Below are 57,385 nucleotides of genomic sequence, written 5' to 3' on the forward strand. Positions count from 1 at the left end.
TAATAAATATAGAAACAAAAATTTATGAGCAAGGAAGTTGAAGAACATGACATTGACAATGGGCTTTATTGGATTTGGAAAATCAGCTAACCGTTATCACCTACCTTATGTGAAAATACGTGAAAATATAAAAGTAAAAACGATTTTTGCCCGCAATATTAATGAAGAATTAGCAGATCCATATCAGAAAAAAGGTGTTTACTTCACCACTGATTTGGACGAATTGTTGAATGACAAAGAAATTCAAGTAGTGACGATCTGCACGCCAGCGCATACGCATTACGAATTGGCGAAAAAAGTTATACTTGCTGGGAAATCGGTTATCGTTGAAAAACCATTTTGCGATACAGTAGAACATGCTAAGGAATTATTATCTTTAGGACGAGAAAAAGGTGTAGTAGTTATGCCGTATCAAAACCGTCGTTTTGATGGTGATTTCTTAGCTGTTAAGCAAGTTGTGGAACAAGGATTCCTTGGTGATATTGTTGAGGTTGAATCGCACATTGATTATTTCCGTCCTGGTTCAATCACTCATGAAGGTACAAAAGAAGAAGGTTCATTCTACAGTTTAGGTATTCATACGATGGACCGCATGATTTCACTATTCGGCCGTCCGGATATAGTGACATACGATATTCGTAATAATGAAGTGGAAGGTGCGGTGGATAACTATTTCGATGTTGGTCTACATTACGGAAATCAGCTGAAAATTAAACTGAAAACCAACCATGTTGTAGCGAAAGATTATCCACGCTTTATCGTTCATGGAACAAATGGATCATTTATTAAATACGGTGAAGATCAGCAGGAAAATGATCTGAAAGCGGGTATTATGCCTGAGAGTTCAGGATTTGGTGAAGATTCGCCGATGTACTATGGAGTTGCTAAATATCGAAATGCAAACGGTGACTGGATTGAAAAACAAATTAAAACGCCGCTTGGCGATTACGGTCGTTTCTATGATGCGGCGTATGAAACAATCGTAAATGGTGCACCAAAACTTGTGAAAGACGAAGAAGCGGTAACGAATATTGAAATCTTGGAAAACGGATTTGCTGCACCATCACCTTCAGTTTACAAACTTGAAGCTTTAAATTTGAATGAATAGAAGGTAGTTAAGCATAAAAGGAGGTAGGGAAGTGACAAGTGGATCAACTCAAGTAAAATACCTCGGCATTTATCAAAAAATTAAACAGCAAATTTTAGACGCTGAATATAAAATCAACGAAAAAATTCCGAGTAGCCCTATCCTTGCTGAAGAATTTGGCGTTTCAGTTCTTACTATTAAAAAGGCGTTGGACTTGTTAGTAAGAGACGGCTACATTATTCGCCGGCGCGGAAGTGGAACAGTGGTTCAAGATTGGCGTCAGCAGGAAAAGGCACGAATGATTCAAACCTTAACAGGTACGAAAGCAGTTTACGGTAGTGAGGTAGAAAGTAAAATTATCGAGTTTACAATTGTAGGTGCCGATGAAATAGTTGCTGAAAAATTGAGGATTTCCGTCGGTGATTTTGTCTATAAAATCATTCGCCTCCGCATCATTCACAGCATTCCGACGATTATGGAGCATACATGGATGCCAATTTCGGTCATCCCAGGTGTTGAAGCTTCAGTTTTAGAGGAGTCGATATACTCGCACATTCAAAATAAACTTGGGCTAGAAGTGGGAACATCCGTTGTCAGGGTCAAGGGAATTCGCCCAGATGATAGGGAAAAGCAATTTATGAACTTAACAAATCAGGATTTTCTAATGCGAGTCGAACAAGTGGCCTACTTGACGGACGGACGCACCTTCGAGTATTCTTACGCCGATCATCTGCCAGAAACCTTTGAATTTGAAACAGTCATTACCGCAAAAAATTATAAAGAGACATAAAAAAACGGTTGAGGCAAGTATTGTCTCGACCGTTTTTTATGTCTTCGATAGAATTTACACATATTGAGGAACAGCTATTATTCATCAGCTGTAATAAGCATAGAAGTGTTCCCATTTTTTTCGAGATGACCTTCTCCCCAAGCGCAAAGTGAATCTAGTATTGCTCCTAAAGACGAACCGTAATTAGTTAGAGAATACTCCACTTTTGGTGGTACTTGGTCATATATTTTTCTTTGGATTACATCGTCTTCTTCTAGTTCACGTAATTGCTGTGTTAGCATTTTTTGTGTAATACCAGGCATTAAACGTTTTAATTCGCTCGTTCTTTTTGTTCCTTTCTTTAAATGACAAAGGATAACAACTTTCCACTTTCCACCAATAACTTCTAAAGTCGCTTCTACAGGAATATTGTATGTCTTCATCAAAAAACCTCCTTTGATGAATTTAGATTTCAGTTTTGGGGCTACATACGTTTTCGTACTAAAATATTTCTTTTTAGTGCCTATAAAACTTTAAAGTGCGTACTATTTATTGTGCTAAATATATTTCATAATAACCGATGTAAGAGGGAAGTAAGTAGAACTGCACTAGAAAATTCATATGTTACTTTTTAGTACCTATAATACTTTAAAGTGCGTATTTTTTATTATGCTAAATATATTCCATAATTGCACATGTAAGCGAGAAATGAATAACATGTACTTTAAAATGCATTTAGAATTGGTTAGCGTAACACTATGGGAGCATTCACACAAAAGAAAACGATTTGTTACGTTAATAGAATTAATCCAAGACTTAACAGTTGATTAATAGAACTGTAAAGTTTAAAATTACAGTATGGTTTTTAGAAGTGAGTTGTCATCATTTGTAAAATGTAGATACATTAATTTTATTAAAGTATCATTTTAAAAGGAAACGGATAGTTAAGATAAATTAAACATTGCCGAATAAATAACATTACGTGAATTTGATTCTAAACTGTAATTTTTTTTAATACATTTTAATAGCACATATTTGAAATAAGTGTACATTTGATAAAAAGCATTAAAGGAGTGTGTAAAATATGGTGATTCTATATACAACAGCAAGCTGTGGTTCATGCCGAAAAGCAAAAGCGTGGCTTGAGGAGCATCAAATTGATTATATTGAAAAAAACATCGTATCAAATTCTATGACGGCTGATGAACTTAAATCAATTCTTCGTTTAACTGAAGAAGGGGCTACTGAAATTATTTCAACTAGATCCAAAACTTTTCAGGAATTAAATATAAATATCGAGGCGCTTTCGCTTAATGAATTTTATAAATTAATAATTGAGTATCCTCAAATGTTGCGCCGCCCAATTATGCTGGATGAGAAAAGATTACAGATTGGTTTTAATGAGGAAGAAATTCGTAAATTTTTACCACGTAGCGTTCGAACATTTTTGAACATCGAATTGCAAAAGTTGGCTAATTAATAAGTAATATTTCTTAAGGGAAATTTTTTGAAAGGAGGAAGCAAGAGATGATTGAAGTATGCGTTACAGTTAATTATAAAAATAGAAATTATCAAACAAATGTTATTGTGAGCAAAGATACGATCTGGACAAAAATTGAACAATTGGCAGAAGAGCAAGTCAAGAAACAGTGGAATCTTTAAATTTATTTTACGCTTAAAGAGCTAAATGAAGTAATGGAACATAGATGAGCTCCGATAGAATACAAAGAAATTTATTTCTTCATGGTAAGAATTATTTATATATTTTAACGTTTGACAAACTTATCTGTAATATTTATGGTTACAGTATGTTGAAAAGTGATTAGTAATTTATATCGTAGGAGGAAGACTATGAACAGTGACTTTACCTTGGCCATTCACAGTTTAACTTATTTAGCTCTACAGCCAGACCGGATGTCAACAAGTAATGCTATTTCAGAAAGTGCCGGTGTTCACCCAGTACGCATCCGCAAAGTGCTAAGTTTGTTAAAAAAACATAAGTTTATACAATCAAAAGAGGGGATTGGTGGAGGATTTATTTTTGCTCGAGATTTAAGTGAAGTTAGTCTTTGGAATATTTATCAAATAACCTCAGAAGGTGCTTTGCAACCTAAATGTCCAGAATCGAATGACCAGTGTATTGTAGGTTCGAATATGCGAAAAGTCCTTTTTACTATTTTCTTAGGTGCTGAAGAACATCTAGGTGAATATTTAAAGAACTATACAATGAAAGAAGTTGTGGATCTTATTAATCAAGAACGATGAGCAGTTTGATTGTTATATAGCTGTGAAGTTCTTAACGTTTAAATGTAATAAAAAACAGTACAGTTTGGTTTTTATATCTTGTTTGCCGTCACTAAAAAATGAGAAGTTATTCTATTTTATTAATACTAAAATCATTTGTAAGAAGGTGAAAAAGTATGATGTCAAATAATAATCCTGTTTTAGAAGTAGGAGATTGGGTTCGAGGAATATCAAGGGAGGGTGAATTAATAACTGGTTATATTGAATCATTTGATACCCTAGGAGAATTAGTGAAGGTAATGGTTATTAGATGTGACAACGAAGACACGATAAGCAAAACAATTTCAATTTTAAGTAAACACGTTAAAAAACTCCCTGAATCAAAGGCAATAAACAAGGAGCAAATCCTTTTTCTGATAGATCTGGCATTAGTAACCGGAGATGAAGAATGGTTTATCGGCCTTTCTTCAAAATTAAACGCGATAAAAGAGCTAGTTAATTTTCACGACTAGCAACAAAAAAGCCACCTTTCACATAAGGTGGTTTTTTCGGTACTCACATGAGCAAAACTTAGTATCTTTTCACAAGTTCATTGTAGCGCTGTAAAAAATACAAACACCTTAATATATTTTAATTAGTCACGTCTAAATGGACCTTTTGGAGCAATAAGCTCTAAATTAGTACCATCTGGATCACGGAAGTAGGCAACTCCTGTACCAAATCTAGATTTCAAGCCATCTTCTTCTTGAAAGACAATTGGCGCGCCATCTGGTTGTACCCCAATTGCTTTTAGACGTTCTACAGCGGCATCAATATCTTCTACTTCAAAACAAAGATGCATTGCACTAATTTAATCATTTGAGTAACATGCTTTATCTGATTTAGGGACAATATACTCTAAAATATCGATGTTCAAATTGTCTAAGTGAAGGTTGGTATATTTAATACGAGTATCTTCAAGTCCTTGGGTCTGCGCCATTCTCTTTCCGTCAATTTCATCGATGTTTGATATTTTCTTACCTGTTAATGCTTCATAAAAAACGATAGATTTTTCTAAATTATTTACAATAATTCCAACGTGATTTACTTATGAGAAGCCTGCTGTTTTTTCACTTATCTTAGTTGCCTCCTATTTTTTTAGGTGATGTAATTGTGAAAGTTATAAAAATGGACCTTAAATGATAACATGACAAATAAGTTTTTTTGAAAATTTATTCTTTTCATCAATGTTTTACTGTAATTAAAATGAGCCTTTAATAGAAGTTCTATTCTAAGTCTTTTGTAACAAGGCAGGAAAGAGTGTGTGCATGAAATCGTAACTTATGTAAATGTATCGTGGAAGAGTGTTTTTCGAACAGAAAAGAATCTAATACCGACTAGGTTCTTTTTGTTTCACTTGATAAAAAACTCCATAGATGAATTTGGATGGCGGTCATTGAGTGAAAAAAGTTTAATATTTAAAATATTAATGTTTAGTACATACATTTTTAAAGTGTTAAATATATTTCATAATAGTCTCTGTAAGAGGGGGATAAGTAGGAAAGTACTTTAAAGTACGTACTTTTTATTGTGTTGAATTTAATTAATAATAACACCTGTAATAAGAAAACGAGCTTTACGATATTAGTTACTAACGATGTTACAGCAGTTTATTTAGATTCAGAATAATTGAAAGGTTGTACTATAGAACCTAATAATTCCTAAAAATGCCGGTGCGGCATAAAACAGTTATGGAGGTTAAGGATATGAGTACTTCAAATATGAGTGAAATAAGTAAACAAATTTTAATAGAGGAGGAAACTCTTCAATTTTCCTCTTTTACAAATGAAGATGCCTTGCAATTAGGTTTATTTATCGTTGAAACAGCAAAGCGAGAGGGGAAATTGATTGCTGTTGATATAACAAAAAATGGTGTGCAATTATTTCATTTCAAGATGACAGGGACAACTGAGGAAAATACGAAATGGATTGAGCGTAAAAAACGGGTCGTTTCCCTGCATAATCATAGCTCGTATTATATGCAGATACAAAGTGAAATAACTGGAATCTCATATAATGAAAAATATCTTTTAGATGCTTCAGAATACGCTGCGTTTGGGGGATGCTTTCCTATCCAAATAAAAAACGTAGGGGTTATTGGGATGATAACAGTCTCAGGATTACCACCAGAAGTAGATCATGAATTGGTAATAAGAGCAGTTAAAAATCATTTGAAGCAATAATGGAATTCATTTTAATGGTCAAATAAAAAAGGCAAAAACGAACATATTCCTGTTCGTTTTTGCCTTTTTATTATTTGTTTCCTGTAATGAGCAAGGACGTATTCCCATTCTTTTCGAGATGACATTCCTAAAAAAGTACAAAGAGAAGCTAGTATGGACTCTAGAGGCCAACCGTAATTAGTTAAGTAATATTCTATTTTCGGTTGTACGCTATTCTTTGGATTATACCGTCTTCTTCTAATAAATAGACAAAACTCTGAAATAGATTACGGAATAAAAACTCTTTAATTCGAGATGTTTTTCTTGACGATAATAATATATGTAGTTAATATACTAGATGTAAAATAATTTAATTACTAAAAGTAATTAAATTATTTTATGTAAGTTAAAATGGATAAGTATGATGTGGTAGAAATGCTTTGAATTGCCACTATTAATATTGGGGACAATTAGAAAGCGAAAGGTATAAAAGAATTGAAATTTGATAACTCTTTGTTTTTTATAAAAAGAAAAGAGTTAGAAGATAAGAAGAAGCAAGAATGAATCAACAAGAGTATGAGCTTCTGTACAATTCATTTTTAATATAGTGACAATGATTATACACCATGAGGGGGACTGAAATTGGGATCAATGACCTTTGTTTTATTTGGAGCGACAGGGGACTTAGCTAAAAGAAAAATTTACCCCGCACTATATAACTTATATAGAGATCAAAAGCTTCCAAAGCAAATATCCGTTATCGGGCTTGGAAGACGTCAAGTATCTCATGAAGATTTTCAAGAAAGAATAAAAGAATCAATAGAGACGTTTTCTCGTCATAGGGAAGAAGGTACTCCAGAACTAGAAGGTTTTTTAGATAATTTTCGCTATTGTCCATTAGATGTGAGTAAGCCAGAAGACTATGAGAGGTTATTACAAGTCGTTCGTGAAAGGGAAGAAGAACTACATATAAAAGGTAATAGAATGTTCTATCTTTCAGTTGCACCTGAATTTTTCGAGACAATTGCTTTAAATATTAAGGAAAGCGGACTTGATAAAACGGATGGATGGAAACGCCTGATGATTGAAAAACCATTTGGGCACGATCTCAAATCTGCTCGTGAGCTTAATGATAAGCTTAGTCGAACGTTTGAAGAAGACGAGATATACCGTATTGATCATTATTTAGGTAAACCGATGATTCAAAACATTGAAGCACTAGAATTTGCAAATCCTGTTCTCCAATCAATTTGGAATAAAGAACATATAGCGAATGTACAAATAACAGCTAGTGAAACTGTTGGGGTCGAAGAAAGGGCAGGCTATTATGATCACGCAGGAGCCATTCGTGATATGGTTCAAAATCATATGTTACAAATATTAATGATGACTGCTATGAATCTTCCGGAAAAGGTTAATGCATCTGAAATTCGAGAGGGAAAACGAAAGGTAATGGAGACACTTCGTAAAGTGAAAAAAGAAGACGTTCAGAACCATATCATTCGCGGTCAATACTCTTTGGGAGAGATAAAGGGACAACAAGTTATAGCGTATAAAGAGGAGCCAGGAGTAAATCCTTCTTCTAACATAGACACATTTGTTGCTGCACGCTTATGGATCGATAATCCGTTTTGGACTGGCGTTCCATTTTATATACGAACAGGAAAAAGAATGAAAGAAAAGTCTACTCGTATTGTAATTGAATTTAAAAATACGTTAAAACAGCAATATCAAGATAATAATCCAAATGCAGAACCTAACTTATTAATAATTGAAATTAGCCCAGGTGAGAATGTTTCATTACAGTTAAATAGTAAAAATCCATTGAAAAATGGAGAGATTGAACCAATCCGTATTAACTTTACTTGCGAGCAAGCGGATGTGGGAGTACCTGAAGCGTATGAAAGACTTATCCATGATGCTGTGAGTGGAGACGCTACATTCTTTGCACATTGGAGAGAAGTTGAATTGTCATGGGAATGGGTACAACCAATTCTCGAAGCATTCGAGGAAAACTTATTGCCACTTCATGAATATGAGTCTGGTTCATATGGTCCAGATGCGGCTAATGCACTGTTACAAGAAAGTGAATTTAAATGGTGGTTAGATCAAAAAACGGAAAAATAAGTACATTCTTTAATGAAGGTATTTAGGGGGACAATTACTATGGCACAAAACATAAATCAATTAGCAGTGAATACACTTCGTACGTTATCGATTGATGCTATTAATGCGGCAAATTCAGGTCATCCAGGTCTTCCAATGGGAGCAGCACCGATGGCTTATGCATTATGGGCGAATCATTTAAATTACAATCCTAGTCACCCAGAATGGTTTAACCGTGATCGTTTCGTTTTATCGGCGGGACATGGATCTAGTCTATTATATAGCCTACTTCATTTAGCTGGATATGACGTTTCAATTGATGACTTGAAAAGTTTCAGAAAGTTAAATAGTAAAACACCAGGACATCCTGAATTTGGTCATACTCCTGGAGTTGAAGCGACTACAGGACCGTTAGGACAAGGGATTGCCAATGCTGTCGGAATGGCAATGGCAGAAGCTCATTTAGCAGCGAAGTTTAATAAGAATGGTCACTCTATTATAGATCACAATACGTACGCTTTAGTTGGAGATGGTGATTTAATGGAGGGTGTCTCTTATGAAGCGATGTCAATGGCAGGACATATGAAACTTGGTAAGTTAATTGTACTGTATGATTCAAATGAAATTTCACTTGATGGTGAATTAGGCATTGCTTTCTCTGAAGATATTCAGAAAAGGGCAGAATCTGTACATTGGCAATATGTAAGAGTTGAAGATGGAACCGATGTCGATGCTATTACAAAAGCCATTCAATTAGCGAAAGAAAATATGGATCAACCTACTCTTATAGAAATTAGAACAATTATAGGTTATGGAAGTCCAAAAGTTGCTGGAACAAATAAAGCGCATGGTAACCCGCTTGGAGTAGAAGAGGCGACAGCGACAAAACAAGTGTATGGTTGGCATTATGAGGAAGATTTCTTTGTACCTGAAGAAGTGAAAGCTCATTTTAATGAACTGAAACAAAAAGGTATTGAAAAAGATAACGACTGGAATGAGCAGTTTAACTTATACAGAGAAGTGAACCCTGCACTAGCGGATGAATTAGAAAAAGCGATTACAGGTGAGGTTTTAATCGAAGCGAATGATATTCTATCCTTTGATACTGAAAAAACAATTTCAACTCGTGTTGCAAGTGGGGAAGCTATTAATCATTATGTGAAATCGATTCCTTCTATTTTCGGTGGAAGTGCGGATCTTTCGCATTCTACTATGACAGATATGAAAGGTGAAGCAGTGTACGCAGTAGAATCGTTTGCTGGCCGAAATATATACTTCGGTGTACGTGAACATGCAATGGGAGCGGCAGCGAATGGGCTGGCACTTCATGGAGGAGTAAAACCTTTCGTGAGTACATTCTTTGTATTTAATGATTATCTTCGTCCATCAATTCGACTTGCTGCATTGCAAAAGTTACCTGTTACTTATGTATTTACACATGATTCGATTGCTGTAGGAGAAGATGGTCCAACTCATGAACCAATTGAACAATTGGCAGCTCTTCGGGCAATTCCTGGTCTAACAGTTATCCGCCCATCAGATGCAAATGAAACAGCGAGTGCTTGGGCCTATGCTTTACAGCAAACGGATGGCCCAGTCGTTTTAGTACTTAGCCGTCAAAATTTACCGGTGTTTGATGAAACGAAAGCGAATATAGAGAATCTTTCTAAAGGAGCTTATGTATTAACACAAACAAATGAAAATCCGGATGTGATTTTAATTGCGACAGGTTCTGAAGTATCATTGGCTGTTAGTGCGAAAGCAAAATTAGAAGAAGAACATGTTTCTGTTCGTATCGTTGCAATGCCGAGCTGGGAGTTATTTGATCGTCAATCGCAAGAATATAAAGAATCGGTTCTTCCGTCTTCTGTAACAAAACGAGTATCTCTTGAGATGGGTGTATCTCTCGGTTGGGAGCGTTATGTAGGCCAAGAAGGAAAAGTATTATCAATTGAAACATTTGGAGCTTCAGGAACTGGAGCTGAAGTCATGAATCTATTTGGATTTACGGCAGAAAATGTTGTTCACATTACACAAAATGTATTGAATTCTTAAGCTATGACTGTGAATACCTTTCTAGATTTATCGATACTGAAAGGTATTCAAAATCGTAGTGATATGGATTTTTAATAAAAGATAATCTGAGGAGGAATTATATTATGCAAGTAGGATTAATTGGTTTAGGTAAAATGGGATTAAACTTAGGGAAAAATTTAATTGATCATAAACATGAAGTAGCAGCATTTGATTTAAATACGAGCGCAGTAGAAGAAATGAAAGAGTATGGGGCTACAGGTACATCTAGTTTAAGTGAACTTGTTCAGTCATTAGAATCACCAAGAATTCTTTGGGTTATGGTTCCGCATGCTGTTGTTGATTCTGTTATTGATGAGGTTACACCATTGCTTTCAAAAGGAGATATTTTAATTGAAGCGGGTAATTCACATTATAAAGAGTCTATTCGCCGATATGAGCAATTAAAGAAAGATGGCATTCACTTTATGGATGCAGGAACTTCTGGCGGAATGGAAGGCGCTCGTAATGGTGCTTGTTACATGATCGGAGGAGATCAAGAAGCTTGGGAAATCGTTGAACCTATCTTCCGCGATACAGCTGTAGAAAATGGATTCTTATATGCTGGAAAAGCTGGTAGTGGTCACTTCTTAAAAATGGTTCACAATGGAATTGAATACGGTATGATGGCTGCTATTGGTGAAGGATTTGAGATTCTAGAGAAAAGTGAATTTGATTACGATTATGAAAAAGTATCAAGAGTATGGAACAACGGTTCAGTAATTCGCTCTTGGTTAATGGAATTAACTGAAAATGCATTTTCTAAAGATGCAAAACTTGATGAAATTAAGGGCGTTATGCATTCTTCTGGTGAAGGGAAATGGACAGTAGAAACAGCATTAGACCTTCAAACAGCAACGCCTGTTATCGCAATGTCTCTATTAATGCGCTACCGCTCATTAGACAATGATACATTTACAGGGAAAGTTGTAGCAGCTCTGCGCAATGAATTTGGCGGACATGCAGTAGAAAAGAAATAAAGTGAAACTTTAATCAGTGGGGGTTCTTTATCCACCACTGATTATTAGCCTTCACCAATCGGGCTTTTACGGGAAGCCCGACCCCCACCTAACTTCTTTGCTTCGCTGAATTTTGAGGTGGGGGTCTTACTGCCCGGCAAATAGCGGGATAGGCATCCTAAACATGTAACTCATCAACGTTTAAAAACTGGAGGGAATTAATCATGAAGTTTTTTATTGATACTGCAAATCTTGAGGACATAAAAAAAGCATATAAACTTGGAGTTTTAGCTGGTGTTACAACGAATCCTTCTTTAGTAGCAAAAGAGGGCGTTAAGTTTGAAGACCGTATCGCAGAAATTTGTCAGGCAGTACCTAAAGTTGAGTCTGTTTCGGCAGAAGTAACGCCAGATGCTGTTACAGCTGAAGAAATGATTGCTCAAGCAGAAGAATTAATTAAAATTAACGGTGGCGATAAAAACGTCACGATAAAACTTCCGATGACGTTAGCAGGATTAGAAGCTTGTCGCTATCTTACTGAAAAAGGTGTGAAAACGAACGTTACACTTATTTTCACTGTGAACCAAGCTCTTTTAGCGGCCCGAGCAGGTGCAACGTACGTTTCTCCATTTTTAGGACGTTTAGATGATATTTCTGAAGATGGTGTACTATTAGTTGCTAAAATTGCTGAATTATTCGATATTCATCAATTAGATACACAAATTATTGCGGCTTCTGTCAGACACCCAGATCATGTAACTCGTGTAGCGATGGCAGGTGCTCACATTGCAACAATTCCTTATAAAGTAATTGAACAACTTGCTATGCACCCATTAACAGACCAAGGTATTGAAAAGTTTGCTGCGGATTGGGCAAAAGCGCCTAAATTATAATGAAGTGAAGTTTTCAATTGCTTTTTCACGAGAGGGCCACTCTCTATGTAACTTCATCCTTTAAAATTAATCTAGAGTTTGGCATCTTATTACGTGAAAACGGCAATATAATAAAGAAACGATTCATTTTCAAAATAGCACAATAGATAGGAAAAGGCCCCCCTTATGAGAGTAAAGTTTGTTAAAACGTAATTCTCATAAGGGCGAGTCTTTTTTCGTATAAATTATGGTGCTCTCAAGTATGTATATGTAAATATCCTTCTCACTTAAGGAAGAACTTTGTGGGTGCTCTTTTGTTATAGGAATATTTTGAAAGGGGTTACATAGTGAACTCGAAATATATGATTGGTGTAGATATTGGGACAACTAGTACAAAATCAGTTTTGTTTTCGATTGATGGGTCTGTTATTGCAAGCCACGGGATTGAATATCCTTTATATTCTCCAGCACCAGAAATAGCAGAACAAGATCCAGAAGAGATTTTTCAAGCAGTGATACATACGATTAAAGAAGCTATACAATCAAGTGATGTACAACCGATTGATATTCTTTGTGTTTCCTTTAGTTCGGCAATGCATAGCGTCATCGCTGTAGACGAAGAGGGGACTCCATTAACGAGATGTATCACTTGGGCAGATAATAGAAGCGCAAGCTGGGCGGAGAAAATAAAGAATGATATGAATGGTCATGAAATTTATTTGCGTACTGGCACACCAATTCATCCGATGTCACCACTTTCGAAATTAGTTTGGCTACAGAATGAGCAGGCAGAATTATTTGCAAAAAGTTATAAATTCATTTCGATCAAAGAATATGTTTTTTATAAGTTATATAAGGAATATGTAATTGATTATTCAATAGCATCGGCAACAGGAATGTTTAATTTGAAATCTTTAAAATGGGATGAAGAGGCTCTACATGTTGCAGGAATTACAGATGAAAAGCTTTCTAAGCTTGTTCCAACAACGCACAGCTTAATAGGATTAGATGAAGAACTTGCAAAAGAGATGAATGTACTTGTTTCTACGCCTTTTGTAGTAGGGGCGAGTGATGGAGTACTATCCAATTTAGGTGTAAATGCAATAGATCCTGGGGTTGTTGCGGTTACAATCGGTACAAGTGGTGCGATACGTGCTGTAACAAATCGTCCTGTAACAGATCCAAAAGGTAGAATTTTTTGTTATGCCCTAACTGAAGACCATTGGGTAATCGGTGGACCTGTTAATAACGGTGGCATGATTTTCAGATGGGCTCGTGACCAATTAGGCACTTCAGAGATTGAACTTGCAAAGCGCTTAGGAAAAGATCCATATGAAGTGCTTACTGAAATAGCAGGAAAAGTGAATCCGGGGTCCGATGGTTTATTATTTCATCCGTATTTAGCAGGGGAAAGAGCTCCTTTATGGAATGCAAATGCGCGAGGATCTTTCTTTGGACTTGGATTGCATCATAAGAAAGAACATCTTATCCGTGCTGTTTTAGAAGGGGTAATTTATAACTTATATACCGTTCTTCTCGCTTTAAAAGAGCTAATTGGCGAACCGAAAAAAATTCAAGCGACAGGTGGTTTTGCAAGGTCGGAACTTTGGAGACAGATGATGGCGGATATTTTTCATCAAGATGTATATGTTCCTGAAAGTTTCGAAAGCTCTTGCTTAGGAGCTGCTATCCTTGGTTTATATAGCTTAGGTGAAGTAAATACATTAGACGTAGTTGCTGAAATGGTAGGTGCAAATTTCTATCATGAGCCAAATATGGAAAGTGTGAAAAAATATAAAGATTTAACGCCGATTTATATTCGTTTGTCCCGTCATTTAGAAGAAGAATATGAAAGTATAGCAGCTTATCAAAAAAAATGGGTTTAAAGGCTATTTAGCAAGAAAATATGGTAACGTATAAAGAGGTACTCCGATTTTTTAGGATATTCTTTCAATATAAATAGTTTAAGGCTACTTAGTAAGAAGTATGATGAACAAAAACTATAGGGAGAGGGTTATGAAAATGAAGGATAACAAAGAGTTTATTGGATATGTTGGAACTTACACGAAAGAAAATAGTGAAGGAATATATAAGTTTACTTTAAACACAGAAGCGAAAAGAATTAGTAATGTAACACTTGCGGCCAAGCTGGATAATCCTACATATGTAACGATTAACCGAAATAATGAATATCTCTATTCTGTTGTTAAAGAAGGAGAAACTGGTGGTGTAGCTGCTTATTCAATTGATAGTCATACTGGAGAACTTCAGGCAAAAAACAGACAAGTAGTAGAAGGGGCTTCTCCTTGTCATATTAGTGTTGATAGTGGAAATCATACGGTAGTTACAGCGAATTACCATAAAGGAACGATTGAGTCTTTCGTAGTAAATGAAAAAAATGGAACTGTAAATCCTGCCGCATCTATTATGGTACATGAAGGTTCAGGTCCAAATAAAGAAAGACAAGAAAAACCACATGCACATTACGCGGGATATACTCCTGATGAAAAATATGTGGTGGGTGTTGATTTAGGAATTGATAAATTAATTACATATGAAATAAAAGATAGTGCATTAACAGAAGTGAATAGCTTATCTGTAAATCCAGGAAGTGGTCCGAGGCATATTACTTTTCATCCAAATGGAAAATACGCCTATGTGATGACTGAGCTGAGTTCAGAGGTTATTGTGTTAACATATAATTCAGAGGAAGGGGCTTTTACAGAATTACAGTATATTTCTACTGTTCCAGAAGAATTTGATGGAAACAGTCAAGGGAGTGCTATTCATATTTCTTCTGACGGCCGTTTTGTGTATGCAGCTAATCGTGGTCATAATAGTATCGCTGTTTTCAGTGTGGATCAAAACTCAGGCCAGCTTACATTCGTTGAACATACATCCACAGAAGGGAATTGGCCAAGGGACTTTGTATTAGATCCTACTGAAAAGTTCCTTGTTGCTACAAATGAAAAGTCACATAATCTTGTACTATTTTCAAGAAATGAATCTACAGGAAAGTTAACACTTTTACAATCTGATGTTGTTGTACCAGAGCCTGTGTGTGTTAAGTTTTTAAATGTTTAACTTGAGTTGTTTATTCATGTTCTTCGTATGGAAGAATTAGGATGCGGTCACTTATAACACCCTTTTCAAAAAATAAGGTGAGGAATGCCTTTTCTTAGTGTACATAATAAATCGTTATGTGGTATATATGGAAACCGCAGGTATATTTGCAAAAAATAAAAGCACCCATTTTAGGGTGCTTTTACAACTTATAGACTATTCATCATGTCTCCAATTACTGTTATTTTTAAAAGTGTAATATCAGGATAATTTAATCAAATTAATTGATGCTGCAAGTTTTCGACCATCACAAGTGTCTATAACTTCATCTAATACATTTCTCAATTGAACAGTAGCATTAGCTGGGATGAACACAATAGCACCACCAGAAACAGTGGCACAAACATTGCGATCAGCTTCGTTATCAGTAACGCCAAATCGCGTTTGATTATTGGGAACTTCCACCCCGTTTATGAATATCCCCAAATCCCTGTCACCGCCAGGAACACCGGGATCATAATTCACACTTACATAATATTCAATATAATATGCCCCAGCTTGAACAACATGGATAGTCACTCCATCAGGATCTAGATTTAATCCACCAGCTGTCTGCCCAGTAGCATTCCAAGGCATAGGCTGGTTGCTGACTAATGTGACAAAGTTAGTCTGATAAAAATTACCGAAAGCCGGTGAAAATACACTTGGTGCTCCCTCGATAACAACCTTCTGTACGCATGTTTTGCATTCTTTATGACATCTACAGTTACAGTGTCTATGTCCGCACTTCTTACAACGTTCAGACAAAAAAACATCTCCCATCTTATCAATTAGCTATTAGTATGAGCTATTAGTAATATATTAAGCTTTTTACAAATACGAAACGGATGCTTGTCCTAGGAGATTTGAATTATTTATAAAAAGCATCATATAATCGACACTGTTTCTGTTCAAACTAACGGACGTACAGAGGGCGGTCCTGACCACTTCCCATGCATTGGTGTAAAAGGTTCAGGTATGGGCATACAAGGTATTCACAAGAGTCTTGAGTCTATGACACGTGAAAAAGTAACTGTATTAAACTTAGTTTAATATTATAAGAAGAAGTGCTTTTTTATTGTTTCTTTTTCGGTCTACGTACTAATTCGCCGCCGCAGTTTGGACAAACGTTTTGTCTTTCTTCTGTACATGGTGCGCAAAATGTACATTCATATACGCAAATGTATGCTTCAGAATTTGACTCGAGCGATTGATCGCAAATTTGACAGTTGGTTTTCATTTCTAATGCCATAGTAATCCTCCTTGTTATTTGAAAGTTCTTAATTTAATTATAATTGATAGTGTAGTGGAAGTCTTTTTTTATTGAAAAGAAATAAAAGGATTATGTTGTTGTTTGAAATGAAATATGTCCGTTTATTTTAAATTTGATAATTTACTATAGTTGGATTATTATGGAATAGTTGAAAGGCAACTGGGGGTATATATTTTGACTAATAATAACGATTATTTTCATGTAGAAGAGGATGTAAATCACAATAGTTTAAAAGCAGACTGTGAAAAGTGTTTTGGTTTATGCTGTGTAGCATTACCGTTCGCAGCGTCAGTAGATTTCGCAGTGAATAAAGATGGTGGTAAACCATGTTCCAATTTACAATCAGATTATAAATGTAGTATACATAAAAATCTTAGAGGAAATGGTTATAAAGGCTGTACAGTATTTGAATGTTTCGGTGCTGGGCAGAAGATTTCTCAAGTTACGTTTAAAGGGATTGGTTGGCGGGAAGATGCTAAGCATGCAAGGAAAATGTACGATGCTTTTCCGGTTATGCATCAGCTTCATGAAATGCTTTGGTATTTGAATGAGGCGATTATTTTAAAGGCGACGCAAACAATTCATCATGAGCTTAGTAAAGCGATTGAAGAGACGGAACGCCTTTCGAATTTAAGTGTAGATGAGTTAATGAAAGTAAATGTGCCATTACACCGAGCGGAAGTGAATGTTCTCCTTCTGGAAACGAGTGAACTAGTCTGGAAGGAAATGAATTCTACAAGTAAGAAAAGGATTAGTCACCGAGGGGCAGACCTAATGGGAGCGAATCTAAAAAAGAGAGATTTACAAGGAGCCAATTTAAGAGGGGCTTATTTAATTGCGGCTAACCTTAATGGTACAGACTTACGCGGAGCTGATCTCATTGGAGCAGATTTGCGTGATGCAGATATTAGAGGAGCAGATTTTACGAATAGTATTTTTCTTACGCAAGTCCAAATTAATGCGGCGAAAGGGGATAAACATACGAAATTGCCGAAATTGTTGTCCCGTCCCGCGCATTGGAGTGCGTAAGGAGTGAGGAGTAGTTAGTGTGGATATATTTCAGTATTTAGAAGAGATGCAAGAGGATATATTTTCGTTATCAGTAGAGTAAATAGAAGTGAAGTATTATGATATTTGTAGCATGTTAGCATCAGGTATGCATGCCGAGCGAATTAAATTGATTCAATTAGATTCATACGAAAAGAGTATGAGAATAGGTTTGAGAGAAACATTAGCAGTTGCTGAAAGTGAAGAAGCAAAGGCAATTTATTTTGAGTATGATCTCGAGAATGAATGGGATAGTCAGTTTTATATTTGTGAGGAATATGTTCCACTTGAAGAAGAGGATGATGATTGGGCATCTGAATGGACATATGATATAGAGGGGCCGAGGTCTGTAGAATTAGCGGATATGTATGCTGAAAATGGTTTTGATACAAATGAAAAAGCAATCGGTATAACTTTATATTTAATTGCAAGAACAGTATGTAGTTTTATGCGTGTATGTAGTGAAGTGCAAAGCAATATACCAATTTGTATTGGATTCCATGATCAAGATCCAATAATACGAACAGGAAGAGACTAAGTCTCTTCCTGTTTTTTATACTACGTTCGCTTTTCAAACGTAGTAATGATAACACTGCATATAATAAGAATACCACCAATGAAAAAGTTACTGCTTAACGTCTCGTTTAATAAGAGCCAGCCAAGTATTGAACCAACGATAGGTTGGAAGAAGAAAAACAATGAACCTATGCTTGCGTCCATTAATTCTAATCCTTTATTCCAAAGGAAAAATGCACCTGCCGTTGAGACGATTCCTAAATATAATATGCCTAATATTACGTACGTATTTATTGCTTCGATAGAGGTTGATTGTAATTCCCATATCATAAAAGGTGTAATGAAAAAGAGTGAAAAGAATATCGCATACGTTGTAATAACTAAAGATGAAAATCGGGCTGAAGCGATTTTTACATAAATGGACAGTAAAGCCCATGTAATAGCAGCCCCAACTAAAATAATTGTACCGATAAAATAGGAGCCAATTTCAATATCCCATCCGATTACGATAATGACACCAATTGTCGCTATTATAGTAGATAAAAGTCTACGAGCAGTTAGTTTTTCTTTTAAAATGAGCGCTGCAAATATAACCATAAATGCAGGTGTAGCTGATGTTACTAAAGAGCCTGTATGAGCGTCGGATAATTTTGTACCGATGAATTGACATGTAATCGAAATGAAATATCCGATAAATCCAATCCAAGCGAATAGTAGCCAATCTTTTTTGGAAATGGTTACTTTTTTCTTTTGTTTTTTCTCAGCTATTTTTAAAATCATATATAAAACAACGAAAGCGATAATAAAGCGTAGCCAAACGAGTGTAAGTGGTGGGATATAATCGAGTACATATTTGCTAACGACGTACATACCACCCCAAATACTTGCAGCTAGTGATAAGCATATAGCTCCTAAAATTGTTTGTTTCATTTGAAGTACCTCCGTCTATTTTTAGGGTTATGACATATTCCCTAAGACGAGGCATAATGCACTTGTTATATGAATGCCCGTCTTAGTTTATAGACGGCCTACAGGTTGATCGTTTTCGAATGAAGTGTTGTAGTACATATGCATATTCCTCCTTCTGCTTTTATAATAATATTATAACTTAATCTTCAGTTTATTGAAGGGTTTATGCGATATATTGTTATGCAACTGTATGTTAGTCATTATATGAAGTGGATTTTTCAGGAAAACAGGTAGGTGGTTTAAATCAAAAGGATGGTTACTAAAGCAAACATTGATTAATAGTAGAAAAACATATTTTTAATATAAGAGAAACCTTTTACATAACTGATAAGTATATTAAGAGTAGGATGAAAAAGTAGATTGATAGAGAAAGAGGAGGAGATTTATATTACTACAACCGTTATATCTCACTTTTACAATGAGGAGTATTTATTGCCGTGGTGGCTTATGCATCATACGAAACTGTTTGATCATGGCATTTTAATTAATAAAGGTTCAACAGATCGTTCTGTTGAGATTTGTAAAAAATTCGCACCACATTGGGAAGTGCGAGATTCTGCACATCCAGAATTTGATGCGTTAGCAACTGACCGTGAAGTAATGCATGTAGAACAAGAATTAAAAGGTTGGAAAATGATTTTAAATACGACCGAGTTTCTTTGTGTTCAAGATAAAAAACAATTTTGGAAATCGCTTAATGAAATGGGAGGAAAGATGTACTGGCTGGAAGGGCTTATCATGGTCGATAATCCTGACTATAGTTATCCAGAACTTAGGTATGATATGCCTTTAATGAAACAGCGATTTCACGGTTACTTACCGGAAGATTGGAGATTATGGAGAAGAGGTAGATTCATTCATAATAATGAACATGGAAGTTACACTGTTGGAAGGCATTTAACTGCACATAAATTTATGAATTACCCACCTCTTGCTTGTATTGCATGGTTTGGATTTAGTCCTTGGAATGACGCGATGAGGAAGAGAAAATTACAAATTGGTCCGACTCTTTCTGAAGGTAGTAAGCATGCAGGAATGGGGACGCACCATATTATTACGCCTGAAAGATTGGAAGAATGGTATAAGGAATTAGCGAGAGGTACGAAGGATTTACGTTTTAGTGATGCGTATCGTCATGCTTTTTTATAAATGATTCCCACCATAAAATTGTTTCTTCAATTCCAGTATTTAGATCGTATGTTGGTTTCCAGTTTACTTCAGTTTTTAAACGTTCCACATTAACGCCGACGAATAAAGGTTCATCTTTCGGGAAAGGGATAGCACCTAGTTTAATTAAATTTTCTTTTCCGATTTTTTTAGCAATGATCGAAGCTAATTCTTTAATTTGTACAGATTGACCAGATGCGATATTTATTGAACCTGTAACGTTGCAGTTTAATAATGTTACGAGAGCGTCAGCGACGTCACTCACATGGAGAAAGTCTCTTGATTGTTTTCCGTGTGTACATAGTGCTTCCTCGTTTTTAAATAAGGAGTTGATAATGTTAGAAACGAGCCGATTACCTTGTTCGTAAGGGCCATACATATGAAAAATTCGGCCCCAACAAATGCTGAGACTGGTTTGTTGTGCATACGTTTGTAGCCAGGAGTGCAGTGCATTTTTACATAATGAATACGGGGTTTTATAGGAAAGAAGCGGTGAATCTTCAAATAATACGCCATTAAACCATTCATACTCCGCACCAGTACCTGCAACGACGACGCGCTTTCCACCGCATGCTGTGAAGTGTTGGATTAAAGAAATACTGGACTGGAGCCAATAATAATTATTGATGGATACATAGCATTTGGGCGGCACTGCTTCCCAAGCTAAATGAACAAGGTGACTAGGCTTAATGTCGTATATGAGTTTTCTTACTTCTTCATCGCAAAGCAAGTTTACTTTATGCCAATGGCAGGAAAGGTGAGAAGGCTTATTTTTATTATAAGTGGCGTGAACTTCATAACCCTTTTGTATAAGTGAATGTACAATATATTTACCAATCCATCCACTACCGCCTGTTACAAGGATTTTTTTCATAGTTCGATCACCTCAACTTCTGGAACCGTCACTAAAAATTTACCGCCCCATTCACGAATGAAAGAGCATTCCTTCATAATTTCGTCTTTCAAATTCCAAGGAAGTATAAGAATATAATCAGGTTTTGTACGTTTCATTTCTTCTGGAGATTTTATTGGAATACGAGTTCCTGGTAAAAGGAGATTTTGTTTATGAGGATTTTTGTCTACCGTATAAGCTAGAAATTCTTTTCCTATCCCGCAATAATTTAAAAGGGTGTTTCCTTTAGCGGGAGCGCCGTAGCCGATAACTTCTTTGTTTAAAGCTTTTGCTTCGATAAAAAACTTCAAAATATCTATTTTTAATTGCTCCACTTGTTTCGAAAAAAGGAGATAGCGATCTAATGTATCTAGTCCGTGATCGACTTCTTTTTGGATTAATTTTGTAACATTGGAATGGATAGTGGATTGGGCACTTAGATGGTTTATAAAAATACGCAATGAACCACCGTGCGTTGAAAGTTCTTCTACATCAACAATTTGTAAATGATGATGAGCTAAAATTTTTTGGAGACTTATAAGTGAAAAGTAGGAGAAGTGCTCATGATAGATTGTATCAAATTGTTTAAAGGAAATGAGATTTAATAGGTGAGGAAATTCAATTGTAATGGTGCCATCTTGTTTTAATAATGTTTTTAGGCCAGCGACAAAATCATGTAAGTTTGGAACATGTGCTAACACGTTATTTGCGATGATTAAATCCGCTTGTGGAAGCTCTTTTGCTAAGTCATTTCTGAAAAAGTTTACATTCGTAGGAATTCCTTTTTGGATAGCGATTTCCGCTACATTTTTTGCTGGCTCAATTCCTAACGTATTGATATTTTCTTTTTGAAAGTATTGCAATAAATACCCATCGTTACTTGCGATTTCAATTACCTGCGAATGTTTCGTTAAATGGAACCGCTCAATTGCCATTTCTACGTATTGTTTCGCGTGCTGTAGCCAACTTGAGGAGTAAGAACTGAAGTATAAATAGTCGTGAAAAATATTGTGAGGAGATTCAAATTCATCTAACTGTACAAGTAAACAAGAGCTACAAACAAATGTATGAAGTGGATAAAAAGGTTCCATTTTATATGAGTTTTCTGGAGCTACAAATGAGTTAGCGAGAGGAGAAACGCCTAAATCTATAAAAGTATCCTTTAGCAATGAGTCGCAAAAACGGCATGTTTTTTGTTCCATTTTATAGCCACCTTATAAATTTTTGAATGCATCGATTTGTTCTCTTGTGAAGGATTCTATGTTTTCGCCTGCTGCATATTTTTTGTACCATTCAACAGTCCAAGCAATAGAGTTTTCTGTGGATAGCTTAGGAGTCCAACCGAGCTTACTTATAGCCTTTGTACTATCGAGTGTTAAAATAGGTGATTCATAAGGAGTATTTGTAGTGGGAGAAAGGATTGTTAGTGGTTTATTCCATAATTTTATTACAGATTGGATGACATCATGAACGCTTCTGTTAGGTTCATTAATTGGTCCGAAATTCCATCCTTCTGCATACTCAGTGTGATGCCAAAGTTTCTCAGCTAGAAGGATATAACCATGTAAAGGATCTAATACGTGTTGCCACGGGCGAATGGCGTTTTTGTTTCTAATACTTAATGTATCATTCTGTAAATACGCACGAATGATATCTGGAAATAATCGGTTTTCTGCCCAATCACCACCACCGATTACGTTACCTGCCCTTACAGAAGCAAGTGAAGTAGTATTCGTGTGAAAGAAAGATTTGTGATAAGATGTTGCAACTAATTCAGCGCAAGCTTTGCTAGCGCTGTATGGGTCATAGCCACCTAAACGATCGGCTTCTACAAATGCTCGATCGCCACTCCCATCATTTTCATAGCATTTATCACTTGTAACATTAATAATGACACGTACGCTTTCGACGTGTTTTGCTGCTTCTAATACGTGAACAGTACCTAAAACATTCGTTTTAAATGTATCAATAGGTTTTTCATAGGAAGAGGTAACGAGTGGCTGAGCAGCTAAATGGAAAATTATATCTGGTTGGTACTGTTTGATAGCATGTAATAATACATCGTAATTTGTAATATCACCTTTCACTGTAGTGCACTCTTTTGCTACGTTACATTGTTCGAAAAGATACGGGAGTGATGGAGGGTGAGAAGAATAACCGATTACTTCTGCGCCTAAAGAAGTTAAAAAAAGGGTGAGCCATGAGCCTTTAAAGCCAGTATGTCCTGTAATAAATACTTTTTTCTTATTCCAAAAAGATAATGAAGTCATATTACCAGACCTTCCATGGAGCGTTATTATTTTCCCATAGCTCGACTAATTTATTTTTATCACGTAATGTATCCATAGGATGCCAAAAACCAGTATGTTGAAATGCTTCCAATTCGTTTTTATTTACTAACTGAACTAAAGTGTCTGTTTCAAATACAGACTTGTCTCCACTAATGTAATTGAAAATATCGTGATTTAATACAAAAAATCCACCGTTAACCCAACCGCCATCACCTAGTGGTTTTTCTTGAAATGATGTGACAGATTGTTTATCTAAAACGAGAGAACCAAATCTACCGGGAGGTTGTACGGCTGTAACAGTAGCCATTTTTCCATGTTTTTTATGGAATGCGATAAGTTCTTTTATATTTACATTACTTAATCCATCGCCATAAGTGAGGCAAAAAGGTTCGTCTCCGACATAATTTTGTATCTTTTTAACTCGTCCACCCGTTTCGGTATTTATACCGGTATCGATTAATGTAATTTTCCACGGTTCTATACGATGAGAATGGCTAGTGATTGTGTTGTCGCTTAAATGTATTGTGAAATTTGACATGTGTAAGTTGTAATTTAGAAAGAACTCTTTAATTGCATAGCCTTTATAACCTAAGCAAATAATAAATTCAGTAATACCGTAATGACTAAACAGACTCATAATGTGCCATAGAATAGGCTTCGTACCAATTTCAATCATTGGCTTTGGTTTTAAATGTGTCTCTTCCCCAATCCTTGTACCGTATCCACCAGCAAGAATAACAGCTTTCATTTTGTCCTCCTAAAATAAAAAGTTATAGTAATTACAGTATTCATATTTTATGCGAATGGTTTTATATTTTTTGCTAAGTAGGAGGAATTGTGTGAAAGTATGTCAGTGCGTATAACATCACGGTTTGAATTTTGGGAATAATTCTTGATATTCAGGATGATTACGAAGGTCTTGTGTTACGTTACTAAGCTCTAAAAAACGGGTTTCGAGTTCCTCAGGAGATTGTCCATAATGAGTTTGGAGTCCCATTTGAACACCCATTTTTGAAAGGGTAGGTGTAATTTGTAATTTTCTTGCCTTTGACTGTTCATTCCAAGGGCTAAAATAAAATTTTAAAATAAATGAAGGGTAGTCATAAACTATATTCCCGTGCCGCGAATAATGTCTACCAGGTAAATATGCACCATCTAGATGAATGTGAATAAATCTCTAGGCACATCCCAGTTTTGGGTTGTAAGGGAAGACACCGTGGTATCGTTGTTCTACTAATGGGATAGAATATCTTGGCTTAGAATAATTGTACTTATGGCTATCTATCATTAAAATCATTCTAATCGCATACATATTTTGTCCTAGCGTATGAAGAGATGAGAAAAACTCTTCTTTATTATTACAACAAAATAATTCCGTAGTATTTAAAACGATTTTCCAGCCTGAAATTTCTCTTTCAATTTCCATCACTTCAATATCAGTATTAGTTGGATCAAACTCAAGAAATCTAGAATCTCGTACTTCCCAGTGGGGAGCGAGTAATTTGCATATCTCAACAGAACGATCTGTAGAGCCTCTATTAATTAATATGCCGTGATCCAATATTTTTGTATGATGCATAAGCCACCAAGGAAGTAAGTACTCTTCGTTATAAAAATGAGAAATGATAGTCTTTTTTATGTCAATCTCCTCCTGTACAAGTAATCATTATTAGTAGGATATGCTTTTAAATAAGAAAGGTTAAAAGGTGCGGGCTATGTAGTGATTAGGTAATAGTTTAGTAATTCTTTTGTATAGCTGCAGATTACTCGTATTGAATAATAAACCGTCACGTTTGACTGTACAGTTTATGTATTGTATGATGGTAGTAATATAAACAAGGGGGGAAGATCGTTGGGAAGGTGTATCGAATCGGACAGTTGGCTCTCATGGCTCACGTGTCGAAACGAACGATTGATTATTATACGAATCTAGGTATCTTAAAAGCGGAGCGATCTCAATCTAATTATCGCTATTACGACGAAACAGCATTTGAGACGTTACAATTTATTGAAAAGTGCAAAGAAATGCATATGCCGCTTTGTGAGATTAAAGAGAAAATCGAGGAGAAGAAGAAGCTGCTCGGTATCAATGAACACGTTTCGAAACAGGTGAATGAAGTGACAGACCATATTCATAGATTAGAAGCAGAGCTAACGGAGTTAAAGCCTCTTTTAGATGAATTGACTGATTCACAACGTGAAAAAATATCGAAATCTTTATCAGGTCAAACGACAGCTTTAATACAAACACTTGCTCTATTATTATAGAATAAGTGAAATCCGACCTCTTTAATTTTTGTATCGGGCTATGTTTTCTAACGAACAAATAAGAAAACATTATAGTATACAGGAGGTGGACACCTTAGTTTTTTAACTAAGGGGATTCATTGGAAATATTTAATTTAGTCATGGTTGCGATTTTAATCGCATTTACTGGATTTTTCGTAGCAGCAGAGTTTGCGATTGTAAAAGTACGTTCAAGTCGTATTGATCAGCTTGTTGCGGAAGGGAAACGCGGTGCTTTAGCAGCGAAAAAGGTAACAACAAATTTAGATGAATATTTATCTGCTTGTCAATTAGGTATTACAGTTACAGCGATGGGACTTGGTTGGTTAGGTGAACCGACGATAGAAAAGTTATTACACCCGTTATTTGAGAAATGGAACATAAATCCTTCTATCTCATCAGTATTAACGTTTGGCCTTGCTTTTATGCTAATGACGTATTTACACGTTGTCGTAGGGGAATTAGCTCCGAAAACGATGGCAATTCAAAAGGCTGAACAAGTAACGTTGTTATTGGCAGCTCCGTTAATGATGTTCTATAAAATCATGTATCCATTTATTTGGGTATTGAACGGTTCAGCTCGTGTTATAACTGGCTTATTCGGTTTAAAACCAGCTTCTGAACATGAAGTAGCTCATACAGAAGAAGAGTTACGTCTTATTCTTTCAGAGAGCTACGAAAGTGGAGAAATTAATCAAGCTGAATACAAGTATGTAAATAATATCTTTGAATTTGATAATCGCATTGCGAAAGAAATCATGGTACCGCGTACAGAAATCGTTGGTTTCTATCTTGAAGATTCAGTAGAAGAACACATGAAAGTAATCCAAAATGAACGATACACACGTTATCCGATTTTTGGAGAAGATAAAGATGATATTATCGGTATGGTCAATGTAAAAGATTTCTTTATTCGATATATGAACAACGATCAAGAAGATTTATCATCGATTCGCACGTATATGCGTCCGATTATTGAAGTGATGGAAACAACTCCAATTCATGATTTATTACTGCAAATGCAGAAGAAGCGAATTCCAATGGCTGTTTTATATGATGAGTACGGAGGAACAGCTGGAATTGTAACGCTTGAAGATATATTGGAGGAAATCGTCGGCGAAATTCGTGATGAATATGATGAAGATGAAGCACCACCAATTCAGCATGTGAACGAGTATCATAAAATTGTTGATGGGAAAGTGCTTATCACAGAAGTGAAAGATTTGTTTGGATTACACATTGAAGAAGACGATGTGGATACAATCGGTGGATGGATTATGATGCAAAATCATGAAATCGAAGAAGGACAATGCGTTGAAGCAGAAGGCTATGAATTTAAAGTGTTAGAAAAAGATGCTTATCAAATTAAACGTGTTGAAATTCAAAAAATGGAACAAGAACAAGAGAAAGCAGCAACTGTGTAAGTTGCTGCTTTTCTTCTAGCACATAATAAAATGTGAAATTAGGAGCGGATATTTTGATTCAAGTAGCCTTACGTGTATATCGAGTACAATTGTATACGATCTTTAGTGGTTTACTACTAATGTGGGCGGTTACTCCGTTTGGAAAACAAGTGACAGGATTCGGTATTGGATTAGCTGTAAGTGCATACTGTCTTTGGTTATTAGCTCGCAGAGTTGAGAAATTAGGAAGAAGTATTGTGATGAAAGAAAAGGCTCCTGGATTAGGAGTTTTAAACCGATTTGCGGCCGCAATATTAGGGGCTATCATTATGTTTGAAATTGAGCATGAAATGGAAATGTGGGCATTTGGTACTGGAATATTAGGTGGACACTTTTTAATGATTGCGAATTTAGCCTATGCAAATATGCAGTTAGTAAAAGAAGAAGAGAAACAAAGAGAACATGCTTCGAAAAACATAGAGTTATGAGGAAAGGGACCTAATCAGGTTCCTTTTTCGCGTTTAAAAATAAATGAGATAATACGAGTGATTTACTGGTATTTATCGGATTTACGCCAAACATAATACGCTTATTTTTGAGGCATTTCAATAGTATGAAAAAAATTAAAAAAAAATTTAAAAACCCATCGATTTCTAAAGCTTATGTATGTTATCATGACAAAAGAATTTACGAAAGAGGTGGATACCAATGTTACAAGCGTTACTTATTTTTGTGCTTCAAATTATTTATGTTCCAGTTTTAACAATCCGTACGATTTTGCTTGTAAAGAATCAAACAAGATCCGCTGCTGGTGTAGGATTGTTAGAAGGTGCTATTTACATTGTCAGTTTAGGGATTGTGTTTCAAGATTTATCAAATTGGATGAACATTGTCGCCTACGTCATTGGCTTTAGTGCGGGACTATTATTAGGCGGTTATATAGAGAATAAATTAGCAATTGGATATATTACGTATCAAGTTAGTTTACTAGACCGTTGTAATGAATTAGTAGATGAATTACGTCACTGTGGATTTGGCGTTACAGTATTTGAAGGTGAAGGAATTAATTCTATACGTTATCGCTTAGATATCGTTGCAAAGCGTTCGAGAGAGAAAGAGCTTTTAGAAATTATTAATGAAATTGCACCGAAAGCGTTTATGTCTTCTTATGAAATCCGTTCGTTTAAAGGTGGATACTTAACGAAGGCGATGAAGAAGAGAGCGCTGTTGAAGAAGAAGAAAGATGAACATGCATCGTAACCGGTTTTGTTGACGGTAGGGAGATATTAAAAATAGATTAATTTGGGATACCAATTCACATATGAATTGGTATCCCTCTTTTGTTGTTATAGCAGAACTTTAATGGATTTACTGTACCAATTATAAATAAGGAAACATATTGGAGACAGCGCTTAATTTTATGTGGTGTTGTAAAAGCCTATGCTAAATTCATTACGAATTGGATATTCAAATTTATGATTAAATGTAGACAGGAGAAAGAACTTAATACGAAGCGAACTTATTTTTTATGGAAATTACAATTTTTACATTTTAAAATTATAATATGGAATAGTTGAATTCATTTATTTCGGAGGTAGTTACTTGAACATTAACGAGAAGGCAATTGAATGGTTCGAAAAGGGATACAAAGAATACTGGAAAAGTCCCAATTGGATCGGTAGATTTGTTTATGCTCTATATAAAGCTAATGATTTCTCGCGTATATATGAAGTTATACGGGAATCTATTGAAGAGAAGAAAGTGGAAATAGAAGATGTTAAGAACGAAGAAATAGAAGAAAACTGGACAGAAAACGATAAGAAAGAGTTAATTGAGGAATATATAGAAGAGAATAATTGTTATAAAAAAATGAAAGAACGTATCAAATCTGGATATGTTCCAGGGTTATACTTTGAAACTTATCATATAGGGGCTTGTTATTTATTTGGTTGTAAAAGACATAATCACCTTGAATATGAAAAATAAAAAGATTCGACTGTCAAACATGATGGTCGAATTTTTTTATTATAGGTCGCTTGTCTAAAGGTACCATCTCAATTGTAATATGTTAAAGATGTTTCGTATCATTAGATAGGAATATATCCCCTTTAGAGACCCCTTTTTTAATATTTAAAATATGTAGTGAAATAAAGCCAATAAGTCCTATTCCGCCGAAAATAAGCCATGGTGTATACATTCCGTTTAAGTTGGATGTAAAAGATGTACCGGTATAATTACCGATGATAAAACCAAATGCGAGTGATAGTTGATAAAATCCGAAGTAAGTAGCTGTATACGATTCGTTACTGTAATTTGCAATAGCGATATCAGCGTTAGGTAATACGAGTGTTTCACCGATTGTAAATAAAATTACACAAATAAATAGCCAATATGGGTCTTGAAATAAAGGAATGAGTAAAAAGGAAATACTCATTAATAAAACACCGTATTTAATAATCGAAAGGGTGTTGTGTTTGTGAAATAGTTTTCGGAATAATACCATAAATATGACGCCTGTTATTGCATTTATCGTAATAACTAGTGTAGCAAGTTGATTACTATGACTAATGTTTTTCATATGAAGTGGAAGTGCGACAGTAAGCTGAGTAAACATAATATAGAAGAAAATCATGATAAATGAAAACAGAAGGAAAGATTTGTTTTGTAAAATTGCCTGTATTCCTAATGTAATAGACGTGTTTTCAGTAGAAACTTGGAAGTGGTTTTTTAGTAAGTAAAAGATTAAAGCGAATATCAGCATAAGAAATCCTGTTAGAGAGAAAGCATAAATCGGATCGAGTAAGAGTAAAAAACCTCCTGCGATTGGTCCGATTATTGCACCGCAATTAAAACTAAGGTTTAAATATGTAAATAAATTTTTTCTCATATGAGCTGGTTGTGAGCCAAATATAGCGCGAGCAGCAGGTTCGTAAAATGCAGTTCCAAAGCCAATAAGTGCGGAAGAAATAGAAATTGTATAGAAATCAGAGTATATTCCTAAAGCAATAAACCCAATTCCTCTTAAAAATAATCCAGCTATCATCATAATGATATAGCCTATTTTGTCCGCGATTAATCCTGAGAATAAAGGGATAACTCTTGATGTGATTGTCATAACCGTCAAAACTGTTCCGACTTGCATGGCTGAAAAGTGGAGAAAATTTAATAGATAAATAGCTAAAAATGCAAATACCGCAAAATAACCAAAAGACATAAAAAATGAAGAAATAAGCATGAAACGTATCGGTATTGAGAAATTTTTCATAGAACTCCTCCTAATTTTGTAACCGGTAAAATTAATTGATGGTTAACTATTTTATATTATAATTATACATAAAGTCAGAAAAAAGTAAATTTTAAGAAGAAGGTGAATGGAATTGAATCAGAATGCACCACATGAATTAGAATATATTCGGGAATTTTTAAATACATGGAAAATACCAAACGATACGAGAGAGCCAATTGATTTGCTACAAACAGAAGGTGATATAAAGCAATTTATGAAAAAATATTTTCATGAAGAGTTTTCATTTCATACAATAGATGAATTGAAAAGTTTTCGAGAAGACATCCGGTTAACAATTGAAGGCGAAGGATCGTTGCAAAAATGGTTAGAAAAATACCCATTTCATGTACATATAAAGGGAGATATGAAAAGTGTTACATATGAACCGGTGCAAGAAGAGAATGTGTATACAAAAGTATTGAGTATTGTTTTAATGGCGATTCAAGAAAAGTCGTGGGGAAGGTTAAAAGCCTGTCCAGATTGTCGCTGGGTATTTTATGATCATTCGCGTAATGGAAGTAAAAGATGGTGCGGTATGTATGCTGGGGAAGAAGGCGGAAGAGCGTGCGGTACAATTGCAAAAGTGAAAAATTACCGAGCGAAGAGAAAAGGAAGATCGGGTTATAATGTGTAATTTATTATGAGAAGAAAAAATCGGTTGGGGGAATGTAGGATATGGAAGGCACACAAATGTTAGCTTTAAATAAAAAGTGTTGGGATACAGTTGCACCATATTTCTTTCAAGTTGATTGTTTACCAAAATACGGCCCGTATACAGCGTCTGAAGATGAAATTCATCTATTTGATTCAATCAGAAATAAAAAGGTTCTTGATATTGGATGTGGGAGTGGACACTCATTGCAATATATGGTGGAACATGGGGCAGAGGAATTGATCTTTCAAGTACACAAATTGAAACGGCACATGAAACGTTAAAGGGCTGGGATCCAAAGTTAATATGTGGAGCAATGGAAGAAGAAGTGGAAATTCCGAAAGAGTATTTTGACATTGTATATTCCATCTATGCATTAGGTTGGACTTCAAATTTAGAAAAAACATTAGAGCTTATGTATTCATATTTAAAGCCAGGTGGAAGCTTTATTTTTAGCTGGGAGCATCCGATATATTCAAACTTACTGTACGGAACAGAGGAGATTGTTTTAAATTCCTCTTATCATGAAGAAACTCCTATTACGTTTGAAACATTTAAAGGGGAAGATGTACAAGCGACATTATATAAGCGAAAAATGAGTACATACATAAATGAGTTAAATAGAGTTGGTTTTACAATTGAGAGAATAGAAGAACCCAAACCAGCTAGCTCGTTTGATGAAGAACTAGCGGAGCCTTCTACGAAGTATTATTCTTTATATAAAGCTAGGATGGTGCCGACGACGTTCATTATTAAGGTAAGGAAGTAAATAATGCTGCATAAAGAAGGGGAAAAAATGAGTCATATTAATATGGTGAAAATTGGTGAAGTATTATTTCTAACATTAATATATATCCAGAGTATATTGGAGGATTAGCTGGCCTTGAGGATTACTATCATGCAATTGTTATTTTTTATATGAATGATTTCCAGGAAGAAAATAACGAGTCGTGGGCTAGAAAGCCAAGGGGACTAAGTGATTTAGATGAAAAAGGATGTTTTGCGCAACGGACAAAGTATCGTCCAAACCCTATTGGAATTACTACTGTTGAAATATTGTCCATTGAAAATAATGTTATGACTGTGCAAGGATTAGATGCTAATGATCAAACGGCTATTTTAGATATAAAACCATATATTGCTGCTTTTGATGCAAGGGAAAATGTTAGTGTTCCAGATTGGATGAATAAATTGATGCAAGATTATTTTTAATGCTAATACAAAAAGATTTGCAGTTCATAATTGCAAATCTTTTTGTGTTAAATATTGTATGCATGGTTTATTTATCTCTTCGGTTGAAAAATATGCTGAAAAAAGTATTTGTGATGTAAGTTATCTACAACTTTATTTGCTTGATATGTGCGATGTTGTTCGAGTCGAAGTCTTTGCTCCATCATTTTTATTGCGTGATCAGATAAACGTAACATAATACATCTCTCCTTTTCTATAAATATAGGTTTTTAATTGGTATCGTTCCCATATTTATAACTAAGGAGGTATACTGTGTAACATAGGCAAAAAGCACCTTCCTCTCCCATTACGCTTACGAGGTTAGCTGTCGGACTCGGGAAGTGAGAGTTTCCCTACTTAAATAAGATTCGCCCCAAGTAGCATGGCTACAAAAATGGTTCCCCCGCTCCAAAATTTGGACTCAGCAAAAGGTTTTATAAAGTAAAAGATAACATAAATAAATTAATGAGTCAAACTATTTTATGTTTTCTGTCTTTTTAGTTGTGTAAGAATCATACGATCGGTAATTGTTATATCGGTTACTTCAATGAAGCCGTGTTTTTTATATAATGCAATAGCAGGGGTATTTGCTTTACCTGTTTGTACAATGTATGCCATTGAAGAAGGGAACATGTTAAATATATAAAGTAGGAGTTTCGTTGCGATTCCTTTTTTAAAAAAATCAGGCGATACAACTAGTCGGTGAATATCAATTAGCTTTGCTTCTTGTATAAAAGAAATAAAGCCGACAAGTTTATCTTCAGAAAAATATCCATAGAATGTTTCAACGCAACTTTGAATATCGTTTACAGTATCATATAAACGGGGTATTGCAGTACTGTTTAAATAATCTGCTTCAACTTTATAAGCTGGAATTTGAATCTGAAAAATGGATGCTGCTACCTCAAAAGAACTGGAATGTAACTTATGAATCATAGATAATGAAGCCTCCTTTGAATATGATATATTAATATAATTGATTGATGGGTAAGTTTGACAATATTTTTCTTTTTTGCATATAATATATGTATCTCCATACATAAAATGTTCTTGCGTTTATTTTTATAGCAGAATATGGTTAGTGTAAATGAATTAGTAATCTTATATTATAGTTTTGTTACTCTTGTATTTGATCATACAAAACTATAATAGAAATGGAGGACTAAAAATGGGATGGATTATCACATTAATAGTTGGTGCTATTATAGGTGCAATTGCTAGTTCTATAACGGGTAAAAATTTCCCAGGTGGTATGTTCGGAAATATTATCGCAGGTTTATTAGGTGCTTCGTTAGGTAGTAGATTATTTGGATCTTTTGGGCCATCATTTGGTGGAATTCATGTCGTGCCAGCATTATTAGGAGCAATCGTATTAATTCTTATTGTATCATTTGTAGTGAAAGCTGCAAGGAAATAAAGATATAGATAATGATGAAAAGCCCTGAGGAAGGGCTTTTCATCATTCAAAGAGGTGGTTTCATTGGAGAAAGTAAATATAAGAAAAAGAGACAAGTTAAAAAAGTTTTTTAGAGAACAAAATTATTTAGCAGTGTTACTTGGATTTGCATTATTGTTCATTAACATATTATTGCTAACAAAAATTTCTTTCGTTTTTACCCCGTTTATCGTCTTTTTAAAAACAATCTTCTTCCCGGTATTATTAGCCGGAGTGCTATTTTATATCTTGCACCCATTCGTTTCACTTTTAGAAAAGAAAGGTGTTTCAAGAATCGTATCGATAGCCTCGATATATTTAATAGTACTAGGATTATTTGTGTTTTTAGTTGTAACGGTTATCCCTATTATTAAAGATCAAATTGATGCATTAATAGATAACTTACCGTATTTCGGTCATGAAATCGAACGAGCAGCACGTAGATTTGGGGAAAGTAATTTACTCGGTAAAATTCAGGAGAATTTAAATATTGATGTAGCGAATATAGTAAAAGACTACACAGTTGATTTTACAAAGTCATTATCATCAGTAACTGGAAATGTAACTGGATTTTTAAGTACACTTACAGAAGTTGTTTTAACATTTGTCATGGTTCCGTTTATATTGTTCTATCTATTAAAAGATGGTGAACAATTACCGAATCACTTTTTGAAGTTTATTTCAGAGCAAAGACAACCGGCAGCAAAGAGAATACTAGATGATATGCATTATGCGATTAGTTCGTATATAAGAGGGCAAATTATCGTTAGCTTGTTTATCGGTATTATGCTATTAATTGGTTACCTTATTATTGGTATTAAATATGCGGTATTACTTGCTATTTTAGCGATGATTGTAAATATCGTTCCGTACGTAGGTCCAGTTATCGCAATAACTCCAGCGTTAATTATCGCATTTATTGACTCGCCAGGAATGGTTTTAAAGGTAATTATCGTTATGATGGTTGTGCAATTAGCAGAAGGTAAGTTTATCTCCCCGCAAGTAATGGGGAAAAAGCTAGATATCCATCCGATTACAATTATATTTATCATTTTAACTGCTGGAAACTTATTCGGTATTATGGGGATAGTTTTAGCAATTCCAGGGTATGCGATATTAAAAGTGTTAGTTACACATAGTTATAGATTTGTAAAATTGAATACGTAAAAAAGAGCTAAAACAGAGAAACCTGTTTTAGCTCTTTTTTATTAATAATTGATTTGCGTATTGGCGTGCCCATTGATCAGCTTCTAATATAGCATCGAGTGAAGGGTCGTTTACGTTATGATGAGCTTCAACTGTATTGTAAATTGTTTTTTCGATATCGAAAAATGTAATTTCATTTTTAAGAAATAGTGCATTTGCAATTTCGTTCGCTGCATTTAATACAGCTGGAGTTGTACCGCCAATTTTTCCACATTCAAATGCATATTGTAGACAGGGGAACTTCTCTAAATTTGGTTTTTCAAAATGCAAACTACCAATTTCTAATAAATTTAATTTTTCATAGGATGAAGGTAGTCGAGTAGGGTAGTGAAACGCATATTGAATCGGCATTCTCATATCAGGGGCACCGAGCTGTGCCATGACTGATCCATCAATAAACTCTACTAAAGAGTGAATGATACTTTCTTTATGAATCATAACATCAATTTTTTCATAAGGAATATCGAATAGCCACTTAGCTTCCATCACTTCAAACCCTTTATTCATTAACGTGGCAGAATCTATCGTTAGTTTTGCGCCCATTAACCAGTTTGGGTGTTTTAATGCATCCTTCGCTTGTAATGTTTTCATTTCTTCACGTGTTTTATCACGAAAAGCGCCGCCAGAAGCTGTAACAATTAATTTTTCGATTTCCTTATTATTTTCCCCATTTAAACATTGGAAAATAGCTGAATGTTCACTATCGACTGGAATTAAGCGGCATCCGTTTTGTTTCGCTAGTTCGGTTACGATATGTCCAGCTGAAACTAAAGTTTCTTTGTTAGCGATGGCGATATCTTTCTTCGCCTTTAATGCTTCAATTGTTGGGAGTAGACCTGAAACACCGACAACTGAACTTAATACAAGATTTGTATCAGGATGGGTAGATACTTCAATTAAACCATCAGTTCCATATGTAATTTTTGTATTTGTTGAAATACGAGAACGTAATGTGTCCGCTAATTCTTTTGTCGCTACGCTTACAATACGAGGCTGAAACGACTCGATTTGTTTTTCGAGAAGATCGATATTATAATTTGCGGTTAAACCGACGATTTTAAAATGTTCAGGATGAGCTGAAACGACATCTAATGCAGATGTACCAATGGATCCTGTTGAACCTAAAATGGATATATATTTTACCATGAAAAAACCTCCAAAGTTGTTACGATTATTTCTGCAAACCTATATATTATTAGACAATTAAGGTGGGAATTCCTGCTATATAAAACAGAAAATTAGGGTTTAATTGGAAAGGGAATGTGATAAACTGTAAAAAATAACTAAAAGCAATGAAAGAGAAGAGTACATATTCAAACCTTTTCAGAGAGCTGATATGTGGTGGGAATCAGTAAGAGATGAATATGGAATGGGCTCTGGAGCTTCTTACTGAAATGAGTAGGTAAAGACGGTTACTTCACGTTAAGAAGCTGAAGTGAGCTATAATGATAGCTAATAAAGGTGGTACCGCGGGAGTCTCTCGTCCTTTTTTTAAGGATGAGGGGCTCTTTTTGTTTTTTTTATTTTGAGAAAGGAGGAGTTAGTATGAGTGAAAAAATAATGTTAACAGGAATTAAGCCGACAGGTTATCCGCATTTAGGAAATTATATTGGTGCAATTAAACCTGCATTGCAAATGTCAAAAAATAATGAAGGAAAAGCATTGTACTTTATAGCTGATTATCATGCGTTAAATGCTGTTCATGATCCAGAGAAGTTTAGTAGTTATACGAAAGAGGTAGCGGCTACTTGGTTATCACTTGGACTTGGAGAAGATGTTATTTTCTATCGACAAACAGAAGTGCCGGAAATTTTAGAGTTAGCTTGGATATTAGCTTGCTTAACCCCGAAAGGACTTATGAACCGTGCCCATGCGTATAAAGCGAAGGTGGAGCAAAATAAAGAAGCAGGATTAGAAATCGATGCAGGAGTTAATATGGGATTATATACGTACCCGATTTTAATGGCAGCTGATATTTTATTATTTCAAGCGACTCATGTACCGGTAGGAAAAGATCAAATCCAGCATATTGAAATCGCTCGTGATATTGCGACGTATTTTAATCATACATTTGGCACGACATTTACACTTCCTGAGTATGTAGTGCAAGAAGAAGGGGCAATTTTACCGGGACTTGATGGAAGAAAGATGAGTAAAAGTTACGGAAATGTTATCCCATTATTTGCAGAGCAAGAAAAACTAAGAAAGTTAATATTTAAAATAAAAACAGATTCCTCACTTCCGAATGAACCGAAAGAACTAGAAACGTTATTTACAATATATAAAGAATTTGCGACAGAGGACGAAAATCAGGCGTTACGCGAAAAGTATGAGACTGGAATCGGATGGGGCGATGTGAAAAAAGAGTTATTCCGCGTTGTAGATCGTGAGCTAGCTGGACCTCGGGAAAAATACGCAACGTATATGAATGAACCCTATTTACTATATGAAGCATTAGAAAAAGGTGCTGAGAGGGCGCGGGCTATTGCGAAGATAAATTTAGCGGAAATTAAAAAACGGATTGGATTTGAGAGGGAACGTTAAGCGTTCCCTTGTTTTTTTCTGTATGAACCTTAAATATTTATTCGTTATATCTGTATGTGAAGTGAGGAGGCACATTTTCTTTCTAAACTTATTAGTTGCATATATTAAAAAATATGCTAATATAGGGATACTTATTAAACTACTTTAATAAGTATCATTAAAGTCACTTATTAAACATGTTTAATAAGTGTAATTCATTCGATAACAAAGGAGAGGAGTGTATGAAAACTGAGAAAGAAAAGATGTTGGCGGGAGAAATGTATATGCCGGATGACGAAGAATTAGTAGCTGATAGAATTGAGGCAAAACGTTTAACACGCCTTTATAACGAGGCTATGGAGACTGGTGATGAGCACCGCTTTACCTTATTAGAGCAGCTTTTAGGTTCTTCAGCTGACGGGAAATCACACATTAACTCTGATTTTCGTTGTGATTACGGCTACAATATCCACATTGGAAAGAGCTTTTTCGCAAATTTTAATTGTGTTATTTTGGACGTTTGTGAAGTGCGAATCGGTGATAACTGTATGCTTGCACCTGGTGTCCACATTTATACTGCTACTCATCCGTTACATCCGGTGGAACGGAACTCTGGCAAAGAATATGGGAAGTCTGTAAAGATAGGCAACAATGTTTGGGTTGGCGGAGGAGCTATTATTAACCCTGGTATTTCAATTGGAGATAATGTTGTAATAGCCTCTGGGGCAGTTGTGACAAAAGATGTACCTAATAATGTAGTTATTGGTGGTAACCCAGCCAAAGTTATTAAAACGATAGACGAATAGAAATCGTTTTTCATCAGTGCATAAATAAATTAGTGTCATATCGTATAGACAATTTGAAAGGTGTTTCATATGGAGAAATATAGTGCAGACAATCATACAAAGACATTACGTGCCTCTCGAAACGCTCTTTTTCTCTTATTTGCTTTGCCAGGCGTCGCATTTGCTACATGGATTTCAAGAACAGTAGCTACTCGAGATATTTTAGCAGTGTCAAATGCAGAAATGGGCTGGATTTTGTTCGGACTATCTGTCGGTTCAATAATCGGTTTGCTGAGTGCAAGTCGCTTTATTGACTGTAAGGGAGCTAGAGACGTTATTATAGGCAGTATGTTTTTTATGATTGTTGGATTACTTTGTTTAGGTATTACTATTTATTTTGTTTCTAGTATGGGGGCTTTTAGTAGCTTACTAGTATTTGGAGTAGGATATGGATTAGCAGAAGTCGCATTGAATGTAGAAGGTTCTTCTATTGAGCAGAAATTAGGAGCAACTCTTCTTCCGAAATTTCATGGCTTTTTTAGTATAGGAACTTTAATAGGCGCGCTCAGTGGTTCTGCCGCCATCTCGCTTCACATCCCGATTCTGTATCAGTTTCTTGCGATTTCGGTCGTGTTTGTATTACTTGTATGTATGTTGTATCGTTTTCTTCCGCATGGAACAGGAAAGAAGGAGAAATCGCGGAACAAAAAGCGAGCGAAGCGTACGTCCTTACGTATGGAAAAAAAGGTGCTTTTAATTGGTCTTTTCGTGCTTGGAATGGCATTTGCAGAAGGAAGTGCAAATGATTGGCTACCTATCGTAATGGTGGACGGACATCAACAAAGTGTAGTGACAGGTTCTATTATGTACACCGTTTTTGTGTTGGCAATGACATTAGCTCGTATGTGTAGTAGTTATTTCCTTGATCGATTCGGTCGTGTCGCTGTCATACGTACTACTATTATTATGGCGATTATAGGAATTTTAATCGTAATATCGGGGAGTAACTCGTATTTTCTAGCAGTTGGTGTAGTGCTGTGGGGGATTGGTGCGTCGTTAGGTTTCCCGATTGGGCTTTCTGCTGCTGGAGATGACAGTGAAAATGCGACTTCAAATGTTGCTACAGTTTCTATAATCGGTTTTACAGCGTTTTTAGTCGGACCACCATTTTTAGGGATACTTGGAGAAGCATTTGGAATACGTAATGCCTTGCTAGCTGTTTTATTATTTGTTATCTTGTCTGGAATTGTATCGTCTGTTACGAGAGAGAATACATCGAGTTAAATACGGTGCCGCTAGTAGAAATATATCATCTCTATTGCTTTAGAAAATGATGTATGATATATTGTCAACGCAGCTTATTAAAAGTGTTTAATAAGTATGTTGATTAAGGTGGTGAGCGATTTGAGTGAACAATTTATTACTCAAAAATCGATTAAAGAGACAATACTCCGCGGCATTCGTACAGCTCTTCTAGAGCGAGGTAGTGCAACGAAAGTTGAACTTAGTAATACATTAGAAATTAGTTTTCCAACGATAAGTAAATTTATAGAAAATATGAAACAAGACGGTGAAGTCACTTTAGCTGGTTTAGATGATTCAAGTGGCGGAAGAAGAGCAAAACGATATGAATATAATCCAGAATATATGTTAGGTTTAGCGATATTTTTAGAGAGAAATGAGACGAACTATACAATTTTTAACTGTTTAGGGGAAGTAAAAGAACAAGGGAGTACTTCAAGTGCATTAATTGATACTGGCCTAAGCGTATTAACAGAACATATAGAAAGTCTTATAGCTACGTTTCCAAAAATAAGTTCTATATCAATTGGTGTTCCTGGTGCGGTCGATAATGGGCGTATTTTCTACATCCCTGGATATGAAAAGTTCCAAAATTTTAATTTGAAAAGTCACTTGGAGGAACGGTTTTCTATACCTGTAGTAATAGAAAACGATATGAATGCTGCAGTGCTCGGCTATCATAAAAACACGGGAAATAATGACAATTCTTCTCTTGTATATTTGTATTCAGGTCAAAATGGACCAGGTGCGGGAATTATGGTAAATGGAGATGTCGTACGCGGAAGTACATTTTTCTCAGGAGAGATATCTTTCGTTCCGCAGTACGATAATAAAAATTTCCTGCAAGCTTTAAGAAGTGGAGAAGAAGTTGAAAATTCCAATAATCCAGAGGGATATAATATAGATGCGATTACTCGTTTAATAGCTACATGTATAGCTATTATTAACCCTCATGGATTCATCTTCTGTGATGATGAAGTGAACCAATTCGTAATAGATCAAATTGTAAAAAGTTGTCCGCAGTATATCCCGGCAGAACATATTCCGAAAATAACAGTGAGTAATTGGAAAGAAGATTATTTATATGGATTAAAAAGCCTTGGACTTGATCTTATGATTACGAGAACAAATAAAGAAAATTAAATGTGCTGGCAATGAAGCATCCAATTGTCAGTTGAATAACATAAAAGAAAAGGTGTCGATTATGAAAATTGAACATGTAGCAATTTGGGTGAATGATTTAGAAGTTATGCGTGATTTCTATAAACAATACTTCAATGGTGAAGCGAACGCATTATATCACAATCCGAAAAAACAGTTTGAATCGTATTTTATAACTTTTGAAAGTGGCGCACGTCTAGAACTTATGAGACAAGTAGGGATAGACGATAAAATACAAACACAAGTAATAGGATATGCGCATATGGCTTTTTCTGTAGGTAGCAAAGAAAAAGTGAACCAATTAACGGATAGGTTAAGAGAAGCAGGATACCCTCTGTTAAACGGCCCACGCACTACTGGAGATGGTTATTATGAAAGTGTAGTAAGTGATCCTGAAGGAAATCAGATTGAGATAACAATCTGACATTTTATTTACTAATAACTGATAAAAATATAAAACTTTGTTGTTCCCCAAAATGTTTACGAGAAATCTATTATTTCTTCAGAAAGGGGGACATAACATTGAGTGAGTCAATTTTTATTTTCTGTATATATCCATTGCTTATTTGTATTTTTTCAATAGCTTTGACATATAAAGTAGGTACATTTTACATGATGCCAATGGTAACATTTCTTATTTTTCTTATGTTAAATGTTACATTGTACGATCCACCATTTTTCTTTTGGGTGGGCATGTATACTATATTTTCATTCGTTATTTCTTATATAACTATCTTATTTGTAAAGGGATATAAAGATGTAGAAAAAGAGCACTAATATCAATTAGTTATTAAGAGATGTAATGTAATAAAGTAGTTATTTTGGGGGCAATAGGGATTTACGGTGAACGATAATAACCTCATTTCGCGTTATTATGACGGGAAATGAGGTTGTTTTATTTCTATTTAAAATAAAAATAAGCATTCTATCTTAACTACATGTAACGTTTTTTAATTGGAGTGCTGAAACTCCCTAATAATCCTCTCAATAACAGGAGGAAGGTTACTAGGTAGTTCATCAAGTGAAAAGAAGCGCAGTTCTTTCGATTCCATTTGATCGCATACAAGTTCACCGTGGAATTCTCGGCAAATATAAACAACGAGTACACCGTGTACTTGATCGCCGTTTGGATAGATTTGAAAAAAATCTGGTCCTGAGTATGTACGGAACAGTTCTGGATTTTTAATGATAAGCCCAGTTTCTTCAAATACTTCTCGTTTTAAAGCATCTTCTAACGTCTCGTTATATTCTAAGGCGCCACCAATAATACCCCAGCGTTTAAAGTCTGTCCGGAGCTGCAGTAATACTTCATTTTTCTCATTTAATATAATGGCGTGTGAGCCTATTAATATAAGTGGGTGATTTCCTACTAGATTTCTTACGTCTTCAATATAACCCATAATTTTTCTCCTTGTATTTAATAATAGTTTGGAAGTTCTTTTAACATTTTTTCTGTTTTACGTGCTGTATAGGCTAAGTTATGATCATCTTTTGTTCTAAAGTATAATGTGCGTAAAAATGTTTTAATGTTAGCACATAAAATACAATACTCATTAAGAGAAAGGCGTTTCCTAATTTGAGGAAGCCTTTTTATTTTTTTATGAATAATTGAAATTAACTCATCTTGCGAGAAGTCATGATACAGCATTGATATTAACGGCGTAACAATACGTTCATCTTCGTTATTATGAAAAATATCAGATGGAATGAAGATTTTATTTAATAAACAATGAATGAGCTCTTCATACCACTCAAAGGTCGTATATGAATTATGAACTACTTCATTAAATGCATCGGAAACATGTGCAATACAATGAGCCCAACCTTTCTCTTCAATATAACCCCGAAAATCAGTTTCTAAATTTGTATATGTAATGAGTTTTTGTTTTATTTCTGCAATATCCTCCTCTGTTAGAAAGTAATGGGAGTTGGAAAATTGGAGTATTAAGGCAATTAAAGAAACAGTATAGGAGCGTGTGAAAACCCCATCTGTATATGGGGAATTAATATCACAGTATAAGTATTCATCGCTTAGACAAGTATGTAAAAGTAATTTAAGTTGATCGTCGAGAAGTACTTCATCGTGAATAAAGTGAGAAAAACATTTATAAATAAGCTGATAACGAACGTAATTATCAGTCGTTCCGATATGCTGAAGCATATGGATTGTTAACTCATTTATATCTATATGTTGCATTTGCGAATAATCATTTTGTTGTATAAGCTCTAACTGTTGTTGCAGTGCTGTAATATCCAATGGAGAACCTCCTCCGCACTTTAAAGATGCGATCTTTTCTAGTATTCTATATATTCAAGGACAATCCTGCTCATGCAAGGAGAACCATTAGAAATTCGAGTATGACATAGATGAGGGAAGAATATGACGACAATAGAACAGTTAGAAAAACATTTTAAAATAAGAAGAAGTGCTTCTTCTATAACAATAAAAGAAAATAACGCAGAGATTTTTACAGAAGAGCAATTAGAAGAGATGATGCAATATTGCGTTGCTGAGGCAGAAAATGAAGGATTAGAAAAACTACATTTTGAGGTTTCTTCAAAAAGCCCAAATTATAATGTGTATAAGAAATGCTTCGAAACGTATTCATTTGAATATATTACTGAAAACATGATTGTATTTAAAGATATATACGAAGTAGAAGATATAGAAAGTGATATTGATTTTAAATTAATTGAAGAAGTAGGAGAAGACATTTTTTATTCACTGTGGAATGAAGTGACGGGAGAACAAGTCGATTATAATCAATTTGTACATATGATGGAACAAGAAATTGGTGGGCAATGGAAAGAGCATTGTTTAACAGCGGTTGCAAGTGAAGTGCCAATAGGAATTGTAATCCCGCATATTGAGAGAGGTACGTTAGAAGAAGGGAAACTGATGTATTTCGCAGTCACTCCAAATATGCGAAATAAAGGGTATGAAGCAGCATTATTTACAGGGGCGATGTTTGTCTTAAAAGAAATAGGTGCATCTTATTATATTGGCGAGACAAATATACAAAATGAGTGGATGAAGGATGTTTTTGGGAAGAACGGATGTCAGCTTCTCAGTTCTACTGAGCGATATGTGAGAAAGTTTTAGAAGGATGAATAATGTACTCTCTCGAACTCATTTAGCGGGAGGGGAGTATATATGTTAAAGCAAACAATACATTCTTTCACTTTACTGTATCCAGAGGTATTGTTAGAAGGCTGGGAAATTGAAAAAGTTTCAGAATGTTATGAAGGTGAAAAGTGGGAAACTTTTTGGTTTCAGATCGTTACGCCATCTGGAATGTTTCGGGTAAAAGAGTTTTTCCTCGATATAATGGAGCCGGCATTTCCTGATAGTTGTATTTCTCAGGCAAAAGGAGATTGTTTTCAATATAAAGGGCTTGTGTATTGGAAAGGTATAAATTATAAGGGGAAAGAAAGTTATGTTACATCTAAATGGAAAACACAAATTGAAATTTCTATTGATCGTGGATATGTAAAACAAGATGAAATAGAAAGACTCTTATTCGGGTTACAGCCGGTAAATAAGGAGTTTGCGACAACGATATTACATACACCATTTCACTTATTAAGCTTTCAAGCGAAAATAGGTGGAATTGGTGAGATAGGAAGATGTCGAGAGTGGAATTTTCCAGATGACGTAACATATTCGAAATTGCTAGTTCATGAAAAGTTAAGCTGGAAGCTCGAATCGATCGGATTAGGAAATGATGAAACGCAGTATGTATACTGGGACGAATATAATAAACTATATGCACTTTGGGCTTGTAAGCATAAAAACAAAGCGTACTATCCTGTTTCTTCATGGACAACGAATTATGGCGTGAAACAGATTATAAACGGGTTAGAGTTTTATTCGCATAGAGATCGGGGAACAGTTGTATATGAGGATTTAGGCAATGAACAAATCGCATATGTATTTCGAGGGAATCCATGTACAAACTTTGAACAAGTAAAAGAACTTTTTGCATGTTTGTAAGATAAAAGGGAAAATCGGAACGACAAAGTAAGCTTTCCTATAATACAATAGAGAAGGATTAGACTATACGAAGAAAGCGTTGGTGAAAGTATGAAGCAGCAAAGAAATTGGCTACAAGCAACTGTAGAACGAAATGAAGATAATATGTTACATATAGAGTGGGAAAATAATATAGAAGAAGTGAAAATTTATTGGAGTAATTCACCAGATCATATTGAAGAAAATGGTGAATTACTTGTAACGGTAAATGGAGAATCATCATGTATAATTGAAAACCCGAGTGAGAATGAGCGTCCCTATTTTAGGTTAGTAGGAAATAATGGACAAGCAGTTACAGTCGCGGAGCGCAGATTACCATTACAAGGTGCGTTTAACTTCCGTGATATGGGAGGGTATGAAACGACAGAGGGCCGTAAAGTAAAATGGGGCAAATTGTACCGCTCTGAAGAATTAGCAGGACTAACAGAGTGGGATATCGAGTATTTACAGAAGTCGGGCTTAAAGTTAATTTGTGACTACCGTACAGACTTTGAAGTAAAGCATAAGCCGAACCCAAGTGTTAGAGGTGCTCGTCAAGTGTGCTTACCAGTTATGCAAGATTTGGCGAAAGACTTAAATATAAATGAGTTTTTCCAAGTTGGTGACCTTTCTGTGTTAGGAAAACCAGGGGAATACCTTGTGAAAATGAATCAAGATTTTGTAAGTGGTAATGAGGCGTTCGTGAGCTTTTTAAAACTCGCGCAAAATCCGGAAAACTTACCGTTAGTAAACCATTGTACAGCTGGAAAAGACCGTACTGGATTTGGCTCAGCGTTATTATTACTTTTACTAGGTGTACCAGAAAAAACAGTAATGGAAGACTACTTACTAAGTAACGGTTTCCGTGAAAAGTTAAACGAAAAAATGATGGCCTTTTTAGGTGCAAAATTACAAAACGATGAAAGTAGAGCAATATTAGGTGCAATGTTTGAAGCGCGCGCTGAGTATTTACAAGCTGCAATGAATGAAATCCAAAAGCAATATGGATCAGTTGAAGCATATGCTGAAAAAGCTCTTGGCTTTACGAAAGAGTCGTTAGAGGAAATGAAAGTGTTATTGCTAGAAGATAAATAACGAGGAGGGAGGCTGATTTGGATTAGCCTCCTTTTATTATTGTTGCTATAATTTTGTTTATGAGGATGCTGTGCACCCTGGGGGAAATGGGTGCAAAGAACATACGAATCGGGGGATAGAATGATTCATACACGTTTAAAGGCAGAAGAGTTAAGGGGAAAGCTAACAACAATATTAAGTCAAGAATATAAGGAATTAGCTGTTCAGGATTTAAAGGTGATTGGAACGGGAGTGCAAAATATCGTATTTCGCGGAGATTCAGAAAAAGGGCCATTAGCATTTCGAGTGCCGTGGGAAAGAGAAGTAGAAAATATAAATGAAGATGTATTTAATAGTCGGATTTCGTTGCTAAAGGAAGCAGAGCTTTCTAAGTATTGTCATTCAAAAAGTATTCCAGTACCAAGTATACACGGATTGCATCTTTCTACCGAACTTGATTTTTTAATATCGGATTATGTGGCTACGGATCATATGCCAATTTCTGCATACGAAATAGGGGAGTTAGTCAGCAAGCTTCATAGTATGCCAATTGAAGGTTTACATTACGAGCAGAATATTAAAGAGCCAATTAGTAAGTATATAGCGGAACGTATTGTGAAACGAGTAGAAGGTTTTAATACAATTACGAATTGTGGTATTAAACTTCCAGATGCACAAACAATTGAACATATTCTTAGTACAGCTAATCATGTAAAGTGTTTATTACATATGGACATTCGACCAGCCAATTTAATTGGGTATAATGGAGAAGTTAAAGCAATAGTTGATTGGGATAACGCTTTAATTGGTCATCCATTATTGGAGCTTATGAGAATAGCTGAAACAAATGAGGTTAGTTGGGATGAATTTAAAGATGGATATAAGAATGATAGTATCTTTAATGCTACCCCTCATATTGTTAATTTATTTTATAGACTAGATACAGCGGTCATGCTAGCAAACTTATTTATAGCACATTTGAAAATAAAGGATAAAGGTGTATTCTATAAAGAGCGAGTCAAAGCACTTTATAATGAAATATATAAAAGCTTATAATTAAGCTATGAAAATGAAGTTTTGAAAATAGGAATTGAGGAGAACATCATGAAATACAAAGTTATATTATTCGACGTAGACGATACATTATTAGATTTCCCTGAAACGGAAAGAAACGCATTGCATAGCACGTTTGTACAATTTGGTATGCCTACAGGGTATAATGATTATCTTGCAAGTTATAAAGAGATTAGTAATGGATTGTGGAGAGATTTAGAGAATAAAATGATTACGTTAAGTGAATTAGCGGTAGATCGATTTAGACAATTATTTGTCCTTCATAATCTAGAAGTAGATGCGCAGCAATTTAGTGATGTATACCTTGAAAACTTAGGGAAAGAAGTACATCTTATAGAAGGTGCAGTGCAATTATGTGAGAATCTTCAAGATTGCAAGTTAGGTATCATTACGAACGGATATACAAAAGTGCAACAATCAAGAATCGGAAATTCACCTTTATGTAACTTCTTTGATCATATTATTATTTCTGAAGAGGTTGGCCACCAAAAACCAGCGGGTGAGATTTTTGATTATGCGTTTGAAAAGTTTGGGATTACAGATAAATCAAGTGTACTAATGGTTGGAGATTCGCTAACTTCTGATATGAAAGGCGGAGAAGATTACGGTATTGATACGTGTTGGTATAATCCAAGTTTGAAAGAGAATGCGACGAGTGTTAAGCCGACTTATGAAGTGGAGAGTCTGCTACAAATTTTAGAAATTGTGGAAGTGGCGGAAGAAAAGGTAGCTGCATTTTAATAGCGTTAAGATTTTTCGATTAGTTGATATTTTAAGTTACGGTAGATATATTTGAAAAATCGTTCATATACTAAGGTATGGAACAAAAAAAGATGGAACCAAGTCAAAATGATTTTACTGAAAGAAAAAAGAAATAAAATTAGAACCATTTAAACAAGCTGGAATCGAAATTGAGGATTAATGTGGAGAAGGTTTTGGAAAACAGAAATAGTACTAAATAATATTTTAAGCTGTTTGTAATTGGTCATTACAAACAGCTTAAAAAGAAAAAATGATTGTCTCTTAGGATCCGAGCAATCGTTTTTTTATTTTTTTCGGAGATGAAATTTGTATTTTTGTACCCTATCTCCATCAAGTTAAAAAAATGTTTGTTCCCCAGTAATGAAAAAAATGAACTTAATTCTCATAAATAACTGTAAAGTGGTAAAAATTTCGTTTTGGGGGTAATCCAAAATCTTAAGTAATGGGCATGGGGTGGAACCCTTTCCTTGTTTAGACCGGATATCCGCCTGTTGGCGGTGGCCAAGCACTAAATAATCTGCGAATCAGCACAATTTCTCCTAAATGGTAGGAGTTATGAGATGCAATATTGCGTAGAACGCCACCAGGGGTTTCACCAGGCCATTCCTCCAATGTTTTGTCCAATTGAACAGTTTGGGCAATCGTGCATGCCTGTTCAATCCCTTGAAGAAAATACTGAATAATTTGTTGCCACTCTTCCTCACTGCCAGGCCATTCTTCTTCAGGCCAGCTCTCTTTTACATGGGCAGGCAATGCTGGCTTCTTCCCCTGAGCGGATAATAAGAGAAAATCTTGCCAGTAGGTCATGTGTTTTACTAATTGATAAATAGAATAAGGCAGTTCCTCTCTGCGTTTTCCTGCAAGCGCCACGTCTATATCCGACAAAGCATTCTTGATGGGAAGATGTCCTCTTTCTCCTCTTAACGATTTTACTAGTGCCTGGCTAAATGCTTTATTTGATTGCTCCATAATAATTGACTCCCATCCTGTTTTATTTTCTAATTTGCTGATTTTATGGTTCCGTCTCTTTTATATGCACTAAATATATTATAGAAGCTTTACGACTATTAAGAGAAAGTAAAATAAGGAAAAAATTACAAGAATCATTGACTTCTTAACGTACAGGAAATCGTTGATTTTTATTTGACTAATACCTTAATGTACAATTGTAGTAACAGATAAATCAAAGGTTCGAATGACAACATCCAGGTCTGCGTTAATGTCAGCCACTTTTGATTTTAGCTTTTCCGATCCCTCCTGAATTTTATCCAATTGATTTTATTGTGAATGAACTATGAGTTGATTATAATGGTTAGAGTGAACTCTAAGTCAAGAAAAAATAATAAAAGGATAGTTATTCTATTATGAGGGAATTCGCAAAGAAAAAATAGCGCTACCATACTAAGGTCATTTACGTGTTATAATGCATGAATTAAATGTACGTATATACATAGTTTATCAGAGTGATGCGATGTCAGGTATGAGCTGTGTAACAACTAGAGGTGAGTGAAGGATGTTAACGTTTTTATTTGAGTTAGACAAGGCTATTCCACAGAAGGATGAGCCACGGTATGTTGCTTATACAAATGGCTTTATCGAAGGGGATTTAACGATTTGTGTGGGTGACAGAGTACTTTTTCAAAAGTCATGCATGAAGGTCGCAGAGCTGGGCATTTATTTAGGACAGTGGATGGAACAAGTTCAACACGGGCAGAACATACATATGAATTATGAAACGATTGACCAGGAAGAGTTAATTCTTAGCTTCTTCTATGAAGAGGACGACAATCAGTGGAGAATTTCTTCCGGTTGGCAACAATTTGAACTTCAAGAGCGTATATCTACGACTATATTAGTAGAGAGTGTTCAACGCTATTTGTATGAGCTAAATAAGGAACTGCGCGCGATAGAATATCCTGTGACGTTTGATCAGTACTTAAGAGGAGAGCGAATGATGCAGCTTTCTTACAAACGACTGTGTGATAGTAAAGCAGATACGATGACGATAGAGGTTTACAATGGAAGCAAACAAGTAAGTGTAGTACGGGGCTATTATAAAAATACGTTGATGAAAGTGCTAGACTTCATTCCGAAAGTTGGTAGCAATATCAATTATGAAATAAAGGATAGTAAGGACAATATTCGCGTCATTACAAAGGATGTAAGTAGGCGGCGCCAAAGAAGGATTTTAGTAACGTACATCGATAATAATGATGCAGAGCATGAAATAATTGTATGTGACGGAAAGTTATTGGATGCAAATTTCGTATTTACCTTTACGTATAAGACAGAAGAATATGTTGTTCACAAAAATTCACTTGGGATTGGAAAGTTATTACGAAAGGGCTATGTAATCGCAGATTGGAATATTCGTCTTGAGGAAGATATGTATTACATCGAGATGAATGTATATGATGAGGATTATATACAGGATCAATACTTACTGTTAGGCGTATTTCATGCGGTTTTGTATGGGTGATAAACTATAATCAGCGGGGGGGGGGCATACCCGACGGATTATCAGCCCAACTCCCACAAATAGCGGAATAAATGAGAAATACCGGCATTCTTCATGGAAAGAATGCCGGTATTTTTTATTAATCCTCAAAAATAAAAACCTCATCAATCGTACTATGCAGTGCTCTCGCTATATCGTGAGCAAGCTGTAAGGAAGGATTATACTTTCCTTTTTCAAGGTGGCTAATCGTTTCACGACGTACACCAACCTTTTTCGCTAAATCTTCCTGCGTCATATGCAATTTGGCGCGGTATTCTTTTATCTTCGTTACGAACGCCATGGTGCATCTTCCATTTCATCCACTGGTTTATCGTAAAAGAAGATAGAGAATCCGAATGTAAGGATGAGTGTGCTGAAAATAATGGCGATATCAAGTTCTTGTAAAACTGGATTAGGAAATAGCATTTCAATAAACATAATGATAGTTGTTGTTAGTAATGTAACGATAAAGGCATTGCGGCATGATTTATTGACGATTTGTTCAAAAAGCTCATCGTGATGAACTTTTCTATATGTCGTGAAAAAGGAGAAGAAACAGAACATAGTAAACAATCCTTTTTCGTAAAAAAATCCGAGAAACCCAAAGAAACCGAGAAATCCTAAATATTTAATCCAAGTTGTTTTCACGATAGATTCTCCTTTCAATGTTAGAAATAAATCACTATATGTTATAAATATATCACATATGGAAATTCATAGTTATAATAGTTTTGCGGTTTATTTCATAATAATAGTAAAAAAGGTTAAAAATTCTGTAAAATAAAAAGGGAAATATCGTAAAATATTTGTAAGGAGGGGGAGGAAGAAATGTTAACTGGGATAATGATCGTTATATTACTTGTAGTGATTACTGTAATTGGAACGGTGTTAATTGGGCGAAATGGTGATGCGAATTATAGTAAAGCGACAAAAGGAAATATTAAACGACTTACGATGATTTATATTATATTAGCCGTTGTTTTAATCGTTGGATTAGGAGTTTATATTTATTTTAAAGGTTAAAAAACTGAAAAATGTAAAAATCTTAAAATATAAGTATGCTATAATGTTAATATAGTTAATTGGTAATTAAGGAAAGGATTGGATGTAATGATTGAAATTGTGAATGTGTCAAAAAGTTATAATGGATCTAACTACGCAGTAAAAGATTTAAGTTTATCTGTACCTAGCGGAGAAATCTTTGGGTTTTTAGGACCGAATGGTGCAGGTAAATCAACGACAATTAAGATGATTACTGGTATTCACGGGGTGGACAAAGGGACCATTACAATCAATGGTAAAGATATTATGAAAAATCCGATGGAAGCGAAGAAAACATTTGGCTATGTTCCAGATAGCCCGGATATGTTTTTACGATTAAAAGGGATTGAATATTTAAACTTTATGGCTGATATGTATGAAGTACCGAAGGAAGTAAGACAAGAACGAATAGAGTCTTTAGCGAAGAAGTTTGATCTTTATAATGCTTTATCTGATCAAATTCAAAGTTATTCACACGGTATGAGGCAAAAGATTGTTATTATTGGTGTGCTTATACATGAGCCAGATGTATGGATTTTAGATGAACCATTAACAGGGCTGGATCCGAAATCTGCATATATTTTAAAAGAAATGATGAGAGAACATGCGGATAAAGGAAAGATTGTATTTTTCTCTACACACGTATTAGAAGTGGCGGAAAAAATATGTGACCGTGTCGCTATTATTAATAAGGGGAATTTGCAGTTTAAAGGGAATTTAAATGAAATGAGAGATCATTTTAAATCCAATGAATCACTTGAAAAAATGTTCTTGGAGATGACGGGCAATGAGTAAAATATGGACGTTAACGAAGGTATTATTGAAATTAAATTATGCAGATTTCATAGCAGATAAAAAGAAACGATGGGCATATTTATTTTCATTTGCAGCCATTTTATTTGTAGGTTTTTTAATCTTCGGTTCGATGACCCATGGAATATATGAAGGAATGATACACCTCGGACAAAATCCAGGAATTGTTATTGCGATGGGATTAGCGATTGCTAGTATATGGGTATTTTTGATGAGTATTATGAACATTTTAACTGTGTTTTACTATAGTAATGATGTTGAAATGTTACTACCTTTACCGTTAAAACCAGCGCAAATTATTTCGGCAAAGTTCTTTACAGTGTTAATTACACAATACGTAATGAGCTCGTTTATTTTATTGCCTATCTTTATTACTTACGGTTTAAAGAGTGGTGCTTTCATTACATATTACATTTACATGATTGTCATTTACTTATTCTTCCCGATCATTCCGCTAGTTTTAGCTTCGTTAATTATGACAATTATTATGAGGTATACGAATATAGCGAAAAATAAAGATCGAGGGAATATATTCATTGGAATTGTAAGCATACTATTTATCGTCGGAATCAATGTATTTATGCAATGGAGAAATAAAAGTGCAGTATCTGGAGCTGGAGATTCAGTTGTGAATTATCTTGCAAATAATGAATCCTCACTTTTCATACAAATGACAAATTATTTTCCAACTACATATTTTGGAGCGATGGGATTAGTAGAAAATGCATCGTGGAAAGGCTTATTATACGTTCTTATTTACGTTCTTATTTCTATCGCGTTCTTCGGGCTGTTTTATTACATTGCAGGGCGTACATATTTGAAAGGGGTTATTGGACTTTCAACGAGCACAGCAAAGAAAGAGGTAATTTCAGCAGAAGGTTTACAGAAATCAACGGTACAAAGTTCTCATTTAAAAGCATATGTGAAAAAAGAATTTAAAACGTTATTCCGCACGCCACAATTTTTCTTAAATTGTATTGTGCAAACGTTCGTTATGCCAATTATGCTGTTCTTTGTTTTATTTGTACAAGATGGAAATTTAAAATGGATTACGGAATATATTGATAATCCAGAATCTGCAGGTTTCGCAATTGGTGTTGGCCTTTGTGCATCCTTATTTTTAATGGGGAGTAACGTTATTGCAACAACGTCATTTTCTCGAGATGGAAGCTCTTGGTTTGTGAATCGTTATTTACCAGTAAAGGCTTCGGATATCTTTTTTGCGAAAGCAATAACTGCTTGGTTAATTAATGTGGTCATTTTAGCAGTATTCGGTATTACAATGGCAGTTGTAGCAGGTATTTCGCCAGTCTTCATGATACTTTGGTTCTTACTAAGTGCGAACGGGTTATTGTTAATTAATTTAATCGGTACGCGCTGGGATGCACAAACTGCAGATATACATTGGGATACAGAACAAAAATTATTTAAAAGTCGATACACAACTTTGTGGAATTTTTTAGCTAATATTTTAATAGCTTTAGTTATTGTAGCGGGAGTAAGTGTATTATACTTTGTCCTTCAGGTAGGACTTTGGATTATGTTTATCGTTTTATTTGTAATGTTTACGATTGTAAATTATATCTTTATTAAAATTTTAAAATTAGGCGCTGAGCGTATATTGTCAAATATTCAATAAGAAGATATATCCTCTGTATTCGTGCAGAGGATATATCTATAGATGGAGGAGAAAAGGTGAAGAAAATAGCAATTGTAACAGGGGCAACTCGTCTGAATGGAATTGGTGCAGCTGTATGCAAGGTGCTTGCTCAAAAGGGGATAGACGTCTTTTTCACGTACTGGCCTCGGTACGATAAAGCAATGCCGTTGGGAATGAATGATCGAGAACCCTTTTTGTTGAAAAAGGAAATTGAAAGTTACGGCGTTCGATGTGAAATGGCAGAAATCAACTTATCGCAGTCTTATTCATCTAATCGTGTATTGTATATGGCATCAGAACGTTTAGGTGAGCCATCTATTCTTATTAATAATGCGGCGTATTCTACTCATACGAAAATTGAAGAGTTAGATGTAGAGCAGTTAGATAAACATTATACGGTCAATGTTCGTGCTCCTATGCTATTAAGTTCATTATTTATGAAACATTTTTCACTTAAAACGAGTGGAAGTATTATCAATCTTACTTCTGGTCAGTCACTAGCGCCAATGCCAGATGAACTGGCATACGCAGCAACAAAGGGAGCAATAGAAGCATTTACAAAGTCAGTTGCACCAGTAGCTATGGAGAAGGGGATTACAGTCAATGCTGTTGATCCAGGACCAACCAATACAGGATGGATTACAGAGGAATTACAGCATCATTTAGTATGGAAATTCCCGCAAGGTAGAGTTGGAGAACCGGTGGATGCTGCACGTTTAATTGCTTTTTTAGTAAGTGAAGAGGCGAAGTGGATTACTGGGCAAGTCATTCATTCGAACGGTGGTTTTTCATAAAAGTATTATGTTAACAAGTGTTGAGAAACAAAAAAAATAGTAATTATTTTATTTTTTTGTATAAATAAAATGTCAAGAAAGATAAAAAAATGATAGGAGAGTATGTTGTCATTTGTAGATTGAAAATCTTCATGTGACAACATACTCTTTTTCTTTTGCTACAGAAGAGAAAAATGAAGTAGAAAAAACTCGAATATTAAAATAAATTTATCGTTTTTTGTACGTATTATTATGAAGATTACTGTCGGAAAGATGGTACTTCGTATGAAAAGGGATTTTTTAAGGGGAAATCGAATCGTAAAGGGGAGGATAAAGTGAAACTTTAATCAGTGAGGGGCTGTTTATCCTCCACTGATTATTAGCCTTCACCAATCGGGCGTTTACGGGCAGTTGATCTCGCACTTAACTTCCTCGCACCATCCGACTTCTGAGGTGGGAGTCTTACTGCCCGTTAATGCGGGATAAATTATATAAACATAGGGGGATTTATATGAAAATGAAAAAGGTCGCTATCGCATCAGTAGCAATTAGTACAATGCTTACAATGGCAGCTTGTAGTACCTCCACAGATAAAGATGCAGCGAAGAAGGATCAGGCAACTGCACAAAATGAAGAGCAATCAAAAACGACAAGTGCAGATGAAGCGTCAAAAACAACGAAAGATACTGAAAAAGACACAAATACTTCTTCGAATGAAAAAACAGATAAGGATGCAAAAAATACGAAAGAATCAACAGAAAGTAACGGCAAAACAACAAAAGAAAAAGAAACGACAGGAAAAACGAATGATCAAACTACTAGTGGCAAAGCAACAGATCAATCAACTAGCGGAAAAACGACAGACCAAACGACAAATGGAAAGACAACGAAAGATCCGAAGAAAAACGTCGCTGTGAAAGCAAATGTAAAAGAAGTCGTTACATTAATTGAAAGCTTAGACAAGCAATTAGCTGCAAATCCTAAATTAGAAACAGTAAATAAACTTGGAAAACAAATTAATGAGAAGTGGGATGTAATTGAAAAAGATATAGAAGCATCACATCCAACTGAATACAAAACAATTGAACAAAGTTTGTATCCATTAATTATAAGAGCGGAAAAAGAAAAGATAGATGTTAATAAAATGAAGTCATTAACGACGAAAACGAAAAAAGATTTAAATCAGTTATTGACGAAGCTTTCATAGTTTCAAACAAGCCTACTCGTATGAGTAGGCCTTCTTAGTTTGTTTAGATAGAATATGGGGTTCACCATATTCTATCTAAATCTTTTTAGTTACTGTTCATTTTCGGTGGGTGTTAAGAAATAAAGACTTCATTTGAAAGGAACATCCCAATGATAAAAATAAAACCATTACGGACAATTAACAATGGTAATTGTGACGCTAGCCATTGTTCCAGGAGAATCAAGAAGTGAAGCGGTAACGATTACTGTTCCAGGTCCATTTGCGGCTAGAAATACAGCGGTAAAGTTACCTGAAGCATTGGTGATGGTAGCAAGAGGAACCATGAAAGCAAGAGAAGGGTTACTAAATGAAAAGCTGACTACTACCCCTGCAGCAGGACTACCGTTTACTAATACTTGACCTGAAAAAAATAAAGTATTATTTCCTTGGGTGGATACACACGCTGTGGTTGCGTTAGAAGTTAAGGTAATAGATGCAGGTCCAGCAGGAAGATTAAATCCAGTAGGCCCAGTATTGCCGGTAGGACCAGTATTACCGGTAGGCCCAGTATTGCCGGTAGGACCAGTATTACCGGTAGGCCCGGTGTTGCCAGTAGGTCCAGTATTGCCGGTAGGCCCGGTGTTACCAGTAGCACCAGTGTTCCCGGTAGGACCTGTAGGAAATTGAAAGGGTTGAACAGGTGGAAGGGTAGGCCCAATTAAACCTGGATTTAGCGCAGCAGAAAAGAAAAAATCGTCCATTATATTTCACCTCTGAAAAGTTCGTATTACTAATAGTAAATGCAAAAGTAGAACAAAGTGAAATGGACAAGCGAGTATATTTATTAAATTTAACTAAATAGTTATTTTAATTAAAAAAGCAGTTAGTTTTTGCTAGCTGCTTCACTCCCTGGAGAGTTCTCGTTATGTAATTTAGATGAAGATATTAGCTATTAAAAATATAGCTCCTATCAAAATTAGAGATTCAAATAAAATCAAAAATTGGTTTTTCTTTGGCTTTTGAAATTCCTTTATTAAGCCAAATACTGCACTTATACCGAAAACAATATATAGACAGATTATTATGGTTTCTAACATTTTAAACACTCCTAATATATAGATATTTTCATTATACATCAAAATTAAAATTTATGTAAGATTTTAACAAAAATCTTATTTGAGGGTCATTTAAAAGGGATTAGGGATATAAAAAGGCTGTAGAGGATAAGCCAACTACAGCCTGAATATGAAAAGTTTCATAAATTATCCACTTTAATTCAATATTCATAGTATGAAAGATGGAATACAAAAATATTTACAGAGGTGAGGTGAATAAAGAATGCTTTGTAATTATTTTTACACTGAAACGCAAATGCGTCCTTTAGGAGGGCATGGGCCTGCGCAAAGTACTATTCAAGCTGTTCATCAGGCTATACAAGCACAGCAACAAGCATTACAAGCACAACAAATGCAACAAAGTTATTACCCACCACAATCGTATTATTCATTACACTCTTATTATCCACCACAGGCGTATTACCCAGCACAATCATATTACCCGATGTAGATTACACAAGGATGGTATTCATTTTTGATTGTTATCATGTGAAACTGTATATGTTTTATAGCGGAAAATGCCAAAACAGAAATAGCTCTT

At 35.1% G+C, this 57,385-nt stretch carries 60 protein-coding genes, 9 pseudogenes, 1 riboswitch and 1 other annotated feature; of the genes and pseudogenes, 47 read left to right on the forward strand and 22 right to left on the reverse strand.

Features of this window, described 5'->3' with window-relative positions; translation table 11 throughout:
- The first annotated feature begins 46 nt into the window (after positions 1–46).
- Both ACFWDE_RS08705 and ACFWDE_RS08710 read left to right on the forward strand, forming a co-directional pair.
- The gene (locus ACFWDE_RS08705) at positions 47–1,108 is read left to right on the forward strand and encodes an oxidoreductase (RefSeq protein ID WP_377891546.1); all 1,062 of its coding nucleotides are present in this window, start codon (positions 47–49) and stop codon (positions 1,106–1,108) included.
- A 31-nt stretch (positions 1,109–1,139) separates the two neighbouring features.
- Positions 1,140–1,877 carry a GntR family transcriptional regulator gene (locus ACFWDE_RS08710; RefSeq protein ID WP_377891548.1) on the forward strand — a complete coding sequence of 246 codons (738 nt, stop codon included), beginning with the start codon at positions 1,140–1,142 and terminating at the stop codon, positions 1,875–1,877.
- Positions 1,878–1,954: 77 nt separating this feature from the next.
- Here ACFWDE_RS08710 and ACFWDE_RS08715 read toward each other — a convergent pair whose 3' ends face one another.
- Positions 1,955–2,299, reverse strand: a complete 345-nt coding sequence (locus ACFWDE_RS08715; protein WP_377891549.1) for a winged helix-turn-helix transcriptional regulator — start codon at positions 2,297–2,299, stop codon at positions 1,955–1,957.
- A 641-nt stretch (positions 2,300–2,940) separates the two neighbouring features.
- On the opposite strand from ACFWDE_RS08715, the gene spxA reads away from it, so the two are divergent.
- The 4 genes from spxA to ACFWDE_RS08735 all read left to right on the forward strand — a co-directional run bounded on the left by spxA (position 2,941) and on the right by ACFWDE_RS08735 (position 4,612).
- Complete coding sequence (gene spxA, locus ACFWDE_RS08720) at positions 2,941–3,336, forward strand: transcriptional regulator SpxA (protein WP_377891551.1); 396 nt, start codon at positions 2,941–2,943, stop codon at positions 3,334–3,336.
- A 47-nt stretch (positions 3,337–3,383) separates the two neighbouring features.
- Positions 3,384–3,518 (forward strand): BA3454 family stress response protein, encoded by a 135-nt coding sequence (locus ACFWDE_RS08725; protein WP_002146538.1) that lies wholly within the window; start codon positions 3,384–3,386, stop codon positions 3,516–3,518.
- A gap of 189 nt (positions 3,519–3,707) precedes the next feature.
- The gene (gene saiR / locus ACFWDE_RS08730) at positions 3,708–4,121 is read left to right on the forward strand and encodes an Rrf2-family transcriptional regulator SaiR (RefSeq protein ID WP_002146539.1); all 414 of its coding nucleotides are present in this window, start codon (positions 3,708–3,710) and stop codon (positions 4,119–4,121) included.
- A 158-nt stretch (positions 4,122–4,279) separates the two neighbouring features.
- Positions 4,280–4,612: an IDEAL domain-containing protein gene (locus ACFWDE_RS08735; protein WP_033718111.1), complete on the forward strand. Its 333-nt coding sequence runs from the start codon at positions 4,280–4,282 to the stop codon at positions 4,610–4,612.
- A gap of 122 nt (positions 4,613–4,734) precedes the next feature.
- Here ACFWDE_RS08735 and ACFWDE_RS08740 read toward each other — a convergent pair.
- Positions 4,735–5,172 (reverse strand): annotated as a pseudogene (locus ACFWDE_RS08740) (VOC family protein).
- 634 nt (positions 5,173–5,806) lie between these two features.
- Between ACFWDE_RS08740 and ACFWDE_RS08745 the strand changes: the two are divergent.
- The gene (locus ACFWDE_RS08745; RefSeq protein ID WP_377891554.1) at positions 5,807–6,322 is read left to right on the forward strand and encodes a heme-degrading domain-containing protein; all 516 of its coding nucleotides are present in this window, start codon (positions 5,807–5,809) and stop codon (positions 6,320–6,322) included.
- A gap of 70 nt (positions 6,323–6,392) precedes the next feature.
- Here the strand turns inward: ACFWDE_RS08745 and ACFWDE_RS08750 are convergent.
- Positions 6,393–6,563, reverse strand: a pseudogene (locus ACFWDE_RS08750) (winged helix-turn-helix transcriptional regulator); the annotation flags it as partial.
- Between the two features lie 380 nt (positions 6,564–6,943).
- Here ACFWDE_RS08750 and zwf point away from each other — a divergent pair.
- The 6 genes from zwf (at position 6,944) to ACFWDE_RS08780 (ending at position 15,395) form a co-directional block, all read left to right on the forward strand.
- Positions 6,944–8,428, forward strand: coding sequence for a glucose-6-phosphate dehydrogenase (gene zwf, locus ACFWDE_RS08755; protein ID WP_377891556.1), 1,485 nt, complete (start codon positions 6,944–6,946; stop codon positions 8,426–8,428).
- A 39-nt stretch (positions 8,429–8,467) separates the two neighbouring features.
- The gene (tkt, locus tag ACFWDE_RS08760; protein WP_377891558.1) at positions 8,468–10,462 is read left to right on the forward strand and encodes a transketolase; all 1,995 of its coding nucleotides are present in this window, start codon (positions 8,468–8,470) and stop codon (positions 10,460–10,462) included.
- A 104-nt stretch (positions 10,463–10,566) separates the two neighbouring features.
- Entirely contained in the window at positions 10,567–11,460 is an 894-nt protein-coding gene (gene gnd, locus ACFWDE_RS08765; protein ID WP_016129964.1) for a phosphogluconate dehydrogenase (NAD(+)-dependent, decarboxylating), read from the forward strand.
- A 203-nt stretch (positions 11,461–11,663) separates the two neighbouring features.
- Entirely contained in the window at positions 11,664–12,332 is a 669-nt protein-coding gene (fsa, locus tag ACFWDE_RS08770) for a fructose-6-phosphate aldolase (protein ID WP_000667688.1), read from the forward strand.
- Positions 12,333–12,673: 341 nt separating this feature from the next.
- A complete protein-coding gene (gntK, locus tag ACFWDE_RS08775) occupies positions 12,674–14,197 on the forward strand; it encodes a gluconokinase (RefSeq protein WP_377891693.1) in 1,524 nt (507 codons plus the stop codon).
- Between the two features lie 130 nt (positions 14,198–14,327).
- Complete coding sequence (locus tag ACFWDE_RS08780; protein WP_483861747.1) at positions 14,328–15,395, forward strand: lactonase family protein; 1,068 nt, start codon at positions 14,328–14,330, stop codon at positions 15,393–15,395.
- 240 nt (positions 15,396–15,635) lie between these two features.
- Here the strand turns inward: ACFWDE_RS08780 and ACFWDE_RS08785 are convergent, their stop codons facing one another.
- Positions 15,636–16,181 carry a hypothetical protein gene (locus tag ACFWDE_RS08785; protein ID WP_377891561.1) on the reverse strand — a complete coding sequence of 182 codons (546 nt, stop codon included), beginning with the start codon at positions 16,179–16,181 and terminating at the stop codon, positions 15,636–15,638.
- A gap of 126 nt (positions 16,182–16,307) precedes the next feature.
- On the opposite strand from ACFWDE_RS08785, the pseudogene ACFWDE_RS08790 reads away from it, so the two are divergent.
- A pseudogene (locus ACFWDE_RS08790) lies at positions 16,308–16,466 on the forward strand (NADP-dependent glyceraldehyde-3-phosphate dehydrogenase); the annotation flags it as partial.
- A gap of 22 nt (positions 16,467–16,488) precedes the next feature.
- Here ACFWDE_RS08790 and ACFWDE_RS08795 read toward each other — a convergent pair.
- On the reverse strand, positions 16,489–16,665 hold the full coding sequence (locus tag ACFWDE_RS08795) for a DUF1272 domain-containing protein (protein WP_002146550.1): 177 nt from the start codon (positions 16,663–16,665) through the stop codon (positions 16,489–16,491).
- Positions 16,666–16,860: 195 nt separating this feature from the next.
- Between ACFWDE_RS08795 and ACFWDE_RS08800 the strand changes: the two genes are divergently transcribed.
- Entirely contained in the window at positions 16,861–17,715 is an 855-nt protein-coding gene (locus ACFWDE_RS08800) for a pentapeptide repeat-containing protein (RefSeq protein WP_377891563.1), read from the forward strand.
- A gap of 82 nt (positions 17,716–17,797) precedes the next feature.
- Entirely contained in the window at positions 17,798–18,271 is a 474-nt protein-coding gene (locus ACFWDE_RS08805; RefSeq protein WP_377891699.1) for a hypothetical protein, read from the forward strand.
- A gap of 20 nt (positions 18,272–18,291) precedes the next feature.
- Here ACFWDE_RS08805 and ACFWDE_RS08810 read toward each other — a convergent pair whose 3' ends face one another.
- Positions 18,292–19,179 (reverse strand): DMT family transporter, encoded by an 888-nt coding sequence (locus ACFWDE_RS08810; protein WP_377891565.1) that lies wholly within the window; start codon positions 19,177–19,179, stop codon positions 18,292–18,294.
- Between the two features lie 399 nt (positions 19,180–19,578).
- On the opposite strand from ACFWDE_RS08810, the gene ACFWDE_RS08815 reads away from it, so the two are divergent.
- A complete protein-coding gene (locus tag ACFWDE_RS08815; RefSeq protein WP_377891567.1) occupies positions 19,579–20,367 on the forward strand; it encodes a glycosyltransferase family 2 protein in 789 nt (262 codons plus the stop codon).
- On the opposite strand, the gene ACFWDE_RS08820 is transcribed toward ACFWDE_RS08815, so the two are convergent.
- From ACFWDE_RS08820 to ACFWDE_RS08840, 5 genes and pseudogenes are all read right to left on the reverse strand, one after another.
- The gene (locus ACFWDE_RS08820) at positions 20,336–21,259 is read right to left on the reverse strand and encodes an NAD-dependent epimerase/dehydratase family protein (RefSeq protein ID WP_377891569.1); all 924 of its coding nucleotides are present in this window, start codon (positions 21,257–21,259) and stop codon (positions 20,336–20,338) included. The genes ACFWDE_RS08815 and ACFWDE_RS08820 overlap by 32 nt on opposite strands.
- The gene (locus tag ACFWDE_RS08825; protein ID WP_377891571.1) at positions 21,256–22,479 is read right to left on the reverse strand and encodes a methyltransferase domain-containing protein; all 1,224 of its coding nucleotides are present in this window, start codon (positions 22,477–22,479) and stop codon (positions 21,256–21,258) included. Before ACFWDE_RS08825 ends, ACFWDE_RS08820 begins: the two co-directional genes overlap by 4 nt.
- Positions 22,480–22,491: 12 nt before the next feature.
- Entirely contained in the window at positions 22,492–23,547 is a 1,056-nt protein-coding gene (rfbG, locus tag ACFWDE_RS08830; protein WP_377891573.1) for a CDP-glucose 4,6-dehydratase, read from the reverse strand.
- A gap of 1 nt (position 23,548) precedes the next feature.
- Positions 23,549–24,316 (reverse strand): glucose-1-phosphate cytidylyltransferase, encoded by a 768-nt coding sequence (gene rfbF, locus ACFWDE_RS08835; RefSeq protein WP_377891575.1) that lies wholly within the window; start codon positions 24,314–24,316, stop codon positions 23,549–23,551.
- A gap of 117 nt (positions 24,317–24,433) precedes the next feature.
- Positions 24,434–25,147, reverse strand: a pseudogene (locus ACFWDE_RS08840) (glycosyltransferase family 2 protein).
- A 281-nt stretch (positions 25,148–25,428) separates the two neighbouring features.
- Here ACFWDE_RS08840 and ACFWDE_RS08845 point away from each other — a divergent pair.
- The 5 genes and pseudogenes from ACFWDE_RS08845 to ACFWDE_RS08865 form a co-directional block, all read left to right on the forward strand.
- On the forward strand, positions 25,429–25,836 hold the full coding sequence (locus ACFWDE_RS08845; protein WP_025149265.1) for a MerR family transcriptional regulator: 408 nt from the start codon (positions 25,429–25,431) through the stop codon (positions 25,834–25,836).
- Positions 25,837–25,955: 119 nt separating this feature from the next.
- A complete protein-coding gene (locus tag ACFWDE_RS08850; RefSeq protein ID WP_377891578.1) occupies positions 25,956–27,278 on the forward strand; it encodes a hemolysin family protein in 1,323 nt (440 codons plus the stop codon).
- A 53-nt stretch (positions 27,279–27,331) separates the two neighbouring features.
- Entirely contained in the window at positions 27,332–27,745 is a 414-nt protein-coding gene (locus tag ACFWDE_RS08855; protein WP_219919377.1) for an ATP synthase subunit I, read from the forward strand.
- A gap of 220 nt (positions 27,746–27,965) precedes the next feature.
- Positions 27,966–28,517, forward strand: a complete 552-nt coding sequence (locus tag ACFWDE_RS08860) for a DUF2179 domain-containing protein (protein ID WP_002146565.1) — start codon at positions 27,966–27,968, stop codon at positions 28,515–28,517.
- A 342-nt stretch (positions 28,518–28,859) separates the two neighbouring features.
- Positions 28,860–29,243: pseudogene (locus ACFWDE_RS08865) on the forward strand (hypothetical protein); the annotation flags it as partial.
- A gap of 82 nt (positions 29,244–29,325) precedes the next feature.
- On the opposite strand, the gene ACFWDE_RS08870 reads toward ACFWDE_RS08865, so the two are convergent.
- Positions 29,326–30,522 carry an MDR family MFS transporter gene (locus ACFWDE_RS08870; RefSeq protein WP_377891581.1) on the reverse strand — a complete coding sequence of 399 codons (1,197 nt, stop codon included), beginning with the start codon at positions 30,520–30,522 and terminating at the stop codon, positions 29,326–29,328.
- 112 nt (positions 30,523–30,634) lie between these two features.
- Between ACFWDE_RS08870 and ACFWDE_RS08875 the strand changes: the two genes are divergently transcribed.
- The 3 genes and pseudogenes from ACFWDE_RS08875 to tsaA all read left to right on the forward strand — a co-directional run bounded on the left by ACFWDE_RS08875 (position 30,635) and on the right by tsaA (position 32,407).
- Positions 30,635–31,177, forward strand: a complete 543-nt coding sequence (locus ACFWDE_RS08875; protein WP_063217606.1) for a CGNR zinc finger domain-containing protein — start codon at positions 30,635–30,637, stop codon at positions 31,175–31,177.
- Positions 31,178–31,218: 41 nt separating this feature from the next.
- A pseudogene (locus ACFWDE_RS08880) lies at positions 31,219–31,964 on the forward strand (class I SAM-dependent methyltransferase).
- Between the two features lie 27 nt (positions 31,965–31,991).
- A pseudogene (gene tsaA, locus ACFWDE_RS08885) lies at positions 31,992–32,407 on the forward strand (tRNA (N6-threonylcarbamoyladenosine(37)-N6)-methyltransferase TrmO).
- A 71-nt stretch (positions 32,408–32,478) separates the two neighbouring features.
- On the opposite strand, the gene ACFWDE_RS08890 reads toward tsaA, so the two are convergent.
- Complete coding sequence (locus ACFWDE_RS08890) at positions 32,479–32,622, reverse strand: hypothetical protein (RefSeq protein WP_000945246.1); 144 nt, start codon at positions 32,620–32,622, stop codon at positions 32,479–32,481.
- Positions 32,623–32,719: 97 nt separating this feature from the next.
- A riboswitch (cyclic di-AMP (ydaO/yuaA leader) is annotated at positions 32,720–32,862 on the reverse strand.
- 43 nt (positions 32,863–32,905) lie between these two features.
- Complete coding sequence (locus tag ACFWDE_RS08895) at positions 32,906–33,466, reverse strand: GNAT family N-acetyltransferase (RefSeq protein ID WP_377891584.1); 561 nt, start codon at positions 33,464–33,466, stop codon at positions 32,906–32,908.
- Between the two features lie 127 nt (positions 33,467–33,593).
- Between ACFWDE_RS08895 and ACFWDE_RS08900 the strand changes: the two genes are divergently transcribed.
- Both ACFWDE_RS08900 and ACFWDE_RS08905 read left to right on the forward strand, forming a co-directional pair.
- A complete protein-coding gene (locus tag ACFWDE_RS08900; protein ID WP_000539737.1) occupies positions 33,594–33,842 on the forward strand; it encodes a GlsB/YeaQ/YmgE family stress response membrane protein in 249 nt (82 codons plus the stop codon).
- 63 nt (positions 33,843–33,905) lie between these two features.
- Positions 33,906–35,027, forward strand: a complete 1,122-nt coding sequence (locus ACFWDE_RS08905; RefSeq protein ID WP_002146570.1) for an AI-2E family transporter — start codon at positions 33,906–33,908, stop codon at positions 35,025–35,027.
- Positions 35,028–35,054: 27 nt separating this feature from the next.
- On the opposite strand, the gene ACFWDE_RS08910 is transcribed toward ACFWDE_RS08905, so the two are convergent.
- Complete coding sequence (locus tag ACFWDE_RS08910) at positions 35,055–36,212, reverse strand: 1-deoxy-D-xylulose-5-phosphate reductoisomerase (protein WP_002146571.1); 1,158 nt, start codon at positions 36,210–36,212, stop codon at positions 35,055–35,057.
- Between the two features lie 137 nt (positions 36,213–36,349).
- Positions 36,350–36,557 (forward strand) — a binding site (T-box leader).
- 54 nt (positions 36,558–36,611) lie between these two features.
- Here ACFWDE_RS08910 and ACFWDE_RS08915 point away from each other — a divergent pair.
- The 6 genes from ACFWDE_RS08915 (at position 36,612) to ACFWDE_RS08940 (ending at position 41,614) form a co-directional block, all read left to right on the forward strand.
- Entirely contained in the window at positions 36,612–37,610 is a 999-nt protein-coding gene (locus ACFWDE_RS08915) for a tryptophan--tRNA ligase (RefSeq protein ID WP_377891588.1), read from the forward strand.
- Between the two features lie 221 nt (positions 37,611–37,831).
- Positions 37,832–38,395: a maltose acetyltransferase domain-containing protein gene (locus tag ACFWDE_RS08920; protein WP_377891590.1), complete on the forward strand. Its 564-nt coding sequence runs from the start codon at positions 37,832–37,834 to the stop codon at positions 38,393–38,395.
- A gap of 69 nt (positions 38,396–38,464) precedes the next feature.
- Positions 38,465–39,658, forward strand: coding sequence for an MFS transporter (locus tag ACFWDE_RS08925; RefSeq protein WP_377891592.1), 1,194 nt, complete (start codon positions 38,465–38,467; stop codon positions 39,656–39,658).
- Positions 39,659–39,778: 120 nt separating this feature from the next.
- Positions 39,779–40,819, forward strand: coding sequence for an ROK family transcriptional regulator (locus ACFWDE_RS08930; protein WP_377891594.1), 1,041 nt, complete (start codon positions 39,779–39,781; stop codon positions 40,817–40,819).
- A 61-nt stretch (positions 40,820–40,880) separates the two neighbouring features.
- The gene (locus tag ACFWDE_RS08935) at positions 40,881–41,261 is read left to right on the forward strand and encodes a VOC family protein (protein ID WP_377891596.1); all 381 of its coding nucleotides are present in this window, start codon (positions 40,881–40,883) and stop codon (positions 41,259–41,261) included.
- 98 nt (positions 41,262–41,359) lie between these two features.
- Positions 41,360–41,614, forward strand: a complete 255-nt coding sequence (locus tag ACFWDE_RS08940; RefSeq protein WP_377891598.1) for a YbeF family protein — start codon at positions 41,360–41,362, stop codon at positions 41,612–41,614.
- A gap of 173 nt (positions 41,615–41,787) precedes the next feature.
- Here ACFWDE_RS08940 and ACFWDE_RS08945 read toward each other — a convergent pair whose 3' ends face one another.
- Together ACFWDE_RS08945 and ACFWDE_RS08950 are read right to left on the reverse strand one after the other, a co-directional pair.
- Positions 41,788–42,237: an NUDIX hydrolase gene (locus tag ACFWDE_RS08945; RefSeq protein WP_377891600.1), complete on the reverse strand. Its 450-nt coding sequence runs from the start codon at positions 42,235–42,237 to the stop codon at positions 41,788–41,790.
- A gap of 17 nt (positions 42,238–42,254) precedes the next feature.
- On the reverse strand, positions 42,255–43,094 hold the full coding sequence (locus ACFWDE_RS08950; RefSeq protein ID WP_002146581.1) for a DUF2785 domain-containing protein: 840 nt from the start codon (positions 43,092–43,094) through the stop codon (positions 42,255–42,257).
- 123 nt (positions 43,095–43,217) lie between these two features.
- On the opposite strand from ACFWDE_RS08950, the gene ACFWDE_RS08955 reads away from it, so the two are divergent.
- The 5 genes from ACFWDE_RS08955 to ACFWDE_RS08975 all read left to right on the forward strand — a co-directional run bounded on the left by ACFWDE_RS08955 (position 43,218) and on the right by ACFWDE_RS08975 (position 47,738).
- Entirely contained in the window at positions 43,218–43,940 is a 723-nt protein-coding gene (locus tag ACFWDE_RS08955; RefSeq protein WP_377891602.1) for a GNAT family protein, read from the forward strand.
- Positions 43,941–43,991: 51 nt separating this feature from the next.
- Positions 43,992–44,831 (forward strand): hypothetical protein, encoded by an 840-nt coding sequence (locus tag ACFWDE_RS08960; protein WP_377891604.1) that lies wholly within the window; start codon positions 43,992–43,994, stop codon positions 44,829–44,831.
- Positions 44,832–44,921: 90 nt separating this feature from the next.
- Positions 44,922–45,944 (forward strand): tyrosine-protein phosphatase, encoded by a 1,023-nt coding sequence (locus tag ACFWDE_RS08965; protein WP_377891606.1) that lies wholly within the window; start codon positions 44,922–44,924, stop codon positions 45,942–45,944.
- A 120-nt stretch (positions 45,945–46,064) separates the two neighbouring features.
- Positions 46,065–46,979 (forward strand): phosphotransferase family protein, encoded by a 915-nt coding sequence (locus ACFWDE_RS08970; RefSeq protein WP_377891608.1) that lies wholly within the window; start codon positions 46,065–46,067, stop codon positions 46,977–46,979.
- A gap of 48 nt (positions 46,980–47,027) precedes the next feature.
- Entirely contained in the window at positions 47,028–47,738 is a 711-nt protein-coding gene (locus ACFWDE_RS08975; protein WP_377891610.1) for a YjjG family noncanonical pyrimidine nucleotidase, read from the forward strand.
- Between the two features lie 492 nt (positions 47,739–48,230).
- On the opposite strand, the gene ACFWDE_RS08980 is transcribed toward ACFWDE_RS08975, so the two are convergent.
- Positions 48,231–48,728, reverse strand: coding sequence for a DinB family protein (locus tag ACFWDE_RS08980; RefSeq protein ID WP_002146593.1), 498 nt, complete (start codon positions 48,726–48,728; stop codon positions 48,231–48,233).
- A 189-nt stretch (positions 48,729–48,917) separates the two neighbouring features.
- Positions 48,918–49,016, reverse strand: a pseudogene (locus tag ACFWDE_RS08985) (SDR family NAD(P)-dependent oxidoreductase); the annotation flags it as partial.
- A 256-nt stretch (positions 49,017–49,272) separates the two neighbouring features.
- Between ACFWDE_RS08985 and ACFWDE_RS08990 the strand changes: the two are divergent.
- Positions 49,273–50,238 (forward strand): tubby C-terminal domain-like protein, encoded by a 966-nt coding sequence (locus ACFWDE_RS08990; protein WP_377891613.1) that lies wholly within the window; start codon positions 49,273–49,275, stop codon positions 50,236–50,238.
- A 118-nt stretch (positions 50,239–50,356) separates the two neighbouring features.
- Here ACFWDE_RS08990 and ACFWDE_RS08995 read toward each other — a convergent pair whose 3' ends face one another.
- Positions 50,357–50,557, reverse strand: coding sequence for a helix-turn-helix transcriptional regulator (locus tag ACFWDE_RS08995; RefSeq protein WP_377891615.1), 201 nt, complete (start codon positions 50,555–50,557; stop codon positions 50,357–50,359).
- A complete protein-coding gene (locus tag ACFWDE_RS09000) occupies positions 50,545–50,904 on the reverse strand; it encodes a DUF3796 domain-containing protein (RefSeq protein ID WP_377891617.1) in 360 nt (119 codons plus the stop codon). The genes ACFWDE_RS08995 and ACFWDE_RS09000 overlap by 13 nt, the downstream gene beginning before the upstream one ends.
- Before the next feature lie 180 nt (positions 50,905–51,084).
- On the opposite strand from ACFWDE_RS09000, the gene ACFWDE_RS09005 reads away from it, so the two are divergent.
- The 7 genes from ACFWDE_RS09005 to ACFWDE_RS09035 all read left to right on the forward strand — a co-directional run bounded on the left by ACFWDE_RS09005 (position 51,085) and on the right by ACFWDE_RS09035 (position 56,416).
- Entirely contained in the window at positions 51,085–51,279 is a 195-nt protein-coding gene (locus ACFWDE_RS09005; RefSeq protein ID WP_002142517.1) for a hypothetical protein, read from the forward strand.
- An 87-nt stretch (positions 51,280–51,366) separates the two neighbouring features.
- A complete protein-coding gene (locus ACFWDE_RS09010) occupies positions 51,367–52,092 on the forward strand; it encodes an ABC transporter ATP-binding protein (RefSeq protein WP_002146599.1) in 726 nt (241 codons plus the stop codon).
- Complete coding sequence (locus ACFWDE_RS09015) at positions 52,085–53,749, forward strand: putative ABC transporter permease subunit (protein ID WP_002146600.1); 1,665 nt, start codon at positions 52,085–52,087, stop codon at positions 53,747–53,749. The genes ACFWDE_RS09010 and ACFWDE_RS09015 overlap by 8 nt, the downstream gene beginning before the upstream one ends.
- 56 nt (positions 53,750–53,805) lie before the next feature.
- On the forward strand, positions 53,806–54,564 hold the full coding sequence (locus ACFWDE_RS09020) for an SDR family oxidoreductase (RefSeq protein ID WP_377891620.1): 759 nt from the start codon (positions 53,806–53,808) through the stop codon (positions 54,562–54,564).
- A gap of 490 nt (positions 54,565–55,054) precedes the next feature.
- Positions 55,055–55,750, forward strand: a complete 696-nt coding sequence (locus ACFWDE_RS09025; RefSeq protein ID WP_377891622.1) for a hypothetical protein — start codon at positions 55,055–55,057, stop codon at positions 55,748–55,750.
- Between the two features lie 183 nt (positions 55,751–55,933).
- Complete coding sequence (locus ACFWDE_RS09030; RefSeq protein WP_227493876.1) at positions 55,934–56,149, forward strand: hypothetical protein; 216 nt, start codon at positions 55,934–55,936, stop codon at positions 56,147–56,149.
- Between the two features lie 45 nt (positions 56,150–56,194).
- Entirely contained in the window at positions 56,195–56,416 is a 222-nt protein-coding gene (locus ACFWDE_RS09035) for a hypothetical protein (protein WP_377891624.1), read from the forward strand.
- 17 nt (positions 56,417–56,433) lie between these two features.
- On the opposite strand, the pseudogene ACFWDE_RS09040 reads toward ACFWDE_RS09035, so the two are convergent.
- A pseudogene (locus ACFWDE_RS09040) lies at positions 56,434–56,490 on the reverse strand (exosporium leader peptide-containing protein); the annotation flags it as partial.
- 577 nt (positions 56,491–57,067) lie between these two features.
- Here ACFWDE_RS09040 and ACFWDE_RS09045 point away from each other — a divergent pair.
- Positions 57,068–57,295, forward strand: coding sequence for a DUF3947 family protein (locus ACFWDE_RS09045; protein ID WP_377891626.1), 228 nt, complete (start codon positions 57,068–57,070; stop codon positions 57,293–57,295).
- Positions 57,296–57,385: the final 90 nt, after the last annotated feature.

It is taken from the genome of Bacillus sp. NPDC060175, from assembly GCF_042728695.1.
In the GTDB taxonomy this organism is placed as follows: domain Bacteria; phylum Bacillota; class Bacilli; order Bacillales; family Bacillaceae_G; genus Bacillus_A.

Excerpts from the sequence above, each read along its gene's own strand:
- ACFWDE_RS08820 (WP_377891569.1), bottom strand. The coding sequence starts at position 21,259 with ATGAAAAAAATCCTTGTAACAGGCGGTAGTGGATGGATTGGTAAATAT.
- ACFWDE_RS09015 (WP_002146600.1), top strand. The coding sequence starts at position 52,085 with ATGAGTAAAATATGGACGTTAACGAAGGTATTATTGAAATTAAATTAT.
- ACFWDE_RS09025 (WP_377891622.1), top strand. The coding sequence starts at position 55,055 with ATGAAAATGAAAAAGGTCGCTATCGCATCAGTAGCAATTAGTACAATG.
- ACFWDE_RS08990 (WP_377891613.1), top strand. The coding sequence starts at position 49,273 with ATGTTAACGTTTTTATTTGAGTTAGACAAGGCTATTCCACAGAAGGAT.
- ACFWDE_RS08970 (WP_377891608.1), top strand. The coding sequence starts at position 46,065 with ATGATTCATACACGTTTAAAGGCAGAAGAGTTAAGGGGAAAGCTAACA.
- ACFWDE_RS08735 (WP_033718111.1), top strand. The coding sequence starts at position 4,280 with ATGTCAAATAATAATCCTGTTTTAGAAGTAGGAGATTGGGTTCGAGGA.
- ACFWDE_RS08975 (WP_377891610.1), top strand. The coding sequence starts at position 47,028 with ATGAAATACAAAGTTATATTATTCGACGTAGACGATACATTATTAGAT.
- ACFWDE_RS08995 (WP_377891615.1), bottom strand. The coding sequence starts at position 50,557 with ATGGCGTTCGTAACGAAGATAAAAGAATACCGCGCCAAATTGCATATG.
- fsa (WP_000667688.1), top strand. The coding sequence starts at position 11,664 with ATGAAGTTTTTTATTGATACTGCAAATCTTGAGGACATAAAAAAAGCA.
- ACFWDE_RS08715 (WP_377891549.1), bottom strand. The coding sequence starts at position 2,299 with ATGAAGACATACAATATTCCTGTAGAAGCGACTTTAGAAGTTATTGGT.
- ACFWDE_RS08890 (WP_000945246.1), bottom strand. The coding sequence starts at position 32,622 with ATGTTACGTTTATCTGATCACGCAATAAAAATGATGGAGCAAAGACTT.
- ACFWDE_RS08780 (WP_483861747.1), top strand. The coding sequence starts at position 14,328 with ATGAAAATGAAGGATAACAAAGAGTTTATTGGATATGTTGGAACTTAC.
- ACFWDE_RS09030 (WP_227493876.1), top strand. The coding sequence starts at position 55,934 with ATGGTAATTGTGACGCTAGCCATTGTTCCAGGAGAATCAAGAAGTGAA.
- ACFWDE_RS08745 (WP_377891554.1), top strand. The coding sequence starts at position 5,807 with ATGCCGGTGCGGCATAAAACAGTTATGGAGGTTAAGGATATGAGTACT.
- gntK (WP_377891693.1), top strand. The coding sequence starts at position 12,674 with ATGATTGGTGTAGATATTGGGACAACTAGTACAAAATCAGTTTTGTTT.
- ACFWDE_RS08825 (WP_377891571.1), bottom strand. The coding sequence starts at position 22,479 with ATGGAACAAAAAACATGCCGTTTTTGCGACTCATTGCTAAAGGATACT.
- ACFWDE_RS08870 (WP_377891581.1), bottom strand. The coding sequence starts at position 30,522 with ATGAAAAATTTCTCAATACCGATACGTTTCATGCTTATTTCTTCATTT.
- rfbG (WP_377891573.1), bottom strand. The coding sequence starts at position 23,547 with ATGACTTCATTATCTTTTTGGAATAAGAAAAAAGTATTTATTACAGGA.
- saiR (WP_002146539.1), top strand. The coding sequence starts at position 3,708 with ATGAACAGTGACTTTACCTTGGCCATTCACAGTTTAACTTATTTAGCT.
- ACFWDE_RS08705 (WP_377891546.1), top strand. The coding sequence starts at position 47 with ATGACATTGACAATGGGCTTTATTGGATTTGGAAAATCAGCTAACCGT.
- ACFWDE_RS09005 (WP_002142517.1), top strand. The coding sequence starts at position 51,085 with ATGTTAACTGGGATAATGATCGTTATATTACTTGTAGTGATTACTGTA.
- ACFWDE_RS08955 (WP_377891602.1), top strand. The coding sequence starts at position 43,218 with ATGACGACAATAGAACAGTTAGAAAAACATTTTAAAATAAGAAGAAGT.
- ACFWDE_RS08810 (WP_377891565.1), bottom strand. The coding sequence starts at position 19,179 with ATGAAACAAACAATTTTAGGAGCTATATGCTTATCACTAGCTGCAAGT.
- ACFWDE_RS08980 (WP_002146593.1), bottom strand. The coding sequence starts at position 48,728 with ATGGAGCAATCAAATAAAGCATTTAGCCAGGCACTAGTAAAATCGTTA.
- ACFWDE_RS09010 (WP_002146599.1), top strand. The coding sequence starts at position 51,367 with ATGATTGAAATTGTGAATGTGTCAAAAAGTTATAATGGATCTAACTAC.
- ACFWDE_RS08895 (WP_377891584.1), bottom strand. The coding sequence starts at position 33,466 with ATGTATGGAGATACATATATTATATGCAAAAAAGAAAAATATTGTCAA.
- ACFWDE_RS08910 (WP_002146571.1), bottom strand. The coding sequence starts at position 36,212 with ATGGTAAAATATATATCCATTTTAGGTTCAACAGGATCCATTGGTACA.
- ACFWDE_RS08900 (WP_000539737.1), top strand. The coding sequence starts at position 33,594 with ATGGGATGGATTATCACATTAATAGTTGGTGCTATTATAGGTGCAATT.
- ACFWDE_RS08945 (WP_377891600.1), bottom strand. The coding sequence starts at position 42,237 with ATGGGTTATATTGAAGACGTAAGAAATCTAGTAGGAAATCACCCACTT.
- ACFWDE_RS08725 (WP_002146538.1), top strand. The coding sequence starts at position 3,384 with ATGATTGAAGTATGCGTTACAGTTAATTATAAAAATAGAAATTATCAA.
- ACFWDE_RS08925 (WP_377891592.1), top strand. The coding sequence starts at position 38,465 with ATGGAGAAATATAGTGCAGACAATCATACAAAGACATTACGTGCCTCT.
- ACFWDE_RS08965 (WP_377891606.1), top strand. The coding sequence starts at position 44,922 with ATGAAGCAGCAAAGAAATTGGCTACAAGCAACTGTAGAACGAAATGAA.
- tkt (WP_377891558.1), top strand. The coding sequence starts at position 8,468 with ATGGCACAAAACATAAATCAATTAGCAGTGAATACACTTCGTACGTTA.
- ACFWDE_RS08795 (WP_002146550.1), bottom strand. The coding sequence starts at position 16,665 with ATGGCATTAGAAATGAAAACCAACTGTCAAATTTGCGATCAATCGCTC.
- ACFWDE_RS09045 (WP_377891626.1), top strand. The coding sequence starts at position 57,068 with ATGCTTTGTAATTATTTTTACACTGAAACGCAAATGCGTCCTTTAGGA.
- gnd (WP_016129964.1), top strand. The coding sequence starts at position 10,567 with ATGCAAGTAGGATTAATTGGTTTAGGTAAAATGGGATTAAACTTAGGG.
- rfbF (WP_377891575.1), bottom strand. The coding sequence starts at position 24,316 with ATGAAAGCTGTTATTCTTGCTGGTGGATACGGTACAAGGATTGGGGAA.
- ACFWDE_RS08860 (WP_002146565.1), top strand. The coding sequence starts at position 27,966 with ATGTTACAAGCGTTACTTATTTTTGTGCTTCAAATTATTTATGTTCCA.
- ACFWDE_RS08935 (WP_377891596.1), top strand. The coding sequence starts at position 40,881 with ATGAAAATTGAACATGTAGCAATTTGGGTGAATGATTTAGAAGTTATG.
- spxA (WP_377891551.1), top strand. The coding sequence starts at position 2,941 with ATGGTGATTCTATATACAACAGCAAGCTGTGGTTCATGCCGAAAAGCA.
- ACFWDE_RS08960 (WP_377891604.1), top strand. The coding sequence starts at position 43,992 with ATGTTAAAGCAAACAATACATTCTTTCACTTTACTGTATCCAGAGGTA.
- ACFWDE_RS08920 (WP_377891590.1), top strand. The coding sequence starts at position 37,832 with ATGAAAACTGAGAAAGAAAAGATGTTGGCGGGAGAAATGTATATGCCG.
- ACFWDE_RS08915 (WP_377891588.1), top strand. The coding sequence starts at position 36,612 with ATGAGTGAAAAAATAATGTTAACAGGAATTAAGCCGACAGGTTATCCG.